This window comes from Paenirhizobium cremeum (genome assembly GCF_047553425.1).
GTDB lineage: Bacteria > Pseudomonadota > Alphaproteobacteria > Rhizobiales > Rhizobiaceae > Allorhizobium > Allorhizobium cremeum.
The window spans coordinates 4,091,770-4,145,479 of the sequence record NZ_CP180217.1; the positions used below are offsets into that span (position 1 = coordinate 4,091,770).

Annotated in this window: 58 protein-coding genes and 1 pseudogene (2 of these 59 running past the window's edge); 30 read left to right on the top strand and 29 right to left on the bottom strand. The window is 62.5% G+C overall.

The genetic code is table 11. The annotated features are described in order from the left end of the window. Positions 1-142: the beginning of a hypothetical protein gene (locus tag ACLBKR_RS19740; protein ID WP_414900095.1), read on the bottom strand. It extends 377 nt beyond the left edge of the window; only the first 142 of its 519 coding nucleotides appear in the window; it begins with the start codon at positions 140-142; its stop codon lies off the left edge, out of view. A gap of 156 nt (positions 143-298) precedes the next feature. After that, on the bottom strand, positions 299-835 hold the full coding sequence (infC, locus tag ACLBKR_RS19745; protein ID WP_112827826.1) for a translation initiation factor IF-3: 537 nt from the start codon (positions 833-835) through the stop codon (positions 299-301). 197 nt (positions 836-1,032) lie between these two features. Here infC and ACLBKR_RS19750 point away from each other — a divergent pair, with 197 nt between their 5' ends. Beyond that, on the top strand, positions 1,033-1,842 hold the full coding sequence (locus tag ACLBKR_RS19750) for an alpha/beta fold hydrolase (RefSeq protein ID WP_113447027.1): 810 nt from the start codon (positions 1,033-1,035) through the stop codon (positions 1,840-1,842). Positions 1,843-1,956: 114 nt separating this feature from the next. Further along, positions 1,957-2,574 carry a transglutaminase-like cysteine peptidase gene (locus tag ACLBKR_RS19755; protein WP_112827581.1) on the top strand — a complete coding sequence of 206 codons (618 nt, stop codon included), beginning with the start codon at positions 1,957-1,959 and terminating at the stop codon, positions 2,572-2,574. Positions 2,575-2,585: 11 nt separating this feature from the next. Here the strand turns inward: ACLBKR_RS19755 and ACLBKR_RS19760 are convergent, their stop codons facing one another. Further along, entirely contained in the window at positions 2,586-3,068 is a 483-nt protein-coding gene (locus ACLBKR_RS19760) for an Lrp/AsnC family transcriptional regulator (RefSeq protein WP_113447026.1), read from the bottom strand. A gap of 127 nt (positions 3,069-3,195) precedes the next feature. On the opposite strand from ACLBKR_RS19760, the gene ACLBKR_RS19765 reads away from it, so the two are divergent. Beyond that, on the top strand, positions 3,196-3,615 hold the full coding sequence (locus ACLBKR_RS19765) for a DUF2000 domain-containing protein (RefSeq protein WP_113338473.1): 420 nt from the start codon (positions 3,196-3,198) through the stop codon (positions 3,613-3,615). 123 nt (positions 3,616-3,738) lie between these two features. On the opposite strand, the gene mbfA is transcribed toward ACLBKR_RS19765, so the two are convergent. Then, positions 3,739-4,722 carry an iron exporter MbfA gene (mbfA, locus tag ACLBKR_RS19770; RefSeq protein WP_112827584.1) on the bottom strand — a complete coding sequence of 328 codons (984 nt, stop codon included), beginning with the start codon at positions 4,720-4,722 and terminating at the stop codon, positions 3,739-3,741. A gap of 209 nt (positions 4,723-4,931) precedes the next feature. On the opposite strand from mbfA, the gene ACLBKR_RS19775 reads away from it, so the two are divergent. Together ACLBKR_RS19775 and ACLBKR_RS19780 are read left to right on the top strand one after the other, a co-directional pair. Continuing rightward, a complete protein-coding gene (locus ACLBKR_RS19775; protein WP_113447025.1) occupies positions 4,932-5,405 on the top strand; it encodes a truncated hemoglobin in 474 nt (157 codons plus the stop codon). Positions 5,406-5,591: 186 nt separating this feature from the next. Beyond that, on the top strand, positions 5,592-6,698 hold the full coding sequence (locus ACLBKR_RS19780) for a TRAP transporter substrate-binding protein (RefSeq protein ID WP_113447126.1): 1,107 nt from the start codon (positions 5,592-5,594) through the stop codon (positions 6,696-6,698). Positions 6,699-6,813: 115 nt separating this feature from the next. Here the strand turns inward: ACLBKR_RS19780 and ACLBKR_RS19785 are convergent, their stop codons facing one another. After that, a complete protein-coding gene (locus ACLBKR_RS19785; protein WP_113447024.1) occupies positions 6,814-7,632 on the bottom strand; it encodes an AraC family transcriptional regulator in 819 nt (272 codons plus the stop codon). 131 nt (positions 7,633-7,763) lie between these two features. Between ACLBKR_RS19785 and ACLBKR_RS19790 the strand changes: the two genes are divergently transcribed. Then, complete coding sequence (locus ACLBKR_RS19790) at positions 7,764-8,966, top strand: MFS transporter (RefSeq protein WP_113443985.1); 1,203 nt, start codon at positions 7,764-7,766, stop codon at positions 8,964-8,966. A gap of 135 nt (positions 8,967-9,101) precedes the next feature. Next, the gene (locus ACLBKR_RS19795; RefSeq protein ID WP_113447023.1) at positions 9,102-9,605 is read left to right on the top strand and encodes a hypothetical protein; all 504 of its coding nucleotides are present in this window, start codon (positions 9,102-9,104) and stop codon (positions 9,603-9,605) included. Positions 9,606-9,617: 12 nt separating this feature from the next. On the opposite strand, the gene ACLBKR_RS19800 is transcribed toward ACLBKR_RS19795, so the two are convergent. After that, positions 9,618-10,358, bottom strand: coding sequence for a pyridoxamine 5'-phosphate oxidase family protein (locus ACLBKR_RS19800; RefSeq protein WP_113447022.1), 741 nt, complete (start codon positions 10,356-10,358; stop codon positions 9,618-9,620). Positions 10,359-10,426: 68 nt separating this feature from the next. Here ACLBKR_RS19800 and ACLBKR_RS19805 point away from each other — a divergent pair, with 68 nt between their 5' ends. The 3 genes from ACLBKR_RS19805 (at position 10,427) to ACLBKR_RS19815 (ending at position 13,356) form a co-directional block, all read left to right on the top strand. After that, positions 10,427-11,833, top strand: coding sequence for a PLP-dependent aminotransferase family protein (locus tag ACLBKR_RS19805; RefSeq protein ID WP_113447021.1), 1,407 nt, complete (start codon positions 10,427-10,429; stop codon positions 11,831-11,833). A 111-nt stretch (positions 11,834-11,944) separates the two neighbouring features. After that, positions 11,945-12,226: a hypothetical protein gene (locus ACLBKR_RS19810; protein ID WP_113447020.1), complete on the top strand. Its 282-nt coding sequence runs from the start codon at positions 11,945-11,947 to the stop codon at positions 12,224-12,226. Between the two features lie 140 nt (positions 12,227-12,366). After that, the gene (locus tag ACLBKR_RS19815) at positions 12,367-13,356 is read left to right on the top strand and encodes a Gfo/Idh/MocA family protein (protein WP_113447019.1); all 990 of its coding nucleotides are present in this window, start codon (positions 12,367-12,369) and stop codon (positions 13,354-13,356) included. A 7-nt stretch (positions 13,357-13,363) separates the two neighbouring features. On the opposite strand, the gene ACLBKR_RS19820 is transcribed toward ACLBKR_RS19815, so the two are convergent. Then, positions 13,364-13,738 (bottom strand): GtrA family protein, encoded by a 375-nt coding sequence (locus ACLBKR_RS19820; protein WP_113425132.1) that lies wholly within the window; start codon positions 13,736-13,738, stop codon positions 13,364-13,366. Then, complete coding sequence (locus ACLBKR_RS19825; RefSeq protein ID WP_113447018.1) at positions 13,735-14,748, bottom strand: glycosyltransferase; 1,014 nt, start codon at positions 14,746-14,748, stop codon at positions 13,735-13,737. The genes ACLBKR_RS19820 and ACLBKR_RS19825 overlap by 4 nt, the downstream gene beginning before the upstream one ends. 153 nt (positions 14,749-14,901) lie before the next feature. Here ACLBKR_RS19825 and ACLBKR_RS19830 point away from each other — a divergent pair, with 153 nt between their 5' ends. Beyond that, positions 14,902-16,722, top strand: a complete 1,821-nt coding sequence (locus ACLBKR_RS19830; protein ID WP_414900103.1) for a hypothetical protein — start codon at positions 14,902-14,904, stop codon at positions 16,720-16,722. 40 nt (positions 16,723-16,762) lie between these two features. On the opposite strand, the gene ACLBKR_RS19835 is transcribed toward ACLBKR_RS19830, so the two are convergent. Both ACLBKR_RS19835 and ACLBKR_RS19840 read right to left on the bottom strand, forming a co-directional pair. Beyond that, a complete protein-coding gene (locus ACLBKR_RS19835; RefSeq protein ID WP_112827596.1) occupies positions 16,763-16,993 on the bottom strand; it encodes a hypothetical protein in 231 nt (76 codons plus the stop codon). Between the two features lie 241 nt (positions 16,994-17,234). Then, entirely contained in the window at positions 17,235-17,498 is a 264-nt protein-coding gene (locus tag ACLBKR_RS19840) for a spike base protein, RCAP_Rcc01079 family (protein ID WP_112827828.1), read from the bottom strand. Positions 17,499-17,711: 213 nt separating this feature from the next. On the opposite strand from ACLBKR_RS19840, the gene xseA reads away from it, so the two are divergent. From xseA to ACLBKR_RS19855, 3 genes are all read left to right on the top strand, one after another. Continuing rightward, entirely contained in the window at positions 17,712-19,331 is a 1,620-nt protein-coding gene (gene xseA / locus ACLBKR_RS19845; RefSeq protein WP_414900106.1) for an exodeoxyribonuclease VII large subunit, read from the top strand. Next, entirely contained in the window at positions 19,331-19,930 is a 600-nt protein-coding gene (locus ACLBKR_RS19850) for an NAD(P)H-dependent oxidoreductase (protein WP_414900108.1), read from the top strand. The genes xseA and ACLBKR_RS19850 overlap by 1 nt, the downstream gene beginning before the upstream one ends. Before the next feature lie 180 nt (positions 19,931-20,110). Beyond that, the gene (locus tag ACLBKR_RS19855; RefSeq protein WP_112827599.1) at positions 20,111-20,449 is read left to right on the top strand and encodes a hypothetical protein; all 339 of its coding nucleotides are present in this window, start codon (positions 20,111-20,113) and stop codon (positions 20,447-20,449) included. Positions 20,450-20,509: 60 nt separating this feature from the next. Here ACLBKR_RS19855 and ACLBKR_RS19860 read toward each other — a convergent pair whose 3' ends face one another. Beyond that, the gene (locus tag ACLBKR_RS19860; RefSeq protein ID WP_414900110.1) at positions 20,510-21,004 is read right to left on the bottom strand and encodes a MarR family winged helix-turn-helix transcriptional regulator; all 495 of its coding nucleotides are present in this window, start codon (positions 21,002-21,004) and stop codon (positions 20,510-20,512) included. An 81-nt stretch (positions 21,005-21,085) separates the two neighbouring features. On the opposite strand from ACLBKR_RS19860, the gene ACLBKR_RS19865 reads away from it, so the two are divergent. Then, a complete protein-coding gene (locus ACLBKR_RS19865) occupies positions 21,086-21,949 on the top strand; it encodes an EamA family transporter (protein ID WP_113438972.1) in 864 nt (287 codons plus the stop codon). A 41-nt stretch (positions 21,950-21,990) separates the two neighbouring features. Here the strand turns inward: ACLBKR_RS19865 and ACLBKR_RS19870 are convergent, their stop codons facing one another. Next, complete coding sequence (locus ACLBKR_RS19870) at positions 21,991-22,926, bottom strand: cyclase family protein (RefSeq protein WP_414900113.1); 936 nt, start codon at positions 22,924-22,926, stop codon at positions 21,991-21,993. Between the two features lie 162 nt (positions 22,927-23,088). Continuing rightward, complete coding sequence (locus tag ACLBKR_RS19875; RefSeq protein WP_414900115.1) at positions 23,089-24,342, bottom strand: aminopeptidase; 1,254 nt, start codon at positions 24,340-24,342, stop codon at positions 23,089-23,091. 81 nt (positions 24,343-24,423) lie between these two features. On the opposite strand from ACLBKR_RS19875, the gene ACLBKR_RS19880 reads away from it, so the two are divergent. After that, entirely contained in the window at positions 24,424-25,293 is an 870-nt protein-coding gene (locus tag ACLBKR_RS19880) for a hypothetical protein (RefSeq protein WP_414900117.1), read from the top strand. A gap of 18 nt (positions 25,294-25,311) precedes the next feature. On the opposite strand, the gene ybaK is transcribed toward ACLBKR_RS19880, so the two are convergent. Continuing rightward, a complete protein-coding gene (ybaK, locus tag ACLBKR_RS19885; RefSeq protein WP_099056298.1) occupies positions 25,312-25,785 on the bottom strand; it encodes a Cys-tRNA(Pro) deacylase in 474 nt (157 codons plus the stop codon). Positions 25,786-25,793: 8 nt separating this feature from the next. Beyond that, positions 25,794-26,144, bottom strand: a complete 351-nt coding sequence (locus ACLBKR_RS19890) for an ArsC family reductase (protein ID WP_113443997.1) — start codon at positions 26,142-26,144, stop codon at positions 25,794-25,796. Positions 26,145-26,333: 189 nt separating this feature from the next. Between ACLBKR_RS19890 and ACLBKR_RS19895 the strand changes: the two genes are divergently transcribed. After that, complete coding sequence (locus ACLBKR_RS19895) at positions 26,334-26,807, top strand: MarR family winged helix-turn-helix transcriptional regulator (protein WP_414900119.1); 474 nt, start codon at positions 26,334-26,336, stop codon at positions 26,805-26,807. A 36-nt stretch (positions 26,808-26,843) separates the two neighbouring features. Here the strand turns inward: ACLBKR_RS19895 and ACLBKR_RS19900 are convergent, their stop codons facing one another. The 4 genes and pseudogenes from ACLBKR_RS19900 to ACLBKR_RS19915 all read right to left on the bottom strand — a co-directional run bounded on the left by ACLBKR_RS19900 (position 26,844) and on the right by ACLBKR_RS19915 (position 31,794). Further along, the gene (locus ACLBKR_RS19900; RefSeq protein WP_113447011.1) at positions 26,844-27,800 is read right to left on the bottom strand and encodes a sensor domain-containing diguanylate cyclase; all 957 of its coding nucleotides are present in this window, start codon (positions 27,798-27,800) and stop codon (positions 26,844-26,846) included. Between the two features lie 370 nt (positions 27,801-28,170). Continuing rightward, positions 28,171-29,064 carry an AraC family transcriptional regulator N-terminal domain-containing protein gene (locus ACLBKR_RS19905; protein ID WP_414900122.1) on the bottom strand — a complete coding sequence of 298 codons (894 nt, stop codon included), beginning with the start codon at positions 29,062-29,064 and terminating at the stop codon, positions 28,171-28,173. A gap of 82 nt (positions 29,065-29,146) precedes the next feature. Continuing rightward, entirely contained in the window at positions 29,147-30,514 is a 1,368-nt protein-coding gene (locus tag ACLBKR_RS19910) for an MFS transporter (protein WP_113447010.1), read from the bottom strand. A 162-nt stretch (positions 30,515-30,676) separates the two neighbouring features. Continuing rightward, a pseudogene (locus ACLBKR_RS19915) lies at positions 30,677-31,794 on the bottom strand (NADH:flavin oxidoreductase). Positions 31,795-31,890: 96 nt separating this feature from the next. Here ACLBKR_RS19915 and ACLBKR_RS19920 point away from each other — a divergent pair. After that, entirely contained in the window at positions 31,891-32,295 is a 405-nt protein-coding gene (locus ACLBKR_RS19920) for a winged helix-turn-helix transcriptional regulator (RefSeq protein ID WP_112827610.1), read from the top strand. Between the two features lie 62 nt (positions 32,296-32,357). On the opposite strand, the gene ACLBKR_RS19925 is transcribed toward ACLBKR_RS19920, so the two are convergent. Continuing rightward, on the bottom strand, positions 32,358-33,218 hold the full coding sequence (locus ACLBKR_RS19925) for a LysR family transcriptional regulator (RefSeq protein WP_414900124.1): 861 nt from the start codon (positions 33,216-33,218) through the stop codon (positions 32,358-32,360). 274 nt (positions 33,219-33,492) lie between these two features. Between ACLBKR_RS19925 and ACLBKR_RS19930 the strand changes: the two genes are divergently transcribed. The 12 genes from ACLBKR_RS19930 to ACLBKR_RS19985 all read left to right on the top strand — a co-directional run bounded on the left by ACLBKR_RS19930 (position 33,493) and on the right by ACLBKR_RS19985 (position 44,069). Further along, on the top strand, positions 33,493-34,140 hold the full coding sequence (locus ACLBKR_RS19930) for an SDR family NAD(P)-dependent oxidoreductase (RefSeq protein ID WP_342345993.1): 648 nt from the start codon (positions 33,493-33,495) through the stop codon (positions 34,138-34,140). A gap of 55 nt (positions 34,141-34,195) precedes the next feature. Then, positions 34,196-34,576 carry a DUF427 domain-containing protein gene (locus ACLBKR_RS19935; RefSeq protein ID WP_113425148.1) on the top strand — a complete coding sequence of 127 codons (381 nt, stop codon included), beginning with the start codon at positions 34,196-34,198 and terminating at the stop codon, positions 34,574-34,576. A 23-nt stretch (positions 34,577-34,599) separates the two neighbouring features. Beyond that, the gene (locus ACLBKR_RS19940) at positions 34,600-35,511 is read left to right on the top strand and encodes a LysR family transcriptional regulator (RefSeq protein WP_112827614.1); all 912 of its coding nucleotides are present in this window, start codon (positions 34,600-34,602) and stop codon (positions 35,509-35,511) included. 280 nt (positions 35,512-35,791) lie between these two features. Next, entirely contained in the window at positions 35,792-36,034 is a 243-nt protein-coding gene (locus tag ACLBKR_RS19945) for an alpha/beta fold hydrolase (protein ID WP_113447009.1), read from the top strand. Positions 36,035-36,180: 146 nt separating this feature from the next. Continuing rightward, a complete protein-coding gene (locus ACLBKR_RS19950) occupies positions 36,181-37,608 on the top strand; it encodes an NAD-dependent succinate-semialdehyde dehydrogenase (protein ID WP_113457246.1) in 1,428 nt (475 codons plus the stop codon). A 16-nt stretch (positions 37,609-37,624) separates the two neighbouring features. Further along, the gene (locus ACLBKR_RS19955) at positions 37,625-38,131 is read left to right on the top strand and encodes a hypothetical protein (RefSeq protein ID WP_113447007.1); all 507 of its coding nucleotides are present in this window, start codon (positions 37,625-37,627) and stop codon (positions 38,129-38,131) included. Next, on the top strand, positions 38,121-39,494 hold the full coding sequence (locus ACLBKR_RS19960; RefSeq protein ID WP_112827617.1) for an adenylosuccinate lyase family protein: 1,374 nt from the start codon (positions 38,121-38,123) through the stop codon (positions 39,492-39,494). The genes ACLBKR_RS19955 and ACLBKR_RS19960 overlap by 11 nt, the downstream gene beginning before the upstream one ends. 95 nt (positions 39,495-39,589) lie before the next feature. Beyond that, positions 39,590-40,342: an SDR family oxidoreductase gene (locus ACLBKR_RS19965; protein WP_112827618.1), complete on the top strand. Its 753-nt coding sequence runs from the start codon at positions 39,590-39,592 to the stop codon at positions 40,340-40,342. A gap of 107 nt (positions 40,343-40,449) precedes the next feature. Continuing rightward, positions 40,450-40,878 (top strand): tautomerase family protein, encoded by a 429-nt coding sequence (locus ACLBKR_RS19970; protein WP_113338449.1) that lies wholly within the window; start codon positions 40,450-40,452, stop codon positions 40,876-40,878. Positions 40,879-40,931: 53 nt separating this feature from the next. Beyond that, on the top strand, positions 40,932-41,822 hold the full coding sequence (locus ACLBKR_RS19975; protein ID WP_113447006.1) for an NAD(P)-dependent oxidoreductase: 891 nt from the start codon (positions 40,932-40,934) through the stop codon (positions 41,820-41,822). A 205-nt stretch (positions 41,823-42,027) separates the two neighbouring features. Beyond that, positions 42,028-43,257, top strand: a complete 1,230-nt coding sequence (locus ACLBKR_RS19980; protein ID WP_414900131.1) for an NAD(P)-dependent alcohol dehydrogenase — start codon at positions 42,028-42,030, stop codon at positions 43,255-43,257. A gap of 86 nt (positions 43,258-43,343) precedes the next feature. Further along, the gene (locus ACLBKR_RS19985; RefSeq protein ID WP_113447004.1) at positions 43,344-44,069 is read left to right on the top strand and encodes a type 1 glutamine amidotransferase domain-containing protein; all 726 of its coding nucleotides are present in this window, start codon (positions 43,344-43,346) and stop codon (positions 44,067-44,069) included. Positions 44,070-44,432: 363 nt separating this feature from the next. Here the strand turns inward: ACLBKR_RS19985 and guaA are convergent, their stop codons facing one another. From guaA to ACLBKR_RS20030, 9 genes are all read right to left on the bottom strand, one after another. Further along, positions 44,433-45,995 carry a glutamine-hydrolyzing GMP synthase gene (gene guaA / locus ACLBKR_RS19990; RefSeq protein ID WP_112827623.1) on the bottom strand — a complete coding sequence of 521 codons (1,563 nt, stop codon included), beginning with the start codon at positions 45,993-45,995 and terminating at the stop codon, positions 44,433-44,435. 92 nt (positions 45,996-46,087) lie between these two features. Next, positions 46,088-46,726, bottom strand: a complete 639-nt coding sequence (locus ACLBKR_RS19995; RefSeq protein WP_113447003.1) for a 5'-methylthioadenosine/S-adenosylhomocysteine nucleosidase — start codon at positions 46,724-46,726, stop codon at positions 46,088-46,090. After that, positions 46,723-47,172 carry a PaaI family thioesterase gene (locus tag ACLBKR_RS20000; RefSeq protein ID WP_112827625.1) on the bottom strand — a complete coding sequence of 150 codons (450 nt, stop codon included), beginning with the start codon at positions 47,170-47,172 and terminating at the stop codon, positions 46,723-46,725. Before ACLBKR_RS20000 ends, ACLBKR_RS19995 begins: the two co-directional genes overlap by 4 nt. 78 nt (positions 47,173-47,250) lie before the next feature. After that, positions 47,251-47,703: a TspO/MBR family protein gene (locus ACLBKR_RS20005; protein WP_113447002.1), complete on the bottom strand. Its 453-nt coding sequence runs from the start codon at positions 47,701-47,703 to the stop codon at positions 47,251-47,253. Between the two features lie 38 nt (positions 47,704-47,741). Beyond that, positions 47,742-48,827, bottom strand: coding sequence for a DUF1513 domain-containing protein (locus ACLBKR_RS20010; RefSeq protein ID WP_113447001.1), 1,086 nt, complete (start codon positions 48,825-48,827; stop codon positions 47,742-47,744). A 1-nt stretch (position 48,828) separates the two neighbouring features. Then, entirely contained in the window at positions 48,829-49,929 is a 1,101-nt protein-coding gene (locus tag ACLBKR_RS20015; RefSeq protein ID WP_414900135.1) for an imelysin family protein, read from the bottom strand. Further along, positions 49,926-51,461, bottom strand: coding sequence for a di-heme oxidoredictase family protein (locus ACLBKR_RS20020; RefSeq protein WP_414900137.1), 1,536 nt, complete (start codon positions 51,459-51,461; stop codon positions 49,926-49,928). Before ACLBKR_RS20020 ends, ACLBKR_RS20015 begins: the two co-directional genes overlap by 4 nt. A 49-nt stretch (positions 51,462-51,510) precedes the next feature. Continuing rightward, positions 51,511-52,791, bottom strand: a complete 1,281-nt coding sequence (locus ACLBKR_RS20025) for an imelysin family protein (protein WP_113446999.1) — start codon at positions 52,789-52,791, stop codon at positions 51,511-51,513. Positions 52,792-52,939: 148 nt separating this feature from the next. Further along, positions 52,940-53,710, bottom strand: the 3' portion of a protein-coding gene (locus ACLBKR_RS20030) for an RsmB/NOP family class I SAM-dependent RNA methyltransferase (protein WP_113446998.1). The gene runs 519 nt beyond the window's last position; 771 of the gene's 1,290 nt are visible here — the last part of the coding sequence; its start codon lies off the right edge, out of view — the gene reads right to left on this strand; the stop codon is at positions 52,940-52,942.

A 53,710-nucleotide genomic window follows, 5' to 3' on the forward strand; every position in this document is an offset into this window, starting at 1 on the left:
CATCATCGTCGGCATAGGCGACGGATATGATCGAGGAGGACAGCGGAAGGGAAATGCCCGAGACAATGGCGGGCAGCAGGGTCAGGGAGAGCAGGGCGGTGCTCGATAGGAGCAGGGGTTTGCGCAGCAGGGCGAACATCATTTTTCCTCCGATGTTGAACATGAATGATCTCGATGAACAACATCTTGCACTCGTCGTCCTGACAGGACGGCCCGTCCGCCTGTCAGCGGATTGTCAGCGCAAGTCATGAAAAAAGCCGCCCTGAGGCGGCTTTTTTCATGGGGCCTTGGAGCACACTTATTTCGGAGCGAGCACCATCATCATCTGGCGTCCCTCGAGCTTGGGCTCGGCTTCGACCTTGGCGATGGCCAGGGTATCTTCCTTGACCTGCAGGAGCAGCTTCATGCCGAGTTCCTGGTGGGCCATTTCGCGGCCGCGGAACTTCAGCGTCACCTTGACCTTGTCGCCGTCCTCGAAGAAGCGCGCCATCGCCTTCATCTTCACCTCATAGTCATGGGTGTCGATGTTGGGTCGCATCTTGATTTCCTTGACCTCAACGATTTTCTGCTTCTTGCGCGCTTCGGCCGCCTTCTTCTGGTTGGCGTATTTCAGCTTGCCGAGGTCGAGGATCTTGCAGACCGGCGGCTCGGCATTGGGCGAAATCTCGACCAGATCGAGACCGGCTTCCTCCGCCATTTTGAGCGCCTGATCCGTCGGCACGATGCCGAGATTCTGGCCTTCTTCATTGATAAGCTGAACTTTGGGAACCCTGATTTCCCGGTTGGAGCGCGGCCCATCCTTGACGGGGGCGTCGGCTTTGAAAGGTCTGCGAATGGTCGTATTCTCCTCGAAATGTTCCGGATAACCGCAACGTTCTCGCTGCGCTGGAATCTCGTGCGCAGGCAAGATGGCGATTGCGGGTTCTAAGTCAATAGCATGCCTTCCATAGAAAATCACCTGTTGTCCGTTCCTTCGCGAGTGTGTTTTACAGGCCGCAACGTCGCATGGTGCGGGCAAGAAGGAGAACGGGCATGGCCGAGGGTGAAAACGGGATCGTCGGAACGCAGTTGACTGTGGGCGGGGGTGGCGATGCGCGGCCGATCGCCATGCTGCTGCGCCGGCGCCAGGAGCACACCCCGCCGGCGATACCGGCACTCGTCTGGCTCGGCGGTTACCGTTCCGACATGACCGGCACCAAGGCCATGGAACTCGACGCGCTTGCGGCCGAAAAGGGGCTCGCTGCAATTCGTTTCGACTATTCCGGTCACGGCGCCTCCGGCGGCGAGTTCCACGAGGGCACGATTAGCCGCTGGACGGAAGAGGCGCTGGCCGTACTTGAACATGCCGCGCCGGAAACCGTTGTTCTGGTCGGCTCCTCCATGGGTGGCTGGATCGCGATCCGTGTCATCCAGGAACTGGCAAGGCTTGGCCGCGGGCCGAAGGTTGCGGGACTGGTGCTGATCGCGCCGGCGCCGGATTTCACCATCGACCTCATCGAGCCGAGCCTTTCGGAGGCGGAGCGTGTCTCGCTTTCCGAGCGCGGCTATTTCGAGGAACCCTCCGAATACAGTCCCGAGCCGAATATCTTCACCCGCGCCCTCATCGAGGACGGCCGGAAAAACCAGGTGCTGAAGGGCATCATCGAGACGGGCTGCCCGGTGCATATCCTGCAGGGCATGGCCGATCCCGACGTGCCCTACAGGCACGCGCTGAAACTCATGGAATTCCTGCCGGCTGATGACGTAGTGCTGACGCTTGTGCGCGACGGAGACCACAGGCTGTCCCGGCCGGAGGACATCGCCCGCATGAAGGCGGCAATCGCTTCGATGTTGCCGGAGTGATCGTGTCGCATTTTAACCATAGTTGACAAATCCCTAACGCGCCACGGACCGCGGTGATTGACTCGCACGCCGCTTGAACCTTAACGTTTTGTTAACGATTAAGGGGACGAGTTCATGATGAACGGTTCGAAAGCGCTTGCTGCGCTGGTGGTTTCGCTGGCGGTCATGGCGCCTGCCAGCACTGCCTTGACGGCGCCGAAGACCCAGTTGTCCATGCAGACGGGCAACATCACGTCTCAGCCGATCGGCCATTACGAGTTCTGCCGCAGCTATCCCGATGAATGCAGCGTCCGGACAAGGCCTGGTCCGGCGCCGCGGGTCACCGCCCATGGCTGGAGCATCGTGCGGGAAGTCAACGGTTCGGTGAATGCCGCGATCACGCCAATGACCGATGCCGAGATATACGGGCGCGAGGAAGTCTGGGCCTATCCGAGCGATGCCGGCGATTGCGAGGATTACGTTCTCCTGAAGCGCAAGAAGCTAATGGAAGCGGGCTTCTCTCCGTCCGACCTACTGATTACCGTCCTGCGCAAGCCCGACGGAGAAGGCCATGCGGTGCTGACGCTGCGAACCGCGGAAGGCGATTTCGTTCTCGATAACCTCACGGACGACGTCAAGCTCTGGACCAATACGCCCTACACCTACCTCAAGCGGCAGGCGAGCTTCGATTCGGGTCGCTGGGTCACCATCGAGAACGGCACCACCGACGTCATGGTCGGCGCTCTCAAGTAAGAACGAAAGCGCTACCTTCGGGCGAAGGACAGCGGGAAACCCTCGAACGGCTTGATTTCCTTCAACACGAAGGTCGTTTGCATTTCCTTGATGCGCGGCAGGCGGCGCACGACAGTCATCGCGAAATCCGCATAGGTGTCGAGGTCCGGCGAGACCACCTGCAACAGGAAGTCGGCATCGCCTGCAATGCTGTAGCAGGCGACGACCTCCTTGAGCTTCGAGACGCTGGCCGAAAATTCCTCCGCCTCCTGTTCGCTGTGGCTGTCGATCTTGACGCGAATGAAGGCGTGCACGCCGAGACCGATCTTCTTGCGGTCCAGTTCGGCGCGATACTCCCTTATGACGCCGGTTTCCTCCAGTTGTCGCACGCGCCGCCAGCATGGCGAAGTTGAAAGCCCGACCTCCTCCGATAGTGTCTGGTTGGTCATCCGTCCATCGGCCTGCAGCGCCTCCAGTATCCTGACGTCCACGGGCTCCAGTGCATTTTCAGGCATGATCCACCTCAGTAATTCAATAAATTGGTAGATTCTACCTAATCATGGATTGAGACAGTAATAAAAGATAGGAAATTTCCGGTGCGCAGCACTAGTTTTTGCTCGAAAACACAAAGCCGGAGCAGAAATGAGCGAAGACCTTCGTATCGCCATCGTCGTCAATCCCGAATTGCCCCAGGGCCTTCTCGCCAATACCGTTGGAGCGATCTCCATCGGAATTGGTGCGAAGCTGCCTGTGCTGGCCGCGCGCCGGCTTGAGGACGCCAAGGGGCGGCGGATCGACATCAGTTCCAGCCTGCCGGTGCCGGTCCTTCAGGCGGATGATGAGGCCTTGCGCAGGCTGATGCTGAAGGCGCTGGCGGGTGCCGATCCGGCGGGCGCCATTGTTCCGTTCCCGGCTTTCGCCCGTGCCCTGCACATCTATGCCGATTACGAGGCATCCTTGCCGGGTCGGGATCTTGGCGAGGAAAAGATCGACGGCCTCGGGATTGCCGGGCCGTCGAAATGGGTGAAGTCGCTGACGGGATCGTTGAAGCTGTTGCGGTGAGGGGGACGTGAGCCGGGTTGTGACCGACGGATACGCCCGGCCACTCGCTTTTGGCTCGTGGCGTTCGACGCTGAAATCGATTCGCTGGATCGATTTCAGCGGGCGCTTGCGCTCGGTCGCGTCTCACCCATTGCCGATCAGGATGCCGGCGGCGAGCACTAGCGATCCGCCGAATACGACCTGCATGACCGCACGGAAGAACGGCGTTTCCATGTACTTGTTCTGGATGAAGGCGATAGCCCAGAGTTCGAAGAACACCACCACCGCGGCGGTCAGCGTCGCCGTCCAGAAATGCGGGATGAGATAGGGCAGGGCGTGGCCGAGGCCGCCGAGAGCGGTCATGATGCCGGAAGCAAGCCCGCGCTTGATCGGCGAACCGCGGCCGGAAAGCTTTCCGTCGTCATGGGCGGCTTCGGTGAAGCCCATGGAAATGCCCGCGCCGACGGAGGCCGAGAGCCCGACGAGGAAGGTCTGCCAGGTATCGCCGGTGGCAAAGGCTGCGGCGAAGATCGGTGCCAGCGTCGAGACCGAGCCGTCCATCAGGCCGGCAAGGCCGGGCTGCACATAGGTCAGGATGAACTGCCGCCGCGCTGTCTCGTTTTCCTCCGCCGCCACCTCGCCCGGCACATGTCTCTCGCCGAGCATGGCGGCGATTTCTTCATGCCCCTGCTCGGCCAGCGCCAGATCGCCGAGCAGCTTGCGGGTCGAGGCATCGCTCGTACGCTTGGCGGCCTCCACATAGAAACGGTAGGCGCCTTCTTCCATCTTTCCGGCTTCCGCGCGGATCTGCTCCAGCGACTGGTTGGCGCGCAGCCAGTCGGGTTTGCGCTCGTAGAAACCGCCGACGTGATCGCGTCGGATCAGGGGAATGCGCTCGCCGAAACGCTGGCGATGCATGTCGATCAGCATGTTACGATGGGTCTGCTCCACCTCTGCCATGTCCTCGAACACTTTCGCCGACTGGGGATATTGCGCCCGGAGCTGGTCGGCGTAGGCGAGATAGATGCGCGCATCGTCCTCTTCGGACGAAATCGCCAGCGCCAGGATTTCCTGCTCGCTGAGGCTGTCGAAGGAGCGCTTTGCCGTTGAAAACAGGCTGCGGAACATGAATGGAAGACTCCAATTTTTAGAATTATTCTAAAATAAGTACCTGCCCTACCACTGGTCAAGAGGCTGGCGTAAGGCCAATCGACGCAGATCGATCGCATTCCGCCACGCCCGCGCATAGATGCGACGATCGGCCCCGGCCCTCCCGTTTGACGAATGCCAGCCGTAAGAGCATGAGAAGGTTACGCGGCAACTCAAAGGAGAAGGTCATGGAAAACGAACTGACCGGCAGGGCGGCCAACCGCGCCGAGATCCTGGAAAGAGCCGCCGCCGAGATGGCGGCGATGGGCGTCGACGTGGCCTTCATCGACCGTCTCGTCGAGACCTTCTACGGCCGTGTGCAGGCGCATGAGACGCTCGGCCCCGTTTTCGATGCGCGGCTTGCCGGGCGATGGCCCACCCATCTTCAGCGCATGAAGGCATTCTGGACTTCGGTGGCTTTCAAGAATGGCGCCTATGGCGGCAAGCCGGTCCAGGCCCATCAAGGGGTGAATGGTATCACCGAGGGGCTTTTTATCGAATGGCTAGCGCTTTTCCGCGCGACGCTTGCCGATCTTGAGGCGAGCGAGGCGGCGCAGGCCTGGTTCATGGCGACCGCCGAACGTATCGCCCGCAGTCTGGTCCTCTCTCTTTTCTACAATCCGGCCTTAGACGACCCCCGCCGCAAGGCATCCGCCGGATGAGTCTTCGCGCAGTTTTCTGATTTCCTGGCCTGCGATCCGCGCAATTTTGCGAAAAGCATGAGGCGTTCCGGCGCAATTCCCCGCATCGCCGGTCTTGCAACCTGGCGACGGTCGTGCTTAAGACCGCGCCGGCGGAGGAGGCCGGGAGGAAACGATGACGACAGGAAGCAACCAGGGCAGATGACCATGAACCGCCGTAATTTCTTCAAACAGGCCGGCGCCGTCGGCTTGGGTGCTGCAGCCTCCGCCGGACTTGCAGCGCCTGCCATCGCGCAGGAAAATCCCCAGATCACCTGGCGCCTGACGTCGTCCTTCCCGAAGAGCCTGGACATCATCTTCGATGCCGCAACCGATATCGCCAGAAGCGTGTCGGAAGCCTCGGGCGGCAATTTCACCATCCAGACCTTTGCTGCCGGCGAAGTGGTGCCGCCGCTGCAGGCCGCAGACGCCGTGGCCTCTGGCACGATCGAGATGGCCCATACCTGCTGCTATTATTACATCGGCAAGGACCCGGCCTTTGCGCTCGGCACGGCCATTCCCTTCGGCCTCAATGCACGCATGACCAACGCGTGGTTCACCGCCGGCGGAGGCAATGAACTGCTGAACGAGTTCCTCGCCGGCTATAACCTTTACGCGCTTCCGGCCGGCAATACCGGCGCCCAGATGGGAGGCTGGTACCGCAAGGAAATCAAGACCATCGACGACCTGAAGGGCCTGAAGATGCGCATTGCCGGCCTTGCCGGCGAGATCATGGGCAAGGTCGGCGTGACGCCGCAGCAGATCGCCGGTTCGGACGTTTATCCGGCGCTGGAAAAGGGCACGATCGATGCCACCGAGTTCGTCGGTCCCTATGACGACTACAAGCTCGGCTTCTACAAGGTCGCCAAGTATTATTACTATCCGGCCTGGTGGGAAGGCGGCCCGACCGTGCACGCGATGTTCAACCTCGACAAGTTCAACGAGCTGCCGGAAAACTACAAGCGCATGCTGACCGACGCTTGCGCGGCGGCGAACGCCCGGATGCTTGCCCGCTACGACGCCTCCAATGCCATGGCTCTGCGCCAGCTCGTGGCAGAAGGCACGCAGCTTCGCGCCTTCTCCTCGGATATCCTTGACGTCTGCCACAAGGCAGCTCTTGAGACCTATGCCGGTCTCAGCGCCAAGAATGAGAACTTCAAGAAGCTCTACGACAGCCAGCAGGCCTTCAAGAAGGACGCCTATCTCTGGGCGCAGGTCGCCGAATACGGCTTCGACACCTATATGATGCTGCAGCAGCGCGCCGGCACGCTCTGAGCCAAAACAATCCAGAAGACGAGTTCGAAAGCCCCGGATCGAAAGATCTGGGGCTTTTTGCCGTGATAGGGAAGCCTGCATCCCCGGTCGCAAAGCCGCTGCGGCGGCTTTCGCCTCAAGACGTCTGCGCCTTCAGATAGCTGCGGGGCGAACGGCCGAGCATGCGCCGGAACATGGTGGAAAAGGCCGCAATATTCTCGTAGCCGGCGTCAAGCGCGACATTGGTGATCGTCTCGCCATCCGCCAGTCTTGGCAGGGATGCGAAAAGGCATGCCTGCTGCCGCCAGGTCACGAAGCTCATTCCGGTTTCCGCACGAAACAGCCGCGTGAAGGAGCGACGGCCGATGCCCATGTCCAGCGCCCAGTCGTCGATGCTGACGCTTGCCGAGGGAACTTTCAGGAATTGCCGGCAAAGCCGTGCCAGTCTCTGGTCATTGGGAAAGGGCAGGCCGAGCGGCCGTTCCGGCAATTGGCGGAATTCGTCGAGCAGCAGGTCGGTGACCATGGCCAGACGGTTCTGCCTGACCGGTTTTTCCTCCACTTCGACCAGTTCCTCGATCAGGTTTTGCGCAAGCGGAGTGACTTCGACCACGCGCGGCCGGCTGGCGCCGTCGCTTGCGACATTCACATAGATGGAGCGCATTTCAACGGCGCTGACCATCTCGGCGGAATGTTCCATGCCGGCGGGAATGATGAGGGCATGGCCGGGCGGGATCATCCATCGCCTGTCATCCGTGCTGACGAGCACGATGCCACGCCGTGCGAACCAGAGCTGTGTGCGCCTGTGCGAATGAAGGGCAACTTTGAAACCGGCGGGATAAACGCGGCCAAGCGCCAGAACCGGCTCGTTTGCCTGCTCGATCCAGATGAGGCTCTGATTGTGGTAGTCCCGGTCGACGCTCTGAGCAGCCCCGGTAAGATCAATAACGCGCATTTGGCCCACTCTCGAAAGAATTCGACCACAACACAAAAGCGGGCCAGCGACAAGCCGGATATGACGAGTGTCAATCCGCGCAGGGGTATATGCGGATCAGGTTTATCATCACGGACGAGGGACAAAAAGGGATGGCCAGCATAGCAGCCAGCGAAGGCCGGGTCGAAAGGACTGCCTTCTCCATCATTTTCGCCGCAAGCTTCTGCCACATGCTCAATGACATCATGCAGTCGCTTCTGACGTCACTCTACCCGCTTCTGAAGGATAACTACGCACTCGATTTCGTGCAGATCGGTCTTCTGACATTTGCCTTTCAGGTCACGGCATCGCTGCTTCAGCCGGCCGTCGGCATCGTCACCGATCGCTGGCCCATGCCGTTTTCCCTGCCGGCGGCGATGCTGTCCACCTGCGCCGGCCTGATTACCCTTGCCTATGCCGGGCATTTCTCGGTGCTGGTGGTCGGGGCCTGCCTGATCGGCATCGGTTCTGCGATCTTCCATCCCGAAGCATCGCGCGTGGCCCGGCTCGCCTCCGGCGGACGTCACGGTCTGGCGCAGTCCTTCTTCCAGGTCGGCGGCAATACCGGCACGGCCATCGGTCCGCTGCTTGCGGCCTTCATCGTCATTCCGCGCGGACAGGGCGTCCTGAGCTGGTTCTCGCTGATCGCGCTTCTCGGTTTCGGCGTACTCTCGGGCGTCAGCGTCTGGTACATGCGTCACCGCCGCAGCAATGCCGGGCGACCCTTGCCCAACAGGACGCTGCCGCTGCCGCGCTCCCAGGTGGCCTGGACGCTCGCCATCCTGATCGTGCTGACGGCGACCAAGAATGCCTATCTGGCCAGCCTTTCCAGCTACTTCACCTTCTTCGCCATCCATAAGTTCGGGGTCGGCGTGCAGGACGCCCAGATCATGCTGTTCCTCTTCCTCGGCGCATCGGCGGCCGGAGTCTTCTTCGGCGGGCCGATCGGCGACCGTTTCGGTTCGCGGGCGGTAATCTGGTTCTCGATCCTCGGTGTCATCCCCTTCGCGCTGCTGCTTCCCTATGCCGATCTGTTCTGGACCTCGGTGCTGGTGGTGGTGATCGGCTTCATCTTTTCCTCCGCCTTCTCGGCCATCGTCGTTTTCGCGCAGGAACTTGTGCCCGGTCGCGTCGGGCTGATCGCCGGCCTGTTCTTCGGTTTTGCCTTCGGTTTCGGCGGCATCGGCGCAGCCGTCCTCGGCGTCTTCGCCGACAGGCAGGGCATCGAGTTCGTCTACAATGTCTGCTCCTACATGCCGCTTCTCGGTCTGCTAACCGTTCTCCTTCCACGCCTGCCGAGTGAGCGGCGCGCGTAAACGTCGGGAGGTCGGCTATCCGACGGGCGCCCGTTTCCGTTTGTGGGGCACCATCGCTGTGAAGACCCGGTATCGCCGGCGGATGACTCATGCTAGGAGCGGCGCTTCTTTTGATCGAACCACCGGCGGGGCTCCATGACCATCGCACTTTATTCTGACTACGTCGCGGATCTGAGGAGCCTGTTCGCCGAGCTTGACCGTTCGTCGGAGCAGTTCCAGACATTCGACGTACGAGTGGAACTGGCAGTCGCAGGCGGGCTCATCGTTTATGAAACAAAGCGCCGGAAGGGTCTGACAGACAGCCTTTTTTACGGCCGCTCCGCCAGCACCGGCGCCAACCAGCAGCTCTCGCAGGCCACGGCCTTCGCCGCGATCGATCGTTTCCTGGCTCTCGGCCAGTTCATAGCTCTTGCGGTGGATGCTTCACAGGACCACGCAATGGATGCCGGATACCCGCATTGCGCCGTCAACTTCTCCTATCGGAAGAAGGGGCACCCCAAGGCGCTTTCCATGCTCATGGTCTTCATCGGTTTCAACGACGATGCCGATGCGCTCGCCTATGCCGAAAAAGCCGAGGACATCTCTGCTTTCGTGAGCGCGCGGCCCTGCAAGGGAGATCGCGCCCACGAGTGGAAGTGAGACCTTGGCGCCTTATTGGTTGCCGGCCTCTTCATAAAGTCGCTGGGCCTCGGTCAGTGCGTCGTCCAGCCTTGTTCCGGCCCCATAGAGCGAGAGCGTTTCCGGCTTCGATACGCCAGCCGGAAGATGCGGCGAGACTTCCGTCTCTCCGAGTACCGTGCGGACCGGAATGACACCGGCCCATATCGGCAGGCCGTAATCCTCCTCGTCATCGCCGACGCCCTTGGCGCGAACCTTGGCCGAAGCATCCTCGATCCGCATGCCGATGACGGCCGTCGCCTTGATCTCCTGCCCGGTGGTTGGTCGAAGCAGTGTGCTGCGGTCCGGATAGAAGCGGTCGATGACGGCGCGCAGCGCCTTTTCCTTCTCCGTGGGATCCTCGACCAGCCGGGCAGTGCCGAAGCACATGGCTGAGCGGTAATTGGCCGAATGATTGAAGCCGGAGCGGGCGAGCACCAGCCCGTCCAGATGCGAGACCGTCAGGCAGGCCGGCGTTCCGGTCTTGAGATGGCGCAGCATGCGGCTCGCGGACGAACCGTGCCAGTAGAGCATGTCGCCTTCGCGCCAGTGGATCGTCGGCGTGCAGAAGGGCTGGCCGTCGATGACATAGGCGACATGACAGAGCATGCCGGCATCGAGGATCGCATGCACGGCGGTGCGGTCATAGCTGCCGCGCTCGTGCAGGCGCTTGACCCGGTTGCGGTCGGTAACGGGATAGGAGCCGGTTTCGGCTTCGATGGTGCTGGTGGACATGACCTTGCCTTCCTCAATGTTGTCGGTCTATCTATCCAGAGGCATTGGTTCGAAATAGCTCCAATTTCATGTCAAAAGTGAAGACCAATTCGGCCGACTGGTCGGCCCTGATCCCGGTCCTGCCGGATGACGGGCCGCATACGGCAGCACTCTACCGGGCCATCCGGCGGCTGATCGAGACGGGGACCATTGCGCCGGGAACCAAGCTTCCGCCGACGCGGGATCTGTCGGCCCGTCTGAAGGTTTCCCGCGGATCGGCGGTCGCCGCCTTCGAAATGCTGATCGCCGACGGCTTTGCCGAGGCGCGCACAGGTGCCGGAACCTTCGTGGCGGCGCAGGTTCCCGTCCTTCGCGCACCCGATACGGTCGTGGAGGCGGCAGGCGACATCGCGCCTCCCCTTCCGGGCACGTTGGGGATAGCGACTGCCGACGCTCGGACGTTGAAGACGTTCCGGGCGCTTATGTCCTGGCATCTGGCAAGGCCAGGCTTCGAACATTTCCATTATGGCGATCCGCAGGGTTCGGCGGATCTGCGCGAAGCCGTCGCCACCTATCTGCGAACGGCACGCGGCGTGCGCTGCGATGGCGCTTCCGTCGTCGTCACCCATGGCACCCAGCAGGCGCTCGACCTCTTCATCCGCAGCGCCTTGCAGCCGGGTGATGGCGTCTGGATCGAGGACCCCTGCTATCCGATGGCGCGAACCGCCTTTGCGGAAGCGGGAATGCGTCTCTCGGGCATTCCGGTGGATGCTGAGGGGATGGACCCGGTCGCCGGCGAGAACCTGATGCCGTCGGCGCGCGCTGTCTATGTCACGCCGTCGCACCAGTTTCCGCTGGGTGTCACCATGACCATGCGGCGCAGGCTGGCGCTGATCGACTGGGCACGGCGCAGCGACGCTTGGATCGTCGAGGACGATTACGACAGCGAGTTCCGCTATGCCGGGCCGCCACTTACTTCGCTGCAGGGCATGGATGACACCGGCCATGTCATCTATATCGGCACCTTTTCCAAGGCGCTCTTTCCCGGCCTTCGCATGGGTTACATGGTCGCACCGCCCTCCTTGCGAGAGAGGATCGTGGCGCTGAAGAACCGTACGGACCGTTTTCCGCCGACGCTGGCAGAGGCAGCCCTTACCGATCTCTTGCGCGAAGGGCATTTCGCCGCTCATCTGCGCCGCGCCCGTCGGCGCACCAAGGTCGCGCGGGACGAGCTGGTCGCGGGGCTCCTGTCCAATCCGCGTGCCGGCATCGAGGTGGAGACGCCCGATCAAGGGCTTCACCTCATCGCCCGCCTGCCTACGGGGGCGGAGGACACGGCGATGGTGGAGAAGGCGCGTGCGGCAGGGCTTGGCGTGCGGGCCTTGTCTGCCATGAGTGTTTCCGGAACGCCCCGGCAGGGGCTTGTCATCGGCTTTTCCGGGTTCGACGGCGAGGAGTTGCGGGCGGCTGCAAGCCGTTTCGTCGCGACCTTGTGAGAGATGGCCGTCAGGGCATGCCTTGCCGATGAAGGGTTCGCACTGCTACTAGGAGCGAACGCGAACAGCAGGAAGCCATGGCAGGGAGGCCGGGCTGGAGTAGGAGACAGCGTGAAATTCCTCGATCCGCAGCATCCGTTTTTCAAGCCGCTCTGGCGCCGCATCCTGACGGTGGTTGCCCCCGCAGCCTGGGGACTGGTCGAGCTGTCGAACAATGCCTCCGGCTGGGCCATTCTGTTTTTCGGCGCATCCGCCTATGCGGCTTATGAACTGCTGTTTAATTTCGAGCGCAGCAGCCGGGCGAAGACATCTGCCACCGACAAGGACAGGTCGCCGGCGGACAACCACAGCGGCAATGACGGAGGCGATGGCGGCAGCGATGGGGGCGACTGACCGGTTCACCGGGAACAGTGATATCTGCCGGTGCAGCATGGGAAACCGGCTGCTCTCTTGACCCTTCGGATGACCTTGCCAAGGGCTTCGAGCGCCAATAGGTTGCCTCTCTGAAACGATTTAAATGCAAGGAGAGGCCCATGTTGCGTTTTGGAATTCTGTCGACGGCGAAGATCGGACGCGATCTTGTGGTGCCTGCCATGCAGGATGCCGAGAACTGCGTCGTCACGGCAGTGGCGAGCCGTGATCTGGCCAAGGCGAGAGCCATGGCCGACCGTTTTTCTGTGCCGCATGCCTTCGGTTCCTATGAGGAGATGCTGGCGTCCGATGTGATCGACGCTGTCTACATTCCCGTGCCGACGGCGCAGCATGTCGAATGGGCCATCAAGGCGGCCGATGCCGGCAAGCATGTGCTCTGCGAAAAGCCGCTGGCGCTCAAGGCCGCGGAGATCGACGACGTTATTGCCGCCCGCGACCGCAATGGCGTTCTCGTCTCGGAAGCGTTCATGGTGACTTATGCTCCCGTATGGCGCAAGGTGCGTTCGCTGTTGTCGGAAGGTGCAATTGGCCGGCTCCGGCACGTGCAGGGGGCCTTCACCTATTTCAACCGTGACCCTGCCAACATGCGCAACAAGCCCGAGCTCGGCGGCGGCGGGCTGCCGGATATCGGCGTCTATCCGGCGATCTCGACCCGGTTTGCGACGGGTGCCGAACCGCAGCGCGTGCAGGCCGTGGTCGAGCGCGACCCGGAATTCGGTACCGACATCTATGCGAGCGTCAAGGCCGATTTCGGCGGTTTCGAACTGAGTTTCTACGTCTCCACCCAGATGGCAAATCGCCAGACCATGGCGTTCCACGGCACGGACGGTTTCATCGAGGTCCGCTCGCCCTTCAATGCCGACCGCTGGGGGGCGGAAGAGGTGGAGTTGACCAACCGTGCGCATAGCGAGTCGCAGATCTTCCGTTTCCAGGACAGCCGTCAGTATCGCCGCGAGGCCGAGGCCTTCGCCCATGCCGTGGAGACCGGTGACCACAGCGAGGTCGTGAGTCTCGAAAATTCCCGCGCCAACCAGCTTTTCATCGACGCGATCTATCGCGCCGGCGAAAAGGATGGCTGGGAGGAAGTATAAACTGTCCTCAGCGCCGGAAGACGAAGCGGGAATAGCCGAAGAAGCTGAAGGCCATGGCGGCGATGGAGGCGAAGACAAGCGCCGCAAACGGCGTGAGCATCGGGGCCGAGATCAGCAGTGCCGAATAGAGCAGGTAGTTTACCACGGCAGACGTGATACCCACCGAACCGTAGCGGAAGCCCTCGACCGCAATCGAATGGCGCGACGCCCCGAAGGTGAAGCTTCGGTTGAGAAACCATGTGCAGACGAGGGCGACGGTTATTGCGATGAGGCGCGCGAGAAAAGGTCCGAGCGGCGTCGCCTTGAGCAACAGCATCAGCACCGCCGCATCGATCAGGAAGCCCGCCGTGCCGACAATGCCGAAGCGCAGCAGCTTTTTCATGCGGCATCCGCCTTGCCGCTGCGGACGGCATTGTTTTCGTGGCTGCCGCTTGCCGTCTTTTCCGAAAGTGCGGGGCGCAGGGCAGGCAGGTTCATGTAGTGGATCCTCAAGTGTTCGGCGCGTGAACGGGCGAGCGAATCCAGGATCAGCGCGGCCGTTAGCGACAGGAACGACATCATCAACAGGACTGTGGCGAGAATCCAGCTTGGTACGCGGCTGACGTAACCGGTAGCGAAGAATTCGAAGAGCACCGGCGCCATGAAACCGACGCTCAGCGCCAGCAGGGCCGCACTGATTGTGCCGAAGAAGGCAAAGGGTCGGATTTCCTTCATCAGCATCGCGAACATCCAGAGGATCTTCGCGCCGTCGCGGAAGGTCGAAAGCTTGGAATGGGACCCCTCCGGACGCCTTCCGTAATCGAGTTCCAGCTCGCAGACCGGCAGTTTCAGCCGGGTCGCATGCACCGACATTTCCGTCTCGATCTCGAAGCCGCCGGAAACGGCGGGGAAGCTCTTCACGAACCGGCGTGAAAATGCCCGGTAGCCGGAGAGGATATCCGTGAAATCATTGCCGAAGAGAAAGCGGTAGAGCACGTTGAACATGCGGTTGCCGAAAGCATGGCCCTGGCGGCCGGCGTCGGCATGCACGCCGCGCCGCGTGCCGACCACCATGTCGGACCGTTCGGTGATGAGCGTGCGAATGAGTTCCTCGGCGTCTTCGGGCGCATAGGTCCCGTCGCCATCAGCCATGACATAGACGTCCGCTTCGATGTCGCAGAACATGCGGCGCACCACATGGCCCTTGCCCTGCCGGCGCTCGCGCACCACGGTCGCGCCTGCCAGCATAGCCGTCAACGCGGTGCCGTCGGTCGAATTGTTGTCGTAGACATAGATGCGTGCCGCAGGCAGCGCCTCGCGAAAGCTGCGCACCACGTCGCCGATGGTTGCGGCTTCATTGTAGCAGGGCAGGAGAACAGCCACATCCAGATCGTCAGGCCATATTCCGCGCATCGCAAGCTCTCGTGTAAAGGGGGCGGCCATCATGGCGTCGCCGGCGCTTTACTATTTCTTGAGAACGTTAAAGCTAGGTTTCACGTATCGATGCTGTCTGTGATCTCGCCGGCCATTTCTCACAGGAAGCCGGTTCGCGGGGAATGAATGCCCATGGCCGATCATGCCATTTCCGTCGGAACGACCGAGCCGTTCTGGACACGCCTCAGGCTGGTTCTACCGATCTATTATCTGGTTGTGGTCCTGGCCGTCGTTCTGGTTCATTCGCCGGGCGCCCGCGACTATGTCGGCGCGGACAACGACGACTGGATGCGCCTCGTCGAGGTCCGGGATCTGCTGGGCGGGCAGGGCTGGTTCGACCTGACCCAGTATCGCCTCGGCCTCGACGGCGGCACGCTGATGCACTGGTCGCGGCTTGTCGATCTGCCGATCGCCGCCCTGATCCTCCTCTTCGGCCAGTTCATGGCGCCGGAACGGGCTGAGGCCGCGGCGCTGCTCGTCTGGCCGCTCTTCCTGATCCTTCCGCTGCTGGCGGCGGTCGGTATCGGTGCGTGGCGTCTCGGCGGTGCGCCGGCCATGCATGTCGCGCTCGGGCTGGCCTGCCTTTTCGTCGTCGCCTCGAACCGTTTCCTGCCCGGCGCAATCGACCATCACAACGTCCAGCTCGTGCTGATTGCGACCATTGCGGCCATGCTGACGGATACGCGGCATCGGGCCGCGAGTTTCGCGCTGGCCGGTATTGCCTGTGCGCTGGCGATTGCCATCGGTGCGGAAACCACGCCGCTCGTGGCCGTCGCCTGCCTTTCGGTTGCGGTGGTCTGGGCCTTGCAGGGCAGCGCTTACGCACTCGCCGCCCGCGCCTTTTCGCTTGCGCTGACGCTTTCGATCTCCGCCTTCTTCTTTGTGACGGTGCCGCCGCGTCTTTACGGGCAAGTCACCTGCGACAGCCTTTCGCTGGGCTATTACGGCATCGCCACCGTCGGTGGGATCGCGCTTTTCTTCTCGACCTTTCTCTTCGGCGAGGGTGCGCGCACAAAGCGCTTCGCCGTGCTCGCAGTCGATGGCGTGGCGGTTCTGGCTGTGGCGCTGCTGCTTGCGCCGGAATGTTTGCAGAATCCGCTGAACGACCTCGACCCGCTCCTGGTAACGATGTGGCTCGACGGTGTGACCGAGGCGCAGTCCGCATGGGCGCAATTGTATCGCGAGCCAGGCACCTTCGGCGGCTATTATGCCGTCGGCTTTTTCGCCGCCGCCGTCTGCGCCTCCCGCATTCTACTCAGAGACCGTATCGAGGCGCATGCGGTGCTGCTGTCGCTCATTCTCGCCAGCTGGGCCATCGCTCTCGTTCAGGTGCGTGGGGCGGCCTTTGCCAATCTCCTGTCGATCCTGCCTCTTTCGGTGCTGGTCGCCGAGTTGCGGCGCAACGCCAACCGTAATCCCGAGCATATGGGGATAGGCTTCACCTTTGCCGTCGCCACCCTCCTCGTCGTGCCGAGCGTCTGGATGCTGGGTGGCACATTCTTCACCGAAGGCTCGGCGGGCGTGGTCAATCGTCTTCGTCAGCAGACGTCCGAAAGCGGCAAGCCGGGAGAGGATTGCTCCAGCAGGCGCGCCCTGTCGCAGCTTGCCGGACTGGAGCCGGCGACCGTCGTTTCGGGATCAGAAGCCGGCGTGAAAATCCTGCGCTACACGCCGCATCGTGTGTTAACCGCACCCTATCATCGCGATCAGGCCGGAATGCTTGCCGAATTGCATATCGGCATGGCGAAACCGGCGGAGGCGTTGCCCCTGCTGCGAAATGCGGGTGCGACGGTGATCGCCTATTGCAGGACAGATCCCCAGGCAAAGATGGTCGCCTCGATGGAGCCTGACGGGCTCTATGCCCTGCTGGCGAAAGGCGAGATACCTGCCTATCTGCAGGCCATGCCGAAGGACCCGGCATCCGGCTTCGTCCTCTATCGAGTGATCCCCTGATTCTCAGGTGCCCGATCCTTGGGCGGAAAGCCGGATGGCTTCACAGGACATGCGCTTTTCGGCAGGCGAAAAGAACGAGCAGCAGATCCACGAGCCCGATGTTGAAGCCGATCACCGCGGTGGCAAGCGGCAGCAGCGAGGCCGGCGCGGGCGGCAGGATGAGAGCCATCACGAAGACGAGCGGAATGAGAAGCGCGACCAATGCGATGGCGAAGGCCGAACGCGTCATGCCAGCGGCGATCCCGATCGCCATTGTCGAGAGAAATATCACGGCTGTCCCTACCCCTTGACCAGACTGATCTCTAGCACGACCGGCCGGAAATCACCCTGATCCACATCAAAGAACCTTAGCGGAATTCCAGTCGGAAAACGCCCATGTTTTCCGAGTTCCACCGGTATCTTCGCGACTGGTCTTAACCGATAAAAGCTAAGAACCGGTTTCCCGGGGGTAGTCCGGATGATCCGGGGAAGAGCCTCTATGCCTCTTGCCCGGATTCCCGTTTGCGGGACGGTCAGGCGAGGCCGACGATATCTGCCGCCGTGGTGCCGGTTTCAAGCACCCGCGTCACACGCAGCGGCAGGATCGCTCCGCCTGGCACATTGGTCAGAACGAGGCTTGCGCCCGAGAGTATCACGACAGCGAGATCGCCGCCGGAACCGACATAGAGGCCGCGGGTAGCCTCCTGCAGATCGACGTCATCGTCGGGAATGATGCCGAAGCCGGTCGCGGCGGGGCCGGAAAGCGAGGGGTGAAGGCTGGAGAATTGGTCTGTCATATGGTGCTCCTTCTTGGATTGTCGATGCACCATTGTCGCATCCTCCGGGCCTATGGGGACGATCTCGCGCCCCTCCAACCGGCCGGAACGGTGAGCAGCAACCGGTTTTTCGGTCAAGGACATGATAAGAAGAGAGTTTTCCTATGTGTCGCAAACGGGGGACTGGAAAAGCGGGGTGCTGAACTTCCCCGCGATTTGCGCTAGGGAAGAGTGATGAACGGTTTCTTCAACGACGATTCGCGCAGCAACCTCGCCGAGTTCACGGTCTCGGAACTGTCGGGCTCGATCAAGCGCACGATCGAGACGGCCTTCGACCACGTGCGGGTGCGCGGCGAAATCTCCGGCTATCGCGGCCCTCATTCCTCGGGCCATGCCTATTTCAGCCTGAAGGACGACAAGGCGCGCATCGACGCCGTGATCTGGAAGGGGTCCTTCTCCAAACTGAAATATCGGCCGGAAGAGGGCATGGAGGTCATTGCGACCGGGCGCATCACGACGTTTCCCGGTTCCTCGAAATACCAGATCGTCATCGAGCAGATGGAGCCGGCCGGCGCCGGTGCGCTGATGGCGCTGATCGAGGAGCGCAAGCGCAAGCTCGCCGCGGAGGGGCTCTTCGATGCGGCGCGCAAGAAGCCATTGCCCTTCATGCCGAGCGTGATCGGCGTCGTGACCTCTCCGACCGGCGCGGTTATCAGGGATATCCTTCACCGCATCTCGGACCGCTTTCCGGTGCATGTCGTCGTCTGGCCGGTAAAGGTACAGGGCGAAGGCTCGGGCGAGGAGGTGGCTAACGCCATCAACGGCTTTAACGCGCTTCAGCCCGGCGATGCAATTCCACGGCCGGATGTGCTGATCGTCGCGCGCGGCGGCGGCAGTCTCGAGGACCTCTGGAGCTTCAACGACGAGATAGTGGTCAGGGCTGCCGCCGCAAGCGACATTCCGCTGATTTCCGCCGTCGGTCACGAAACCGACTGGACGCTGATTGACCATGCCGCCGACGTGCGCGCGCCGACGCCGACAGGTGCCGCCGAAATGGCGGTGCCGGTCAAGGCGGAGCTGGTGGCGCAGGTGGCCAATCTCGCAGCCCGGCACGCCGGCGCTTCCGCGCGGCAGATGGAGCAGCGGCGGCAGAGCCTGCGCGCGCTTGCCCGCGCGCTGCCCTCGCTCGACCAGTTGCTGGCCCTGCCGCGCCGGCGCTTCGACGAGGCGGCGACGGCTCTCGGCCGGAGCCTCGAACTCAACATCATGGCCAAGCGCCGAAGCTTCGAGCGGGTGGGAAGCGCGCTTCGGCCGGACATGTTGGCGCGTCGTCTCCAGGAACGTCGCCAGAAGGTTCTGGAGCGGGCTGCTCTCGCCGAACGCATCATCGAGCGGACGATAGACCGCCTGAGGACCAGGATCGGCCGCGCCGATGCCGCTCTGACGGCGGTTCCGGCGCGTCTCAAGGGACATACGGATCGCAGCCGTGACCGGCTCGCAAGCCTGATGCTCAGGGCGGATAGCGCCATCCGCAATGATCTGAAAGTGCAGCGCGCGGCGCTGACCGGTCACGAGCGCATGCTGCAATCGCTTTCCTACAAGAACGTGCTGATGCGTGGTTATGCGGTCATCCGCGACAGCGACGCCCGGCCCGTTTCTCGTGCCGCTGCACTATTGGCGGGGGAGGCGATCTCGATCGAGTTCGCCGACGGGCGCATGGCGGCCGTAACAGGCGAGGGTGACGGAACTCCGCCCGCTCCCATGCCATCCGGCCCCGCGCAACCGAAGCCGGCGGCAGCAGGCCGGGCGGCAAGGAAAAACGAACCGTCGAGCGGGCAGGGAAGCCTCTTCTGATGACCGGGCGACGCTTTCTCCTGGTGCTCGCTCATCCTCTGGCGGAGAGCTTTGCCGCCACGATGGCAGGCGAGATCCGGGAAACGCTGGAGGCGAAGGGGCACAGCGTCGATTTGCTCGACCTCTATGCCGAGGATTTCGATCCGCGGCTCACCGCAGCCGAACGGGCAAGCTATATGCAGCCGCCCTACGATTTGTCCGCCGTCGAGACGCTGGTCGAGCGGCTTCGCGCGGCCGATGGCCTGATCTTCGTCTTTCCGCAATGGTGGTTCAACCTCCCGGCTGTCCTCAAGGGCTTCATCGACCGCGTCTTCGTGCCGGGCGTCGCCTTCGATCACGATCCGGAAGGAGGTCGCCTCATCCCGCGGCTCGGCAATATCCGTTCGTTCTGGGTTGTCACCACCACGGGCTCGCCCTGGTGGGTGGTGCACTTCTACATGGGCAATCCGGTAAAGCGTATCCTGAAGCGCGGCGTGGCGGCGTTCTGCTCGCGCGGTCTCGATTTTCGCATGTTCTCGCTGCATGATATGGATCGCGTTACTGAGGAACGATGCGAGCGGTTCATCGGGAAGGTCCGGCAGGCGCTTTCGCGGCTTTGAACTTCGGCCCCTGCGAGCATGCACCGTAACCGTATTTCATCGCACACGACTATTTGCAGCGGCGTGAGGTGGCCGGTGTTTAATTTCGTCGTTTCGTTCACTATTTTGGATGACGATAGGTTTAATGAGGCGGTGCAAGGTGTCGCAGATCCTCGACCATGCGCCAAGGAGAAACACATTATGAAGAAAACCTCTATCGCCCTTTTTGCCGGCCTTGCGCTGCTGACTTCGGGCGCGCTTCCCGCTTTTGCCGGCGACGGTCTTTCCTCCATCCTGTTCGGCAGGAGCTACAATGACGGCGTGACCGCAGTCCAGATCGTGCATCGCCCGAGTCATGCCGGCGACAGCCTGCCGCAGGCGGTCCTCTATGCGACGCCCGCTCGCATGCGACAGGCCCAGGCCATGGTCGCGCGTGATCCGGCTCTTCTGGATGCGCTCAGCCGCCGCAACATTGGCATTCACAATGTCGCCTGGGTGCAGACTGCCATGAACGGCGGCAAGATCATCTATTACTATTAGAAGCAGATCCGAGGCGGGTTTCAGCCCACCCGCCTGACGATCGACCTGCGGACCTGTCGGTTATTCAAAAGACGCCAGATAGGTCCGCAGCAGCCGGTCGAACGTCGTCCGTTCCTCGTCGCTGAGCGTCGAGATCAGCTTGTTCTGGTTGGCGACGTGATCGGTCACAGCCTCGTCGACCAGTGCAAGCCCTGTTTGGGTCAGGCCGATCAACACGCTGCGCCGGTCGTCCGGATTGACGATGCGCTCCACGAATTGCTGCTTCTCAAGCTGGTCGATCCGGTTGGTCATCGTGCCCGACGTGACCATCAGCGTATCCAGCAGTTCCCCCGGGGAGAGCCGGTAGGGCGCGCCTGAGCGGCGGAGCGTCGCCAGAACGTCGAAGCTCGACGATGTCAAGCTATGCCGACGGAGGACCTCCTCGATCTCCCGTCCAACATGGGTTCTGAGCCGAGCCAGCCGGCCGAACAGGCCCATGGCGCGCGTATCGAGATCCGGCCTTTCCCTTGCCCATTGGGCGAGAATGGCATCCACCTTGTCGGTCTTTTCGCTCATGTCTTCTGGTTAAGGTCGAAAAATCTTGACGTCAAGATAATCCGCGTTATGTTAAATTATCTTGAAATCAAGAATATCGACATGAAGACAAATTCGATCCCCATCGGAGCCATTCTGCTGACGGCGCTTGCCCCCATGGTCTGGGGAAGCACCTATATCGTCACCACTGCCATGCTGCCTCCCGGTTATCCGCTGACGGCCTCGCTGTTGCGGGCGCTGCCCGCCGGGTTGATCCTGCTTGCCATCGTCAGGCAATTGCCGCAGGGGATCTGGTGGATGCGTGTGCTGCTTCTGGGTGCGCTCAACTTCACATTCTTCTGGGCCATGCTGTTCGTATCGGCTTACCGTCTGCCGGGCGGCGTCGCAGCAACGGTCGGTGCCGTGCAGCCTCTGATCGTCATCGTGCTTGCCCGTATCGTGATGAACAGCCGGATTCGCCCGCTGGCGGTGGCGGCAGGGATCGCAGGCCTTTGCGGCGTGGCGCTTCTGGTGTTGACACCGAAGGCGGCGCTGGACCCGGTCGGCATCATGGCCGGCCTTGCCGGCGCCTGCTCCATGGCGGCCGGAACAGTATTGACGCGCCACTGGCGTCCGCCGGTCTCGAGCCTAACGTTTACGGCGTGGCAGCTTACGGCGGGCGGTATTCTGCTTGTACCGTTAGCGCTGCTGCTCGAACCGCCGCTGCCGCCGCTTTCGCTCACCAATATCGCAGGTTTCGCCTATCTCGGCCTGATCGGTGGAGCAATCACCTATATCCTGTGGTTCCGGGGGCTCGCCCGGATCGAACCATCGGCGGTCGCCTCGCTCGGTTTCCTAAGCCCGCTGGTCGCTACCGTTCTCGGCTGGCTGCTGCTCGGGCAGGCCTTGGGACCCTTGCAGATCGTCGGCTTCCTACTCGTGCTCGGCAGTGTGTGGCTCGCCCAGCGGGTTTCCATGCGGGCGTAGCAGGTGAATGGCCGCGACCCTCGGGCCGCGGCCAGATACGCTCAGCGGATGCGCATTCCGGCGGTCTCGTCATAATGCAGCGGCTTGTCGTATTTGGTCAGCGGTGCTTCAGGCACGGAACCGATGGTCACGCCATGTGGCCAGTCCGGCGGGCAAATCGCGATATAACGGGCATATCCGCCGAGACCGCCGCCGAATTTTGGATAGCCGATGGCGACCAGGGCGCCGGTTTCCGGCACCTGATCGAGATTGGCCACGCCTTCCGCCTGGGCGAAGCCGTTGTGCATCAGCCAGTGTTCGCCTTCCAGCGTCGGCGTCGTGTCCGTGTCGAGCGGCTCGTGACCGTGGAACAGGATCTTGCGTTCCAGATGCAGGAACTTCAGAGCATCGAGCCCGACGCCGGGAAAGGGTGTGGTCGTCGACAGCGCCGGGTCCGGCCATTTCTTCGACCAGCCGGAGCGGACGAAGACCACCGATCCCTCGGGGATCGTTCCATGTCTGGCCTCGAAGTCGGCGATGTCGGAAACCTGCAGGTGATAGCCCGGATCGGTCTTTACCTTCTCTTCGATCGAGATCACCACCAGCGGACGGATTGCATAAGTCGCCGGCAGCTCGTCGATTGCAGCATATTCCGGCGCCCAATGGGCCGGCGGATCGAGCTGCGTGCCGAGCTGATCTGTCGCGAGATTGTAGGTCGTCGCCTCGAAGCCGTGCTTCTCATAGGTATAGGTATCGCCCTTTTTGGCGTAGCCTTCGATGTCGACACCGGCCTTTGCGGGCGCCAAGGCCGATGGCCCGAACCCGGCCCAGACGGGGATGTTGGGTTTGATGGTATGGGTAAGGTCTACATATTTGGCGCCCTTGAAGACCTCGTTGTAGGCCTTCCAGAGACCGGGTTCCTCTGCATGTCCGGGAGCAGCAAGGCCAGCGACCGCCAAAGCGGTCGTCAAGATGAGCGTCTTGAAAAGTGATTGCATGATCGATGTCCTTTCCTGAAAATACCGGGACCGGCCGCCCATCACGGCGGGTAGGTCCCTAGACCTTTCATGCTTCGACGGACACGAAACGAAGTCAAGGAAAGGAAACGGCGCCCGCAGGCGCCGCTGGAGTGTTATTTTGCCTTGCGCGGGTTTGCGGGGTCAGGCCCACTCGCCCCTGCGCATGACGGGCACGCGCGCACCATCGGCGCTGATCCCGTCGATATCCACCTTGTCGGAACCGATCATCCAGTCGATATGGATCAGGCTGGAATTGCCGCCCTGCGCCTTGATCTGTTCGGGGCTAAGCGAGGCGCCATCGAGGAAGCACTTCGAATAGCACTGGCCGAGCGCGATGTGGCACGAGGCGTTCTCATCGAACAGTGTATTGTAGAACAGGATGCCGGATGCCGAGATCGGCGATGAATGCGGCACCAGTGCCACCTCGCCGAGACGGCGGGCGCCCTCGTCGGTATCGAGCACCTTGTTCAGCACTTCGGCCCCCTTGGAAGCCTTCGCCTCGACGATCCGGCCTCCCTCGAAGCGAACCTGGATATTGTCGATCAGCGTACCCTGGTGGGAAAGCGGTTTGGTGCTCGATACCGTTCCCTCGACCTTCAGCGCGTGCGGCGTAGTGAAGACTTCTTCGGTCGGGATGTTGGGATTGCAGGTCACGCCGTTCTTGGCGGTCGACGCGCCGCCATGCCATTCATGGCCGTCCGCAAGGCCGACCGTCAGATCGGTGCCGGGACCGGTGAAATGCAGCGCGGCGAACCGCTCGCCGTTCAGCCAGCTGGAACGCTTGCGAAGGTTCGCATTGTGGGCGGCCCAGGCGGCGATGGGATCGGCTTCGTTTACGCGCGAAGCGGCGAAAATTGCCTCAGCGAGCTTGGCGACGGCTTCCGCGATCGGTAGGTCGGGGAAGACGAGCTTTGCCCAGGACGGATTCGGATAGGAGCAGATGTTCCAGTTGATGTCGAAATTGGAGATATGCTCCAAAGCCGGCTTGTAGGCGATCGAATTCGCCTTGTTGGCGCGGGCGACCTTGGCCGGATCCTGAGCCGACAGCAGCATCGGATTGTCGCCGGCCACCGCGAGCCGGGCAGCGCCTTTTTCATAAGCCCTGGCCATGCCCTCGTAGAGCCAGTCGGATGCGCGGTCGAAGCTCGCATCGGGCGCGTGTTCGTAGCGCGCGAGCGTCGCCGCTTCATCGGCGTAGAAGGTGGAGACGAGGCCGGCGCCGGCCTTGTAGGCATGCCTGGTGATGAGGCGCACAAGCGGCAGGGCTGCAAGCGGTGCGGTGATGACGAGATCCTGATCCCGCTGCAACTGCAGGCCGACTTTGACCGCGACTTCGGCAAGTTTATCGAGGCGGGCCGGGTCGACGGCAGTTTCGAATTCGGGCAGGAATGTCATGGGATTAGGCCTGATGGTTGTTTGCATTGAAGATCTCAACGTAGATTGCTTTGAGGCGAAATTGAAGCGCGGGGCGGAAAAATGACGGAAGGCAGGATCACAGGAACGGGAACGGTTGCAGCGGTCCGGTCGCTGGCCGGAGCAGCCTTTTCACTGCTGCTGGCCGCGGCGCCCGCCTTCATGGGAGCGGCCTCGGCGAGCGAGTTCCGCATGACGATCTTCGGCCATGAGGTGACGATCGACAGCAACGACGATGGCGAGACGCTCAAGGTCGATGGCGCCGTGCTTCACTCCAACATTTATGTCTCGGTTACCCAGGTCGCACTCGTGGCCGGCATGCCGGTGGTGATCGGCGATTCCTCCGCTGGCGGCAATGCCTGTGCCGGCTCGCCCTTTGTCCTCCGGCTGCCGAAGGACGGCTCGCCGAGCCTGGACGCCCCGCTCGACACCTGCATGCCCGTAACTGCGACGGAGGAGGAGGGCAGGCTGGTCTTCGCGATCCAGCCGCTGCCGGGACGGGACGGTGAGCGCTGGAGCTGGGACCCGGCCGCTGGTTTCAAGACGCTGGATGCCGTTGCCTTCGCGCCGGATGCAGCCAAGGGGTGGCGCGAGCTTGCAGCCACCGCTCCCGGTCATCCCGGTGATCTTTTCGGATACGCCGAGATCGCCGCGCAGATGGAAGGCTTGCTCGGCAAGGATGCCGAAGACTACAAGCAGATCATCACCGGCGTCGGCAGCGGCGAGATGAAGGACGGCTTCTATATCGGCACCGCCTGCCAGCCGCATAACTGTGGCGGTGTTGAGGCGCTGGTGGCGGCCGATCCCGGGACGAAACAGGTCTATCTCGCATGGAAGCCGCAGGAGGAGAAGATCATCGTCCGGCCGGAGGTCAAGGAATGGCCCGCCATTGCTAAGGCTGTTCTCAGGGACTGGGCAGCGACCTGGAAGTAAGGCGCACCTTACGAAACCTCAGGCGACGACCGGAGCCGCAACGGCCCCTAATGCGCGTTGCACGTCTTTCGGATCGAGCTTCACCTGCAGCCCGCGCTGGCCACCGTTGATGAAGACATGCGGTTCGTCGAGCGCGGCGATCTCGATTGCGGTCGGCACCTTCTTCTTCTGGCCGAAGGGGCTGATGCCGCCCACGACATAGCCGGTGAGCTTTTCCGCCATGGCGGGCTTCATCATCGCTGCCGATTTGCCGCCAAGGGCGGAGGCGAGCTTCTTCATGCTGACCTCCTTGTCGGAGGGAACGACGACGCAGACCGGCTTGCCGTCGAGTTCGGCCATCAGCGTCTTCAAAACGCGGCGAGGTTCCTCGCCGATCGCCTCCGCCGCCTGCATGCCGATTCGCTCGGCGTCGGGGTCGTATTCATAGGTGTGAACGGTGAAGGCGATGCCTTCCTTGGCAAGCGCCTGCGTGGCGCGGGTGGTCTTCGACATGCCAGTCCTCACTCTGCAAGGAAGCGTTCGTAAGTTTCCGGCTTGAAGCCGATCAGCAGCCGGCCATCCCGTTCCAGAACCGGCCGCTTTATCATCGACGGCTGCTCCAGCATGAGGTCGATGGCACGGGCTTCGTCCAGATTCTCGCGCGCCGCATCCGGCAGCTTGCGAAAGGTCGTGCCAGCGCGGTTGAGAACGGTTTCCCACCCCGCCTCGCGGCACCAGCGCTCGAGATGCGTCCGGTCGATGCCGGATGCCTTGTAGTCGTGGAAGGCATAGTCCACCCCGCGCTCTTCGAGAAAGAGCCGGGCCTTCTTCATGGTGTCGCAATTCTTGATGCCGTAGATCGTGGTGGGCATGGTTCGGCGTGATCCCTGATTTGCAGTCGGCTCCAGATAGCATGGCGGAGGATGAAGGAAAATGAGGCCGGTTCAAACCTTTCCGGCGCTTATGACTGTCATTCGCGCCAAATATATGCAATATACATATAGAGGTGCCGAGTGATCGACGAGAAAGAAAAATTCAGGTTTGAAAATATCTTTGGAGCGATGAGCCTTGCGCTCGTCGACAAGATGGAGCGGGCTTTTTCTGTCGAGACAGGGCTTGGGCCGAGTGCTGTCGCCGCGATCATACAGATCGGTCTTGGGTCCGGTCATACGGTGGAGGCTCTTCGCCGGATCATCGGCCTCTCCCATTCCGCGACTGTCAGGCTGATCGACCAGCTGGAAGGCGATGGTCTTGTCCGTCGGGGCGAGCCGCTGGAGGGTGACCGCCGCGCCAAGACGCTGACGCTCACGGAGCGCGGCCGCGAACTCTACGAGCGCAGCGTTCAGGCGCGCCGAAGCGTGACCGACCGCGCCTTTGCCGCATTGAGCGAGGAGGAAATCCACCAGCTCGGACATCTTGCCGAAAAGGTGTTGCCGGCCCTTGTCGATCTCGGCGACGACCAGAACGTCGTCTGCCGCGTCTGCGATGAAAGTGTCTGCTTGCGCAATCGTTGCCCGATCAGCTTCATGAACTGACACGCAGGCTCTCCGTTTCTTCGGACAAGTGTCGGATCAGGCGAGGGCCGCAAGAGCTTCCCGGGGACCGGCCAGCGTCACGCGGTTCCGGCCGCCCTCCTTGGCGGCATAGAGCGCGTGATCTGAGCGGCGGATCATGTTGTCGAGCGTTTCATCCGCGTCCGTGGAACATACGACGCCGGCGCTTACCGTAATGCGCAGGCTGAGGCCATTGGGCTGTCCGAATTCCAGAACCTGAATATTGCGCCGGACCATTTCCGCGATCGCCCCGGAGCGGACGAGGCCGGTTTCCGGCATCAGCAGGATGAATTCCTCTCCGCCCCAGCGGGCGAGCAGATCGTCGGCCTGGGTCACCGATTTCAGGAGATTGGCGAATTCGCAGATCACCGTGTCGCCGACATCGTGGCCATATCGGTCGTTGATCGACTTGAAGTGGTCGACGTCGAACAGCACGATGGAAACGGGCGCATGAGTTTCCCGGCAATGGGCGATGTGCCGTGTCGCGAGATTGGTGAAGGCCCTACGATTGTTGAGGCCCGAGAGCGGGTCGGTGTTTGCCAGTTGCTCCAGTTCGCGCTGATAGCCGTGACGCTCGGTGAGATCCCGCAGTACCGCGACGAAGACCATGTCGTTTTCGGTCCGCATGCGAAGGATGGTTGCGCCGAGATTGACTTCCGTCCCGTCGGCCCGGTAGCCGACGATGAAGGAATTGCGGCTTCCCATGTAACGCGCATCCGCCGGACCACGGCCGAAATCCGAGAGATGACGGTGATGGTTCCTGCGATAGCGTGGAGGAAGAATGACGTCCAGCGGCTGGCCCACGAGGCTTTCGGGGGGCCGCAGGAACAGGCCTTCCACCGAAGGATTGCAGTATCGGATGATGCCCCGGCTATCGAGGGCGATGATCCCGTCTTCCATCTTCGTCACGATCTTGCGGAAAAGGTCGTCGCTTACGGAAAGCGGTGGCGTGCCGATGGATGCGATAGTCGTCACCGTGACTGGTCCTTGCCTGTGTCGTCAGCCTCAACCCGGTTGCCGTGGCCGGAACGCAACCGGACTTCCTGGAACATTGCCGGCGAAAACGGAGCCGCCTTCAATGCCCTATCTCTTTGTTTTCCTGCAATGCCGGCTTCAAAACCGGTTCCCGCATCTGTTGGGATTGGTCCACTTTATCCTTCTGCAAGGCCGCGAGGCAGCATCAATCCGCACCTGTTCATGCGGCCGAACGCCGCTCCTTAGCCCTCAGATGCCCGGCGCTCGGACGGCGATGGTGCGGAAACCAGGTTGGTTGGCCGCAAGAACCGAGGCCTCGCTCATCGTGTTACTGGCGATGCAGGGCGAGAAGCTGTGTGGAAGGGTCGGCTCATGCCGCCGTCTGAAGGCGTGTCTTGGCGGCCTTCATGTCGCGCGCCGGAGGCAATCCGAACATCCGGCCGTATTCGCGGGTGAATTGCGGGACGCTCTCGTATCCCACCGCGTAGGCCGCATTGCTGATAATCTGCCCCTCCGAAAGCATCAGCCGGCGTGCCTCAATAAGCCTGAGTTGCTTTTGGAACTGCAGGGGCGAGAGCGAGGTGACAGCGCGGAAATGCTCGTGGAACGATGACTGGCTCATTCCGGCGGCGGCCGCGAGCTGCTCAACTCTGAGCGGTTTGGCCAAATTGTCTCGAATGAGCGCGACAGCCCGGCTCACCCGCTGAACATGACTTTCCGGAACGCCCAGGTTGCGGATCGCCCCTCCGTGACGGCCCGATAGCAGCCAGAAATGCAACTCGCGGATCAGTTGCTTCTCCAGGATCGGAACGGAAGCGGGGCGGTCGAGAAGACGCAGTAGGCGCAACGCAGCATCGGCGACTTCCGCCTCGGTCGGATCCACGCGAACAGGGTTGCCGGCGAGGAAAGGGGTCGCTCCCATCTCCACCACCAAGCTCTCGATCACCGCGGGATCGAGATCGAACACCAGCGAGAGATAAGGCGAACTGACGTTCGCCCGCGTGATTTGGCTGACGGTGGGCACATCGGCCGTGATCAGGAGCGACTCGCCCGCGCCAAAGTCGAACGTGTCACTTCCCATCGTCACACGTTTGGCGCCCTGCAGTACCAGGGCGACAAGCGGCTTTGAGATTGCGTATTGCAGTGCGCTGGGAGAGGTTTGTCGGACAACCGCTACACCTGAAAATGGCGTAACGGCGACACCGTCGGTGTTCGCATGGGCCTCCGCATAGTGCCTGACAGTCTCGAGCAATGTGTGCATCATAAACTTAGCATAATTCCCGCCGCCAGGGCAGGCAATGCCGCAGGAGGAATAGGCAAGCATACCGCAGGTATGAGCAAGCCTCTTATTTGGTCTCGATCTCAAGGACATTGGAGCCCTCAGCGAGGCCCAAAGAGTCGGCGTCCAATGCAGATCGTTCCGTCGGCCATGCCAAGAGGGCGACGGAGAGGGACGCGATCAGGCAGCCAAGCGCCATCACGATAGAAACAGCGTCCAGCGACCACCCTATCTGGAACAGCAGACCTGCGATGATCGGACCCGTAGCGGATCCAGCACGACCGACGCCTATGACGAAGCCGGTGCCTGCTGCCCTGAACTGGGAAGAGAAGGATTGGGCTACGATCGAATAGAAGCCGGAATTGGCGCCGATGATGAAGAAACCGGCCGCTGAAGCAATGACGGTAAGTGCCGAAAGCTCCTGCGAAAATCGTCCGAATGCGGCGACCGCCGCCGCGCCGCATATCAGCGCACCAACGACGAGCAGTCGTACGTTCCAGATTTGCGAGAGGAGACTTATGGTGATTGTGCCCAAAAGACCCCCGATATGAGCCCAAACGAGGACACCGCCGGCTGATGAAGGCGAATACCCCATGTCCGCGACCAACTTCGGAATCCACTTCATGAGGAAGTATAGCGAGACCATATAGGCGAAGAATGCGAGAGTGAGGAAAGATGCGGTCCGGCGAACGTCTCTCGCCGGGCGACCCAAGCACCGTGTGTTTTGCAACGGCCGGGAAGGCAGCGCGTCAATCGGCGACCGTCCCTGCTGCAACAATATGCGGTTCAGTCGGGCGAGGGCGTTTCTCGGCTGATACTGGCATAGAAAGACGAGAGACTCGGGAACGAATAGCAGCGCTGGAACAATGAGGATCGTGGTTGCCAACGCGCCAACTTCGAATACGGCTTCCCATCGATTGGTCTGGGCGAGTAATTCCGAGATCAAGGTTCCGCCGGCAATCGCTCCGAGTGAGAAGCCGCCAATCATCAGTGCGATGGCGAGGCTGCGCCTCCGGTCATTGGCCAGTTCGGCGGCAATCGCGCTGCTTGACGCGAGCAGCCCGCCAACGCCGAGCCCGGTATAGAAACGGGCGGCGGAAAGATCGAATATCGTCGGCGCCCAGGAGGCGAGCCACATGCCGGTTGCCATAATGACAAGGCAGGAAACGATAATTGGCTTGCGGCCCAAGCGGTCGGAGACGAACCCGAGCAGGATGGAGCCGATGGCCATGCCGATGAGGTCCATTGCCAGGACAATTCCCAGGGTGGCGCGATCGATCCCCCAAGCTTCTGCGATCCCTGGAGCTGCAAACGAAATCGCATATACGTCGAACCCTTCGATGGACGTGCAGGCTGTCAGGATGGCGATCGCCACGATTTGGCGCGGATGCATCGGCTCACGCGCCAATTTCTCCAAAGGGTGCCCGTCCGCCATTCCAGCCAATCCTAAATTCGACGGGCGCCCCAGGTTCTAATCGGCTCCGCAGCGCTCTTCGGACAACGGCCAAAATGTTACCACGGCCGTCGATAGTAAGAAACCGAATTCCCGGAATAGTTACGGGTTCGCCGAGAGCGTCAACGCTCTCGGCAGCCACTGTCAATCCAGAGCGGCGAGCGCCGAAGCTTCGAACCCGCGGAGGGTGGCCGTGTCGCCTGAGCGGATTTTCCTTGCCCATTGCGGATCGGCAAGCTGTGCACGGCCGACGGCGATCAGATCGAACTCGTCCCGTTCCATCCGCTCGATAAGCCGTTCAAGGCCGACGGCGGTAGAATTCTCGCCGCCGAAAGCGCCAAGGAATTCGCCGGACAGGCCGACCGAACCGACGCTGATCGTCGCTGTGCCGGTCAGCTTCTTCGCCCAGCCGGCGAAGTTGAGCCCCGTCTGGCCATCGATTTCAGGGAATTCCGGTTCCCAGAAGCGCCGCTGCGAGCAATGGAGGATGTCGGCGCCCGCGCCAACCAGAGGCTCGAGCCATTGGGCCATCTCGCTAGGTGAAGCGGCAAGGCGCGCGCCATAGTCCAGCGGTTTCCACTGGCCGAGGCGGAGAATGATCGGGAAGTCCGGCCCCACGGCGGCACGCACGGCAGCGACGACCTCGGCTGCGAACCGCGACCGTTCGGCGATTGTCGCACCGCCATAGCGATCTTCACGGCGGTTGGTGGCCGACCAGAAGAACTGGTCGATCAAATAACCGTGGGCGCCATGGATCTCGACCACATCGAAGCCGAGCCGCTTGGCATTGCCGGCTGCACGCGCGAATGCGGCGATTGTGTCTGCAATGTCGCCATCACTCATGGCGACGCCGCGTGGTGTGTCGGGACCAGCAAGGCCCGAGGGGCTTTCGACCGGGATCGCCGGTTCCCATCCGCTCATTCCCGGGGTCGAGCCGGTGTGCCAGATCTGCGGACCCATGCGACCGCCGGCGGCATGCACGGCGTCGATCACCTGCTTCCAGCCCGCCAGGGCAGCCTCGCCGTGAAAAAAGGGAATGCTGGGCTCATTGCGCGAGGCCGGTCGGTCGATCACCGTCCCCTCGGACAGGATCAGACCCGCACCGCCCTCCGCCCGCCGGCGATAATAGGCCGCGTTGGTTGGCCCGGGCACGCCGTCAGGCGCGAAAAGTCGGTCATCGCCGGCATGACAATTCGGTTGGGCAGGGTCAGAGAGCCGACCGAGAAGGGCTGGAACAGAATATCAGGGGAAAGCGCAGACATGGTAGCTCCGTTGTTGAGGCAGAGCAACCAAAGTATACAGTGGAAACCTAGGATCAATTACGCACTTTATTTCGCCCAGGTATATTGGAGGAAACCATGCCCCCTGCCGACCGCTTCAGCTTCTCTGTGAATTGCCCCAGCCGGTTGCTGTTCGACCAGATCGCCGACAAATGGTCGATGATGGTGCTTACAGTCCTGGACGACGGACCCATGCGCTTCAACGGGATCAAGCGACACCTCGAAGGTGTCACCCAGAAGGCGCTCACTCAATGTCTGCGCCGCCTGGAGCGCAACGGCCTTGTCGTTCGACGGGTTCTGCCGCTCTCTCCGGTTGCTGTTGAGTACGAGATCACGCCGCTAGGTCGTTCGTTGCAACCACCATTCAAGGCGCTTTACAAGTGGACGCTCGATCATCTCGATGCAGTGGAGCGCGCCCGCCTTAGCTTCGATGCGCAACTGGCCGACCAGCAGGGCAGAAGGGCTCTACGTTCGATCGGATGAGTCTGCCGCCAGCGCATGCGGACAAGCGCTGTATCGATCTGTTTTGGCGGGACTTGGCCGGGCTAACGTTGTGGACGCATCAGCCTTGGCGTCGCGGCGTGGGAGGCTATGAGTTCGTCGATTTTCTCCAGGAAGCTATGGAGCACCGGCGATGGATTGTCGGTCCGATAGCCTGCTGCAATCTCGATGACCGGAGGGTTGCCGGTGAGTGGTCTACTCACCACGGACCAAGGCAGTAGAGGTTCGACATAGGCTGGAAGAAGCGTAACGCCCCGGGTCGACGCCACAAGCGAGATACCGGTGGCAAACCCGTCGAGGAAGTGACTGGGCGAGACGAACAGGCCGCGCTCACGCAGGTACCGCTCCACGATCCCCCGCAGGACGTGCGGCGTCTCGGAATATCCAATGAACGATTCCGGATCGATATCCCGCGGGTCGATTTCGGACCTTGCTGCCAGGGGGTGATCGCTCGGCAGGATCACCACGATCGGCTCATGCGCGATGATCTTGTAACTGACATCGGGCTGTGGCTCGATGCGCGAGAAGCCGAGGTCGAGCTCGCCGCGCTGGACCGCTTCCGCGACATCCGGGGAGAAGTCGCTCGACACCCTGAAGTCGATATTCTTCAACTGGCTGCTCAGCACGTTCGTGACATGCGGCAGCCACTCCACCTCTTGGCCCGTCAGAAAGCCCACTGAAAAGCTCGTCTTGGGCGGCCGGACGGCACGCCGCGCAGCGGCAACAGCCTCGGCAGCCTGGTTCAGAGCAAGCCGGGCATGATCGAGAAATGCACGCCCTGCCGGCGTAAGCTCTACGCCTCGCGAACTGCGTGCCAGGAGATCTGTGCCGACCTCGAGTTCCAGATCGCGTAATTGGCGGCTTAGCGATGGCTGCGCGGTGTGAAGCCGCTTCTCGGCCGCCATCTTGAGGCTCCCTTCCTCAGCCACTGCCACAAAATATCTGAGATGTCGCAGTTCCATTTTGCCGATATGCCTCCAAGGTATATCTAGAACATATACAAAGTAATTCTTTCCGTGAAAATAGCTGCTATTAAAGAGATGTCGGCTGAGAGTGCTTACCGCAGAAGCATAGCCGCTCAGTGAGAGCGTTTGCGCGACCGTAGGGCCACCGCTAGTCGGCGGCACATCAAGATCGTGGAGGATAGCCGTGCACCCGTGTACCGGGAAGACCGCCCTTGTGACGAGCGCATCCGCTGGCGCGGGCCGCGCAGTGGCGATGGCTCTCGCCAAGGCAGGCGCGCAGGTCGTCGTTCATCATTCCCGTTCGCCCGCGGCGGCCGAGCAGATCGTGAGCGGCATTCGCGCGAATGGAGGAAAGGCTATCGCGCTGGCGGTCGATCTGGCGAGCCCTGATGGGCCGCAGGAACTCGCTTCGCGGACACGCGCAATTGTTGGAGATCGGCTGGACATCCTGGTCTTCAATGCCAGGCTCTCGAAATCGGGAAAACTGCAGGACGCGACTATCAAGGCGTTCGACGCGGAGTTCGCAGCCAACGTCCGGGCGCCGCTTTTTCTCATCCAGCAGCTGCTCCCGGTGATGAACAGGGGCTCGCGATTCGTCGTCACACTCGAACCGTCGTTGCCGCCCGAGATGACGCCTGCATCCTCCTCCGTTCAGGGTGGGCTCGAAGGTCTGGTCGGCCAGCTGTCCCCGGTGCTCGCGTCGCGCGGTATCCAGGTCGACTCGGTGATCCCGGCAAACCTGGCGCGTGTGGCGGGCGAGTGTCCCGGTGGCACACCGCCGTGCGCCGCGGGCGATGCTCGCGCGGCTCGGCCTTCCGAGATCGCACGCACCGTGACTGAACTGGTTTCTTCGCAAGGATAGGGACGTATCTCGGCCGACAGTGCCGGAGCGATATAAGGAAGACTGGAGACGAGACATGCAGCAGGGCATCATGCGCGTACCGGATGGAAGTCATCCGATCATCGTCGAGCCAATCGGGGGCCATGTGGTCGTCGTTGCCGGTGGCAAGGTCGTCGCCGATACGCTTCGCGCGCTGAACCTGCGCGAAGCGAACCTGCCATCCGTGCTCTATATCCCGCGTCGCGATGTTGACATGACTGTTCTGAAGCGATCCCCGACGTCCCGTTATTGCCCTTACAAGGGTGAGGCTTCCTATTTCAGTATTGCCGCCGATGACGCCGAGACACCCGATGGTGCCTGGATCTATGACATGCCGCATTGGGCGGTCTGCGAGATCGAGGATCATGTCGCATTCGACCCCGACCTGGTCGAGTGTATTGAAGTGCTGACGCACTGATTGCGAAAAGGAGGTTGATCGCAATGGACCTCATCAGCAGCCTCCAATCTTTTGTACGGGTCGCGGAGACGGGCTCCTTCTCGGCTGTTGCCGCCGAGCGCGGCGTCACCCAACCCGCAATCTCGCGCCAAGTGACCGCGCTTGAGGACTATCTGTGCGCGCGGCTCGTGCAACGTAGCACCCAGGCGGTCACGCTGACGGAGGAAGGGCGCAACCTTTTGCTCCCGGCCCAGGAGTTGATCGACGCCGCGGACGGCATCCGTCAATTGACCGGACGCTGGTCGCGTCAGCCGGTCGGATCGGTGCGCCTCGCGCTGCCGGTCTCGCTCGGCCTTTACCTCAGCGACCGGATTACCGCGTTGCTGAGCGAGTTCGACGAGCTCTCGGTCGATCTCGTGCTCCGCGACCGCTGTGGCAACCTGATCGAAGACGGCCTCGATCTCGAGGTCTGTATCGGCGAGCCGCAGGACGCCTATCTCATCTGCCGGCGGGTCGGCTCGATGGCCGAAATGCTCGTCGCCTCACCAGCCTACCTCGGGCGTAAGCCGGCTCCGGTCCGACCAGCGGATCTCGAAGGCCACGATTGCATCGTCCATTCCCGCTCCGGCTCGGGACGGAGCTGGCAATTCCTGGACGGCCCGAATGGCATGGGCTGCAATGTCGCTCCTCGCGGCAGGTTTAGCGCCGACAATGCCGCTGCGGCCTATCGTGCCGCACTCGGTGGACTGGGTATTGCCTGCCTGCCTGCCGTGCTCGTTTTGGAAGACATTGCCGCCGGTCGACTATGCCAGCTCATTCCGGAACAGCCACTTCGGCGTCACCCAATTTACATCACCTATGCATCGCGGCGGCGTCTTCCGCATCGCACCCGCGCGGTGATCGATTTCCTCGTCCGGTCGTTCCAGACCGATCCCGAGATGCGCATCGCAGATTGAGACACCCTAGGTATCAACGACCGGTCGATCTTGCAGCTATCAGGATCGGCAGGGACACTTACGCGCGTGCCAACTGAGGGCGCGCGGCGGAAGCCATTCCAGCCGCCACTGAAGGGTCAAGCTCATACCATCGGTATCGTCGGATATAAGATCGAGCTCAGTTCTGTGTCACCCGCGCCCGGCGTAACTTTTCATCAAGATCAACGATGCGGAGGCCGACAATGACCCCGACATACCATTCCCGAGGATGGCAACAGCCGCCCGATTACGAAGGGCCAATATGACTGCGTCCACGAGCTTTCGGAGGCTGACCACCCCCCCCGATCTCAAGGCGATCGACAAGCCGACCCTGATTATCCACGGCGCTGACGACCAGATCGTGCCGATCAAGGTGTCCGGCGAATTATCCGCCAAGCTCGTGCGGGGTGCGACCCTCAAGATCTACCAGAGCGGCTCGCATGGTCTCGCCCAGGTAGATGCCGAGCGCTTCAACGCCGATCTTCAAGGGTTCATCGAGAACTGAGGCGTCCCGACGCAGGCGGCGTGAGGCGGCCGCGTTTCCCAGGAACAGGCAATAATTTCCCAGCTTCCGGCAAGTTCCAACCCGCCGGCGAGCCTAGACCAACTCGCGTCCGGCCATGTGGCCAGGCACCATCCAGGAGTTTTGCCATGAAGGCCGATTTCAAACTTCTCATCGACGGCAGGGATTGCGAAGGATCAACCGGACAAAGCGAAGCCGTCGTCAATCCGGCGACAGGTGAGACGGTCTGCCGTGTCGCCTATGCCTCTGAGACAGATCTCGAGGAGGCTGTCGCGATTGCAGTCCGCGGCATGCGCGACTGGCAGGCCGTCGTGCCTTGGGAGCGCGGCCGCATCCTGAAGCGGGCGGCAGAGATCTTGCGCCGCGACAGCGAAGCCGCGGCGCTCACGATGACTGTCGAGCAGGGAAAACCGCTTGCCGAGTCCCGGATCGAGGTCGAACGCTCGGCCGATTTCCTCGAATGGGGTGGTGAGCAGGCGCGCCGAATCGCCGACCGGGTCCTGGCGGGTCGCACCCCGGATAGCCGGATCGAGGTCCAGAGCCACCCGATTGGGGTTGTTGCCGCTTTTACCCCGTGGAACTTCCCGATGGCGCTCGCCGCCAAGAAGTTTGCGGGCGCGCTCGGTGCCGGCTGCGGCATCATCTGCAAGCCTTCGCAGGAGACGCCGGGCTCGGTGCTGGTGATGGCCAAGGCACTGCTTGAGGCTGGCGTCACGCCCGGCGCGCTGGCGGTCGTCTTCGGCGATGCCGGCCAGATCTCCGACTATCTCATCGCTGCTCCCGAGATTGCCAAGATCACCTTCACCGGGTCGATCCCCATCGGGAAGCGCCTGGCGGCGGCCGCTGCCTCCCGCATCAAGCCCGTCACGATGGAGCTGGGCGGACACGCGCCGGTGATCGTCTGTGCCGACGCAGACCCCGACCGGGCCGCCGAGATGCTCGTGGGCGCCAAGTTCATGAATGCGGGCCAGATCTGCCTGTGCCCCACCCGCTTCTTCGTTGAGGAACCGATTGTCGAGCGCTTCACCGCGCGCTTCGTTGAGTTGGCAAGCGCGCTGCGCCTCGGCGACGGCACCGACCCCGAGACGCAGATGGGACCCCTCGCAAATGCGCGGCGGCTCGAGGCGATCAGCGGCCTGGTCGAGAACGCCCGCATGGGCGGTGCGACGGTGCTGACCGGCGGCAAACGTCACGGCGACCGGGGCTTCTTTTACGAACCGACGGTACTCGTTGACGTACCCGACGAGGCGGCGATCCTGCACGAGGAACCGTTCGGCCCGGTAGTGCCCATCCTGCCATTCACCGACGAGGCGGACATGCTGGCCCGGGCCAACGGCCTGGAGTTCGGGCTCGCCTCCTACATCGTCACCAATGACGTCCATCGAGAGCGGCGGCTTACCGCGGCACTCGAATATGGCGTGGTCGGCGTCAACGGCATGGTCATGCACTATCCCGAAGCGCCGCTCGGCGGCTGGAAGGAGAGCGGCATCGATACCGAGGGCGGTATCGAGATCCTCGATCCGTACCTGCGCACCAAATACGTCAGCATCGCGTAGCGCGAGGGGGCCGACAATGTTCGACGATCCTTCCTCTCCGCTCTCGTTCGTTGCGGGTTCCGCGATCCTGACGAACGCGTGCGCCATCATGCAGAACGGGGCGACCGTCCGGTACAATCTCGCCATCACCCAGTGGCGCGACTTCCGGGCCTCGCTGGTCGCGCGCGACGAGCGCCTCTCGCAGCAATATATCGACACCCAGGCAGCGCTTGGGTTCGCCGAAACGCGGGTGCGTTTGCAGCTTCACGGCCTTGGCCTGCTCAACGCCGCGGTCGCCTTGTTTGCCGCGACGACAGTAATGGGCGTGAGTGGGGCGTTCCTCGTCCAGGCGCTGATCCTGTCCGCGATGCCGGTGAACGTCGTCATGCTGGTCGCCAGCGGTATAGCGCTTTTCCTTCTTCTCGCCGCGACGATCACCTTCTTCCGCGAAGGCGCATACGGCCGAGCCCTGCTCGTGCTGCATCGCGACCTGGGCGAGCCCGTCGCGGAAGAAATCGCACGGAGCACCGGCCATGCCGACTGAACCAATTCATCCACTCACGCTCATCGATTCTCCGCTGTTCGGCGCGAGCCTGGTCGATGCGGGTATGCGCGAGGTCTTCAACTTCCGGAGTTTCGTGCAACGCTGTGTCGAGTGCGAAGTCGCACTGGCCCGGGCGCAGTCTCGCCTCGGCGTCATCCCGCGGGAAGCCGCCGACGGGATCGCGGCGACCGCGCAGCGCTTCAGTTTCGACCTGGATCGACTGCGCCGCGATACCGAGATCGTCGGCTATCCGATCCTGCCGCTGGTCGAGCAGTTTGCCGAGGCCGCGGGCGAGGCCGGGCGATATCTCCATTGGGGCGCAACGACCCAGGACATTATGGACACCGCGACCATCCTGCAGGTTCGCAGTGGGATCGAGGGCATTGAGGCGGTGCTTGAGGATGCGGTCGATGCGCTTCGGCGGCTGGCAACGCAGCATCGCGACACTCCGATGGCGGGACGCACCCATCTCCAGCATGCGTTGCCCATCACCTTTGGCTACAAGGCCGCGGTCTGGCTCTCGGCGCTCGAGCGCCATCGCGAACGGCTTATGCAGCTGAAGCCCCGCGTCCTCGTCGTCGAATTCTCAGGTGCGTCTGGCACCCTGGCCTCCCTCGGCGACAGGGGGTTGTCGGTTCAGGCTGAGCTCGCCAAGGTGCTTGGCCTCGGCGTGCCAGCGATCACTTGGCATTCCTCGCGCGACGGGCTGGCGGAAGCCGTCCAGCTTCTCGGCTTAATCACCGGCAGCCTTGCCAAAATCGCCGTCGATGTCTCCATCATGATGACCACCGAGATCGGAGAGGTTGCAGAGCCGTTCGTGCGGCACCGCGGGGCGTCAAGCACGATGCCGCAGAAGCGCAATCCGATCTCCTGCGAACTCATCATCGCCGCTGCGAAGATGGTTCGCCAACATGCGGGGCTCATGCTCGACGCGATGGCGCACGATTTCGAGCGCGCCACCGGGCCGTGGCACATCGAATGGGCGGCAGTCCCCGAAAGCTTCGCGCTGACCTCAGGCGCACTCGCCCAGGCCAGTTTCCTTCTCTCGGGACTTGAAGTGCATTCCGACCGGATGCGGGACAATCTCGGCGCATCGCGCGGCCTCATCGTTGCCGAAGCGGTCATGATGGGCTTGGCGCCGATCACGGGCCGGCAGTCGGCGCATGACCTCGTATACGCCGGCTGCCGTGAGGCGAGCGAGACCGGCAAGTCGCTCTATGAGGTGCTGGCCAAGATGCCCGACGTCGCCGGACCGCTGGGGCCCGATCGGCTGCGATCACTGACGGATCCTGCCAATTATCTGGGCTCGGCGGGGGCGATGGTCGATCGCGTCCTCAACCCCGGCCACGCCTCGTCATCGTAGAAATAGGCAAGAATGGCCGAGGAACCGGCAACACCGCTCCGGATCGGTCGACCATAGTGCGCATACCCCAACACCACCAACCAACGGAGCTTTCCATGACCACCATTTCGATCGTTACCGGCGCTAATCGCGGCCTTGGCTGCAACACCGCCGTCAGCATTGCCCGCCACGGCGGCGACGTGATCTTCACCTATCGCAACGGCGCCGACCAGGCACAGGCCGTCGTCTCCGAGATCGAGGCGCTCGGCCGCAAGGCGGTCGCGATCCAACTCGACGTTTCCGACATTTCGGCATTCGCCGGCTTCGCGGAGAAGGTCCGCGAGACACTCAAGTCGTGGGGCCGCGAAACGTTCGACCATCTGGTCAACAATGCGGGTCACGGCGAGATGGCCGCCTTCACCGAGACCACCGAGGCGCAGTTCGACCATCTGTTCAACGTGCATGTGAAGGGCGTGTTCTTCCTCACTCAGGCGCTGCTTCCGCTGATGGCCGATGGCGGGCGCATCGTGAACTTCTCGTCGGGTCTGACCCGCGTGTCGTTTCCCGGCTTTTCGGCCTATTCGGCGGCCAAGGGCGCGGTCGAGATCCTGACCCTCTACATGGCGAAGGAATTCGGTGCTCGTGGCATCACCGCCAACACGATCGCGCCGGGTGCGATCGAGACCGACTTCCTCGGCGGCGCCGTCCGCGACACGCCGGCCTATAACGAGGCGTTCGCCGCGATGATCGCGCTCGGCCGCGTCGGCGTCCCCGACGATATCGGTCCGGCGGTCGCCAGCCTGCTCGGCCCGGATAACCGGTGGGTGACCGCGCAGCGCATCGAAGTGTCGGGTGGTCAGAATATCTGATCCCTGACGAGCAGCCCGGAAAATTCCACCGAACCGGGCCGGAGCGAGGCCGCCGCTCACGCGCGCGAGACGCGGCGGCCTCATTCTTTTCCACGGGAGTTGCGACCATGCCGAAGATTATCGTCCATGCCCCGGCCACCGCCTTTGACGCGACCACCCGCCAGGCGATTGCTGCGGAACTGACCGATTTTGCGCTCGATTGCGAAAAGCTGCCTAAGTCGCCCTTCGTGAAGAGCACAGTCTGGACCTATTTCAATGCCTGTAACGACGACGCCGTCTTCATGGGCGCTGCATCGGCGACGATGCCTGTTGTCAGCATCCAGATCTTTGTCATTGAAGGCGGCCTCGACGCCGACGCGAAGAAACGGCTCATCCCAGGCGTTACCGAGATCATCGGCCGCCACCTGGGCATCGCCGAGCGAGTGCCGGTCTACATCGTCATCCAGGAAATCGCCGAGGCGAACTGGGGCATCTTCGGAAGTAACCCCGATCTCGCTGCGCTCAGGGCAACACCCCTCGACGCACCATCCATCTGACTGGTCCGGCGCCCGGAAGGGGCCGCTCGCCACCAATATAGGAGGATTTAGCCATGCGTGTGGGTGTCGCCGGCATCGGCAAAATGGGCGCCGCCATCGTGGCCCGGCTGCAAGAGACGGGCAGCGACGTTGTCGTCTGGAATCGCTCCCCTGAGAAGGCGACCGCTACCGGGCTGCCGGTTGCCGATAGTCCGGAACAACTCGCCAGACAGAGCGACATTGTCCTCTCCTGCCTGTTCGACGAGGCTGCCGCGAACGCCGTCTATCATGGGGACGACGGTCTCTTGCATGGAGCCGATGGCAAGCTGTTCATCGAGATGAGTACGCTGCGCCCGGAGGTACAGCGCTCGCTTGCCAGCGCTGTCGAAAATTCTGGTGGCGCCTTTATCGAGTGCCCGGTTGGCGGCACCACGGGTCCGGCGCGGGCGGGACAACTGATCGGGCTGGCGGGCGGTGATATCGCGGATTTGGCGCGCGCCCGGCCGGTACTTGAAAAGTTGTGCCGTCGTATTGAGCATATGGGGCCGGTCGGTAGCGGCGCACTCGCCAAGCTGGCGATCAATCTCCCGCTCCTCGTTTTTTGGCAGGCCCTCGGTGAGGCTTTTGCGCTCGCAAGGCCGCTGGAAAAGGACCCAGAGTGGATGGTCCAGCTGTTCACCGAGACCGCGGGCGGAGCAAACGTGCTGAAGGTCAAGGCATCGGCAGTGGCGGCCGCGCTGGGGGGAAACCCCGATGTGGTCGCGACCTTCGATATCGACGCGATGCGCAAGGATCTTCGGATGATGCGCAGCGAGGCGGCAGCCCTTGGCGTTTCGCTGCCTCTCGCCTCCCGGGCGCTCTCCGTGTTCGATGAGGCCGCCGCGACCGGCCTCGGCTCACGCGACTGCGCTTACGCGCCTGCCTATTGGGCTTCGCGGACCGGCGACCGGATGCCACCGGACTGACCCGCATGGTCGAGGCTCATACTGGCGGTATCGGCTGATATAAGCGCGGCCTCAATTCCCTTAACGGCCACCAAGTCTAATCTGCGGACAAAGGCAGACGGCACCAGAGGCGGCCCGGGAAAACAGAAGCTTCCCGACAAAACCCCAACCTCGGCCCCACGCCGGGGCTCGACGATCTGCAACCAGGAAAGAGAAAGGCTTTTCCATGTGCCAGAACTGCAATGACCCCACCCATGTGCCCGACGTTGCGGACCGGAGCCGGCGCAACCTGATCTTGGCCGGAGCCGGTCTCGCGGCCGCGCCGTTCCTCGCCGCTCCCGCGACCGCTGCGGATGCGCAGCAGCCCAGCCCGGCGCCCACGCCCACGGGCCCCTTCGAGACCCGCGCCTATGGTGCGGCGAGCAAGACGTCTCCAGTTCGTCCGCTTTCGATCAAGCGCCGCGCGGTCGGCCCGAACGACGTGCTCATCGACGTCCATTATTGCGGCATCTGCCACTCTGACATCCACCAGGTTCGCGACGAGTGGTACGGCATCATGACGACGCAGTGGCCGAGCGTGCCCGGCCATGAGATGACCGGCGTCGTGCGTGCGGTCGGCGCGAACGTCACCCGCTTCCAGGTGGGCAATACCTGCGGCGTCGGCTGCATGGTGAATTCGTGCGGCGAGTGCGCAAACTGCAAGGCTGGTCTCGAGCAGCACTGCCTCACGCCGTCGAAGCAGGTCTTCACCTACAATTCGCCCGACCCGGTGCTCGGCGGCCATACCTATGGCGGCTGGTCTGAGCAGATCGTGGTCCCCGAGAAGTTTGTGCTCAAGGTGCCCCGGACGGTCGACCAGGCGGCGTTCGCACCGCTGCTGTGCGCCGGTGTTACCACCTTCTCGCCAATCCGGCGCTGGGACATCGAGGCAGGCACCAAGGTTGGAGTCGTCGGCCTGGGGGGCCTCGGCCATATCGCCGTCAAGCTCGCGGTGTCGCGCGGTGCGGAAGTGACCGTATTCACGACCACCCCGGCGAAGATCTCGGAGGCCAAGCGCCTTGGCGCGGCCGATGCAGTGCTGTCGACCGACGCGGCGGCGATGCAGCGGCTGGCTGGTCAACTGGACATTCTGCTGGTGACGATCCCGCAAAGCTACTCGGTCAACCCCTATCTCGGGGTGCTCAGGGTCGCCGGCACGCTCGTCAACATCGGCAACATGATGAACCTCGATGACGTCAACGGCGCAATGCTCGTGTTCGGTCGCAAGAACATCGGCTCTTCGCTGATTGGCGGCCTCGCCGAGACCCAGCAGACGATCGACTATTGCGCTGCGCGCAACATCAAGCCCGAGATCGAGCTGATCCGCCCCGACCAGATCAACGAGGCGATGGACCGCGTGAAGGACAAGTCGGTCCGCTATCGTTTCGTGATCGACCTTCGGGCCGGCCGGGCCTGATCCGGCCATGCGAACAGGCAGGGCCCCGAGTGGCCCTTGCCTGAGCCCCACATCCCGTGAAGCATCCAGCAAGTAGGAGATGAGTGATGACCAAAGTTCTGATTGTTCTTTCCGCCGCGGACAAATGGACCCGCGCTGACGGCTCCATCTACGAGTCGGGTATCTGGGCCCAGGAATTCGTCGATCTCGACGAGGCGTTTGTAAAAGCCGGCTATCAGGTCGATCTGGCGAGCCCTGGTGGTGTCGTTCCGACCATGGACAAGAAAAGCCTCGACCCCAAGATCGTGGGCAAGGAGATCGCGGGACAGATGCGAAGCTATCTCGCCCAGAATTCGGAGCGGATCGAGCACCCCCTGGTCCTCGCCGACATCGACACCGGTATCTACCACGCGGTCGTGGTGCCCGGTGGACATGGTCCTGTCGAGGATCTCTACAAGGATCCTGATATGGGCCGTGTTCTCGTAGAGGCCGACAAACAGTCCAAGGTCATCGCCGCGGTCTGCCACGGCCCGGCCGCGCTCCTCGCCGCGACGGACGCGGATGGACAATGGCCCTTCGCCGGCCGCCGGATGACCGCGCTCAGCGACGAAGAGGAGATCGAGTTCGGAACCGCCGACAACGCGCCCTGGCTGCTCGCGGACACGCTGCGCAAGAAGGGAGGCCGCTTCGAGCAAGGTCCGAACTGGGGCGTCTTCGTGGTCACGGACGGCAACCTGATGACCGGCCAGAATCCCGCCTCAAGTTCAAAGCTGGCGGAAGCCGTGATCGAAGCGCTCAACGAAGCTCATACGAGCCCATCTCGCGCTGCTTAACCGTAGCATCCGGCCCAAAGATGTCGGGAAGGAGATCTCGGCCGCTGCCGCTTCATGTTCGACTTCGCCATCTTCGCTACGCTATAGCGGCCGCAGATCATGGTAGCTTTTTGCCTTGCCGCCGGAAGCCTCGACTGCATATTGTCAGCAGCTTAGCGTAAAAAAGTACCGTCAGGAGCCTCATCTGTCCTGACGGTACTTTCAAGCCTCGCTACGACCAATATGGGCGGTACCCGTCACCGTCCGACGGTCGCGACCCTTGCCCGCCAATAGGCTTCGGCAGATGCCTGAGAAACCATCTATCCTTGTCGGCAGGTTAGATCGTGCTCTGGCGTAGTTCTGGATACGCCCGGATAGGCAAAATCATTCCCACTCGATGGTGCCCGGCGGCTTCGAGGTCACGTCGTAGACGACGCGGTTGATGCCGCGGACCTCGTTGATGATGCGGGTTGCCGCACGGCCGAGGAATTCCATGTCGTAGTGATAGAAATCCGCGGTCATGCCGTCGACGGAGGTCACGGCCCGCAGCGCGCAGACGAATTCGTAAGTTCGGCCATCGCCCATGACGCCGACGGTCTGGACCGGTAGCAGCACGGCGAAGGCCTGCCAGATCGCATCGTAGAGACCAGCCTTGCGGATCTCGTCGAGATAGATGGCGTCGGCTTCGCGCAGGATGTCGAGCTTTTCGCGGGTCACGCCGCCCGGGCACCGGATGGCAAGCCCCGGTCCCGGAAAGGGATGGCGGCCGATGAAGCTATCGGGCAGGCCGAGCTCCTTGCCGAGTACGCGGACCTCGTCCTTGAACAGTTCGCGCAACGGCTCGACCAGCTTCATGTTCATGCGCTCGGGCAGGCCCCCGACATTGTGGTGCGACTTGATCGTCACCGACGGACCGCCGGTGAAGGAAACGCTCTCGATCACATCGGGATAGAGCGTGCCCTGGCCAAGGAATTCCGCGCCGCCGAGCTTTTTGGCTTCTTCCTCGAAGGTCTCGATGAACAGGCGCCCGATGATCTTGCGCTTGGTTTCGGGGTCGCTGACACCTTCCAGTTCGCCTACGAAGCGGTCGACCGCATCGACGTGGATGAGGTGTAGGTTATAGTGTTCCTTGAACATGGCGACGACACTGGCCGCCTCGTCCTTGCGCATCAGGCCGTGGTCGACGAGGATACAGGTGAGCTGATCGCCGACGGCCTCGTGGATCAAAAGCGCGGCGACGGAAGAGTCGACGCCACCTGACAAGGCGCAGATGACGCGCTTGTCGCCGACCTGGTCGCGGATCTGCTGGACCGCCTTGGCGCGATAGGCCGACATCGTCCAGTCGCCCTTGATGCCGGCGATGTTGTGCACGAAATTGCCGATCAGCTTTGCGCCATCGGGCGTGTGAACCACTTCCGGATGGAACTGCACGGCGTAATACTTGCGCTTCTCGTCGGCGATGAAGGCGAATGGCGCGTTGGCGGAAGTGGCAACCACCTCGAAGCCCGGCGGGATCGCGGTGACGCGGTCGCCATGGGACATCCAGACCTGATGACGCGATCCGGAGGACCAGAGCCCTTCGAACAGCGCGCATTCCTTGTCGATTTCGAGGAAGGCGCGGCCAAATTCGCGGTGATGACCGCCTTCGACCTTGCCGCCGAGCTGCATGCACATCGTCTGCTGGCCGTAGCAGATGCCGAAGATCGGCAGGCCGCTGTCGAAGATCACCTGCGGCGCGCGCGGGCTTCCCTCGTCGAGGGTCGATGCCGGGCTGCCGGACAGGATGATCGCCTTGGGTTTCAGCCGGGCGAAGCCTTCCTCCGCGGACTGGAAGGGAACGATCTCGCAATAGACGCCCGCTTCGCGGACGCGCCGGGCGATGAGTTGCGTCACCTGGCTGCCGAAATCGATGATGAGAACGCTGTCGGGATGTGCTGTCTGGGTCATGGCGAGCCTTTAAAGAAAAGCGACGGTTCTTTCAATCGGAGAATTGTGCCGATTGTCCGCAATTCGGGCGCATCGGCGCTCTTTTCCATGGGTCAGAACCAGAAGACGCCATCCTCCAGCGCGTCGAACAGGCCGTCGACGGCAAGCGCCAGCTTGCGGTCCACGACGTGCAGATACTGCTTCCAGTCATCGATATGGCTAAGATCCTCGCGACCGTCGGAAATCCCTCTCAGCCCGATCAGCGGCAGGTTGAAGGCATGGCAGGCGCGAAGCACAGCAAAGGTCTCCATGTCGACCATGTCGGCCCCGATCGATTGGTAGGCCGGACCGGATACGATGTTCGCCCCGGTGGACAGGCTCGCCGTCGGAATGCCGGGGATACGCAGCGGCAGTTCGACCTCCGCCGGCAGGTCGAGAAAGGGCGTGCGGCCTTTCTCGAAACCGAGCGGGGAGGCGTCCATGTCGCGGTAGGCAACCGATGAGACCTGATAGACCTCGGTCTGCTCCAGCTTGTTGGAGCCGGCGGAGCCGAGCGAAACGATAAGATCGGGGCGTTCGTCCTCCTCCTCCAGTTTCGCCAGCGTCCGGGTCAGCGCGATCGCCGCCTCCACCGGACCGACGCCGGTCATCAGCGGATCGATGCGCGAACGCAGGAAAGGCCCGTATTCCGCATCCACCGCCATGACGAAGAGGATCGACTTGCCTGAAACCGACTTGAGTTCGAATGTCATCCGGAAATACCTTCTCGGCCCCTGACGACCATCATCGTGCTGGTCATCGAGGCTATCAGTTTGGCGGGACCGTCGCTGAGCGCGTAGCCGCGGCCGTCCGCGACGATGATCGTCGAGCCGGGCTTGGTGATCTCTCCGCGGAACAGGAAACGTTCGCCGCGTCCCGGTGACATCAGGTTCACCTTGAATTCGATGGTCAGCATGGCGGCCTCGGCATCGATCACCGTATAGGCCGCATAGTTGCACGCGCTGTCGAGCGCCGCCGAAATCACGCCAGCATGCAAGATACCGTGCTGTTGCGTCAGTTTCTCGTCGAAGGGCAACTCGATCTCGACCACACCCTGGCTGATGCGGGTGAGTTCCGCACCGAGCGTGCGCATGGCCCCCTGGCGGGCAAAGCTCTGGCTTATCCGCTCGCTCACCGCATCGCTGTTGATTTCACTCATGAGTCAGCCCCTCTCGCAGCCGCGAAATTGGCATGGCGCATGCGCTTCGGCAAGCCGCAGACCGGGCGAAATCCAAAATCAGTTCATCAGGAAGATCGACGCATTGAGCAGCGTTGCGAAGGCAACCCACAGGGCATAGGGGACGAACAGAAGGCGTGCCGGGCGATCGATCGGTTCCGCCTGTTTCATGAAGCCGAGTATAGCGAGGAACATCACGACGATGACGATCAGCGCCAGCCCCGGCGCCTGCAGGCCGAAGAAGATCGGGGACCAGGTGAAGTTGAGGATCATCTGGGCGAACCAGATCTGCATGGCGGCCGATGCCGGGGCTCGTTCCCAGATCCGCGCGCCGGCGATTGCGATCATCACGTAAAGCACGGTCCAGACCGGCGCGAAGATCCATGATGGCGGATTGAAAAAGGGCTTTGCCAGCGACTGATACCAGCCGCCCGGCACGTTGGAGAGGCCGGAAAGGACGCCGAAGCCGACCACGACGACGATGAACACCAAATGGATAAGAAATTTGCGCATGTCGAAGAAATAGGGCGGTGTTTCCCACCGCCAAGATATCAGCCGGCGATGCGCACGATATGCTGGTCCCAGGCGACCGGGCTGCGGGTTTTCTCGAAACGGCCGTCGTAGGAAGAAACGGCAAAACCGTCCCTGCCGGCGGCGATGCCTGCGGCATCCGCCACTTTGGCCTGCGATAACACCTTGCCGGTCTTTGCATCGAGCGTTACCGCAAAGCCGCCCTGGGGCGATGTCAGGCCGACCAGGCCCTTGTCGCGGTTGACGGCGATGGCCCCGACGTAATTCCCAAGCCCCGTCGTCGTCTCCTCGGGAAGATCGATGAAGGAGATATCCTCCCCACGGGCGAAATGGCCGACGAGCGGCGGCAGGTCGTTGCGCGGGCCTTCGTATTGGCAGGCGAACCAGATACGCCCGTCCGCCGCAATGTCGAGATGGCGGGTGGAGAGCTGGCGGAGCCTATCCGGCATTGCATGCTTCTCGATGAGTTCGCCGGTTTTCGCATCCGCGATGACCAGCGACGGCTCCATGTGATCGAGATTGAGTTTGGTGCGGCCGAAATCGGGATGGGTTTCGATGCCGCCATTGGCGATGAGGAGAAACCGGCCGTCGTCGCTGACCGTCATGTCATGGGTGCCGATGCCGTGTGCGGGAAATTCTCCGATGCGGCGGAAACCGGCGCGGGCATCGTAGACGCCGATCATGCCGCGATTGGCGTCGAAATCGTTCTCGCTGGCATAAAGCAGGCGGCCATCCGGGGAAAAGCTGCCGTGCCCGAAGAAATGTCGGTTCTCCGGCGCGGAGATGACGACGGGTTCGGCGCGCCTCAGGCTGTCGAAGATGACGGCGAAGGTGCCGGGGCGTCGCGCAAACGCGACGGTCAGGCCCGTTTCGGCATTGTGGCCGAGACCATGGATGCGATCCGGCAGCCGGATCTCGTCGATGAAGGTGCCGTCTTCGCTGACGAGGCCAATGCCGTAGTGGCCATCCGGAGCCCGAAATCCGGAAGCGAAGACGGCATCCGTTCGCTCCAGCGCAAAGGCCGCGCGTGGCGTCAGCGATTGCAGGAAGGCAATGCCGGCGGCCCTGACGAAGAAACGTCGGTCGATCAGCGCGCTCCGGGCCATTTCAGTCCCCGTCGGAGAAGGAAAAGCCCGCGCCGAGCCCAATCGCGCCGCCATAGTCGTTGTTGAGGCGAAGAATGAGATCCTTGCCGTTCAGCAGCAGGAAGTCGAGTTTCGCACGCTCGGCAAGATCGGTGACCGCGACCTCGACGTCGGGATTGATGTTCATCGCCACGCGTTCAAGCGACTTGGCGACGAAATCGATCGACGAAACGGTGGAGCGGACGTCCTCGTTCAGTAGCTCGACCATATCGGAGCTGTCGAGCAGCGTCCGGATGCCGTCGACATTGTCGGCAATCGATTTGAAGGTGTTTTGCGAGCGCCAGTAGATCGCCTGTTTCGGGAAGGTATTGTTCGCTTCGCCCTTGTAGAAGGTTTCGAGACGCTGGTCGCGCACGGTTTCGGCGCCATGCACCAGAATGCCGAGAAGGGCGGTGATCGCCTCCCTGCCGTCGCGGAAGACCGGCTTATCGGGACCCGGATGCTTCCACGCATCCTGAATGCCGTCCGGCTTGTCCCAGATGTCGACGAGTTCGCCGCCGAGCCGTTCGACATTGCCGGCGATTGCCGCGCCATAACGGCAGCGGAAGCCGTCCTTCTCGGTCGTAAGAATCTCCGAGCCGGTGCCATAGAGCACGAATTCCAGCGCCCCCAGCCCCTGCATGGCGACGCTCTTGTCCTTCAGCGTGTCGACGCTGGTTGCCGTTTCGTCAGGCTTCGCGAGAACCGCCTGCACCTGCTTCAGGCCGGTGCTCTTGCGGTCGGGATAAAACAGGATGCGCTCGAAGCGGTTTTCCTCGATCACCGGGCCGACGCGCACGATCTCGATATGAGACCAGGCCGAGACCGTTTCGCCAAAGGTGGCCTTGGCGGCTTCGAGGTTTTGCTGCGAAGGCGCGGAGCAGAGCGTTTGCATGCTGGCGCCCAACGCATCGGCATGGTCGCGGAAATTGCGGTAGCCGGGCCGGATGAAGCCGTCGACGGCCTTTTCCAGCACCGTGGCAATGGCCTCCTCATGCAGTCGCGGCGCGGCAAGCGCCGCGTCCTGCGCCAGGGCGGGTGTCACGAACAACGCAGCGAGGAGAAGAAGGACATTCCGCTTCATAGGGACTCCAGAAAGGTGACGAGCGCCTTGCGTTCTTCGGGTGTCAGGCTGGCAAAACGATCGCGGGCAGGCTCTGCCTCTCCCCCATGCCAGAGGATCGCTTCCGTGAGGTTGCGGGCCCGCCCGTCATGCAGGAAGAAGGTATGGCCGTTCACCGCCTCGGTCAGGCCGATACCCCAGAGAGGAGGTGTCCGCCATTCCCGGCCGGAGGCATCGCCGACCTGCTGGCCATCCGCCAGACCATCGCCCATATCATGAAGCAGAAAGTCCGAATAGGGCCATATCAGCTGGAACGACTGCGCTTTGTTCGCAGCGTCCCGGCGGGTCACGTATTTCGGCGTGTGGCAGGAGGTGCAGCCAGCCCCGTAAAACAGCGACTTGCCCTTGAGCACGGCGGCATCGCCGACATTGCGGCGCGCCGGCACGGCGAGATTTTCCGAATAGAAGGTCACGAGGTCGAGCACCGGGTCCGGCGCTTCCGTATCGCCAAGCCGCGCCTGCACGCCGTTCGGCATGGAGCGGCATTTTTCCTGCGCTTCGGTGCAGTCCCCATAGTGGCGGGGCGCATCGGGCGTCGAAATGCCGATATCGCCGGCAAAGGCGCTCGAACTCTGGTCGCGAACCGAGGCGTTCTGCGCCTTCCAGCCGAAGCGGCCGAGCGTCATCTCGCCGGTCCGGTGATCGCGGGCGCGTGCGGCGCGGCCGGAAATGCCGTCGCCATCGCTGTCGTCGGGATCGGCCTTCGCCAGGATGTCGGCATCGGCGATGGCCTCGATCAGACCGAGACCCGGCATCTGGTTGGCGATGCGGGGGGAAAGGGTTGTATCGGCTTCGAGCGGCCCGTAGTTCAGGTCCGCAATGCGGTAGGCGGGCCTGCGCAGCATCACGGTCTCGCCGCCGGCAAGCGTCACCGGCGCTTCCGTGTATGTGATGACCATCCGGCCCTCGGCGGCAATGCCGGGCACGGCCATGTCCTGCAGTTGCGCGCCGTAGGTTGTGTCGGGAAAATTGACCACCTTGAGATCGGCAACCGCCTGGCGCTCGTCTTCGGTGCGTGCAGGACGGGCAAGTCGCAGGAACATCGATGTCGCGTCGGCATTGCCTTCCGGCGGCCGGCCGCGCCCATCCTTCAGATGGCAGTTCTGGCAGGCGCGGGCGTTGAACAGCGGGCCGAGCCCATCGGAAGCCTGCGTGGACGAGGGGGATGAAACCCAGAACTTGCGAAACAGCGCATTGCCGAGTTTGAAGGTCTCTTCCTCGGCGAAGGTGATGTTTGCGGAAGAATGCGAGAAGGCGTCGCCATTGATCGGCTGGGTCGAGGTGCCGGCCCCGCCCTGCATCGGCTCGAACTGTTCCGGCATGGAGAAGTCGGTGGTCGGTTCGGTGACCTTGAGAACCCGTTTCAGGTCCTTGGCCGAAAGGTCGGTTCGTTGCGGGGACGCTTCCTCGCCGGTCACCGGGGCGGTGAGCACAATCGCGCAGAAGCCTGTGAGCAGGGCGCGCGTCATGGCGCGAAGCAAGGAACCGGGCATCGGCAATGTGACCGGGCCACCGGATGCTGTCCGATGGCCCGCCTTTGTCTTATTGGAACACGGCGTTAGGATTATCGAGGCTGTCGGAACCTTCAAGCTCAACTGTGCCAAGATCCAGCGACGTAATGACGCGCTCGATGGTCTTCGTCTGGTCGATCAGGCCATCGATGGCGGCCTGTACGGTGGCGTTGCCTTCCGCATTGCCTTCGCCGATCATCTGGTCATAGGCTTCGACGGTTTCGGCGCGCTTGGCCATGGCGTTCATCGCGTCGAGCGTCTTGGTAAGCTTCGCCTTCATTTCCGTATCGAGCGCCGGATCCTTGGCGGCGACGAGTTCCGAAAGCGACGGACCTGTCATCTTGGTGCCGTTGGCGCGGATGTATTCGCCGGTATAGGCGGATGCGATGCCGATCGCATCGTTGAGATGCGAGTTGTGCGTGTTGTCCGAGAAGCAATCATGTTCTTCCTCCGGATCGTGCAGCAGCACGCCGAGCTTCATGCGCTCGCCGGCAAGCTCGCCGTAGGAGAGGGAGCCCATGCCGGTCAGGATGGCGGTGATGCCGGCCTTTGGATCGGCTTCCACATGCTTGGTGGCCTCGCCGTCCGGCGCCCATGCGGTCACCATATCCTGCAGGTCTGAGACGAGCAGGGTGGAGGCGGCCTTGAGATAGGCGGCGCGGCGATCGCAATTGCCGCCGGTGCAGTTCTTGGTGTCGTAGTCCGTGTAGGGGCGGTTGCCGGCGCCGGGACCCGTACCGTTCAGGTCTTGGCCCCAGAGCAGGAATTCGATGGCGTGATAGCCGGTCGCGACGTTGGCTTCGATCTCGCCTGCTTCATGCAGCGTCTCGGAGAGGAGTTCGGGCGTGATATTGGTCGCGTCGACGTCCTTGCCGCCGATCTTGATGTGCTTGTTGGCGATCACGTTGGCGACGTAGAGCGAGTTTTCATCGCTTTCGGTGCCATAGGCAGCGTCGACATAGTCGATCAGGCCTTCGTCCAGCGGCCAGGCGTTGACCTTGCCTTCCCAGTCATCGACGATTGGATTGCCGAAGCGGTAGACTTCCGACTGCTGGTAGGGAACGCGGGCCTTGATCCAGGCGGCGCGGGCCGCCTTCAGCGTGTCTTCGCTCGGCGTGGCGATAAGGGCGTCGATGGCCGTATCCAGCGCCTTCGCGGTGGTGAGCGAATCCTCGTATTTCGCATGCGCCAGTTCGGCATAATGCTTCAGAACGGCGGCTTCGTCGGTCGCGGCGGCTGCCGGGCCGGCGACGAAGGCTGCCGAGGCAACCAGCAGCGCAAGCGAAGCGCCGATCACAGTTTTCCGGGTCATGGTCTCTCCTTTGACGCTTCGGCGCCAATCCCTTGAAACGAACGAGCCTGTCTTGGCGGAAAAATAAACTGGTGTCAAATAGTCCAGAAACGGCGAAAGGCCCTGCTCTTGACGTTCGTCAACACCGTTGGTCCGCAAGGGCGCTTCGTCAGGGTTTTCGGATCATCCGGCAGAAGAAGAAGCCGTCGGTATCCGTCGAGGCGGGGCTGAGCGTAATGGTCCGCCCGTTAGCGGAAAGCGGACGGGGCGCCGCGGCGCCAAACAGCTTGTCCCAGGTTTCGAGCGCGGGCGCGATCTCGAATTCCGGATTGTTTTCGCAGAAGGTGGCGACCTGCGCGTCGTTTTCCTCAGGCAGCAGCGAGCAGGTCACATAGATGAGCTGGCCGCCGGGGCGGACATAATCCGCCGCCTCGGTCAGCGCTTCCTGCTGCTGGCTGACGCGCTCCTGCAGATTGCGCGCCGTCAGACGCCATTTGGTGTCGGGTCGTCTGCGCCATGTGCCGGTGCCGGTGCAGGGCGCATCGACGAGAACCTTGTCGAAGCGGCCCTTGAGGCCGCCGAGCGCCTTCAGGCTGTCATGAACCTGAACGTTATGGGTGCCGGCGCGCTTCAGCCGTTCGATGATCGGCGCGAGACGCTTGCGGTCGGCATCATAGGCGTGGACCTGACCCTTGTTGTGCATGGCCGCCGCCATGGCGAGCGTCTTGCCGCCACCGCCGGCGCAGAAGTCGAGCACCTGATCTCCCTCGCGGGGATCGACGAGATCGGCAACGATCTGGGAACCCTCGTCCTGCACTTCGAACCAGCCCTTCTGGAAGCTGAGTTCGGCCGTGACATTGGGAAGTCTCGACGGTCCCTCGCCGGCCGCGACCCTCATGCCGAAGCGTGCGATTGCCGCGGCCTGCGCGCCTGCACGGTC

What these genes read in the sequence shown, in the direction of transcription:
- ACLBKR_RS19975 (WP_113447006.1), top strand. Translation starts at nt 40,932, where the DNA reads ATGCGTGTGGGTGTCGCCGGCATCGGCAAAATGGGCGCCGCCATCGTG.
- ACLBKR_RS19820 (WP_113425132.1), bottom strand. Translation starts at nt 13,738, where the DNA reads ATGAAAAAGCTGCTGCGCTTCGGCATTGTCGGCACGGCGGGCTTCCTG.
- ACLBKR_RS19795 (WP_113447023.1), top strand. Translation starts at nt 9,102, where the DNA reads ATGACCATCGCACTTTATTCTGACTACGTCGCGGATCTGAGGAGCCTG.
- ACLBKR_RS19995 (WP_113447003.1), bottom strand. Translation starts at nt 46,726, where the DNA reads ATGACATTCGAACTCAAGTCGGTTTCAGGCAAGTCGATCCTCTTCGTC.
- ACLBKR_RS19980 (WP_414900131.1), top strand. Translation starts at nt 42,028, where the DNA reads ATGTGCCAGAACTGCAATGACCCCACCCATGTGCCCGACGTTGCGGAC.
- ACLBKR_RS19910 (WP_113447010.1), bottom strand. Translation starts at nt 30,514, where the DNA reads ATGGCGGACGGGCACCCTTTGGAGAAATTGGCGCGTGAGCCGATGCAT.
- ACLBKR_RS19840 (WP_112827828.1), bottom strand. Translation starts at nt 17,498, where the DNA reads ATGACAGACCAATTCTCCAGCCTTCACCCCTCGCTTTCCGGCCCCGCC.
- ACLBKR_RS19950 (WP_113457246.1), top strand. Translation starts at nt 36,181, where the DNA reads ATGAAGGCCGATTTCAAACTTCTCATCGACGGCAGGGATTGCGAAGGA.
- ACLBKR_RS19985 (WP_113447004.1), top strand. Translation starts at nt 43,344, where the DNA reads ATGACCAAAGTTCTGATTGTTCTTTCCGCCGCGGACAAATGGACCCGC.
- ACLBKR_RS19905 (WP_414900122.1), bottom strand. Translation starts at nt 29,064, where the DNA reads ATGATGCACACATTGCTCGAGACTGTCAGGCACTATGCGGAGGCCCAT.
- ACLBKR_RS19860 (WP_414900110.1), bottom strand. Translation starts at nt 21,004, where the DNA reads ATGAGCGAAAAGACCGACAAGGTGGATGCCATTCTCGCCCAATGGGCA.
- ACLBKR_RS19865 (WP_113438972.1), top strand. Translation starts at nt 21,086, where the DNA reads ATGAAGACAAATTCGATCCCCATCGGAGCCATTCTGCTGACGGCGCTT.
- ACLBKR_RS19775 (WP_113447025.1), top strand. Translation starts at nt 4,932, where the DNA reads ATGGAAAACGAACTGACCGGCAGGGCGGCCAACCGCGCCGAGATCCTG.
- ACLBKR_RS19945 (WP_113447009.1), top strand. Translation starts at nt 35,792, where the DNA reads ATGACTGCGTCCACGAGCTTTCGGAGGCTGACCACCCCCCCCGATCTC.
- ACLBKR_RS19755 (WP_112827581.1), top strand. Translation starts at nt 1,957, where the DNA reads ATGATGAACGGTTCGAAAGCGCTTGCTGCGCTGGTGGTTTCGCTGGCG.
- ACLBKR_RS20025 (WP_113446999.1), bottom strand. Translation starts at nt 52,791, where the DNA reads ATGACCCGGAAAACTGTGATCGGCGCTTCGCTTGCGCTGCTGGTTGCC.
- ACLBKR_RS20000 (WP_112827625.1), bottom strand. Translation starts at nt 47,172, where the DNA reads ATGAGTGAAATCAACAGCGATGCGGTGAGCGAGCGGATAAGCCAGAGC.
- ACLBKR_RS19855 (WP_112827599.1), top strand. Translation starts at nt 20,111, where the DNA reads ATGAAGAAAACCTCTATCGCCCTTTTTGCCGGCCTTGCGCTGCTGACT.
- ACLBKR_RS19815 (WP_113447019.1), top strand. Translation starts at nt 12,367, where the DNA reads ATGTTGCGTTTTGGAATTCTGTCGACGGCGAAGATCGGACGCGATCTT.
- ACLBKR_RS19785 (WP_113447024.1), bottom strand. Translation starts at nt 7,632, where the DNA reads ATGCGCGTTATTGATCTTACCGGGGCTGCTCAGAGCGTCGACCGGGAC.
- ACLBKR_RS19955 (WP_113447007.1), top strand. Translation starts at nt 37,625, where the DNA reads ATGTTCGACGATCCTTCCTCTCCGCTCTCGTTCGTTGCGGGTTCCGCG.
- ACLBKR_RS19765 (WP_113338473.1), top strand. Translation starts at nt 3,196, where the DNA reads ATGAGCGAAGACCTTCGTATCGCCATCGTCGTCAATCCCGAATTGCCC.
- ACLBKR_RS19890 (WP_113443997.1), bottom strand. Translation starts at nt 26,144, where the DNA reads ATGCCCACCACGATCTACGGCATCAAGAATTGCGACACCATGAAGAAG.
- ACLBKR_RS19925 (WP_414900124.1), bottom strand. Translation starts at nt 33,218, where the DNA reads ATGGCGGCCGAGAAGCGGCTTCACACCGCGCAGCCATCGCTAAGCCGC.
- ACLBKR_RS19805 (WP_113447021.1), top strand. Translation starts at nt 10,427, where the DNA reads ATGTCAAAAGTGAAGACCAATTCGGCCGACTGGTCGGCCCTGATCCCG.
- ACLBKR_RS19940 (WP_112827614.1), top strand. Translation starts at nt 34,600, where the DNA reads ATGGACCTCATCAGCAGCCTCCAATCTTTTGTACGGGTCGCGGAGACG.
- ACLBKR_RS19850 (WP_414900108.1), top strand. Translation starts at nt 19,331, where the DNA reads ATGACCGGGCGACGCTTTCTCCTGGTGCTCGCTCATCCTCTGGCGGAG.
- ACLBKR_RS19750 (WP_113447027.1), top strand. Translation starts at nt 1,033, where the DNA reads ATGGCCGAGGGTGAAAACGGGATCGTCGGAACGCAGTTGACTGTGGGC.
- ACLBKR_RS20005 (WP_113447002.1), bottom strand. Translation starts at nt 47,703, where the DNA reads ATGCGCAAATTTCTTATCCATTTGGTGTTCATCGTCGTCGTGGTCGGC.
- xseA (WP_414900106.1), top strand. Translation starts at nt 17,712, where the DNA reads ATGAACGGTTTCTTCAACGACGATTCGCGCAGCAACCTCGCCGAGTTC.
- ACLBKR_RS19960 (WP_112827617.1), top strand. Translation starts at nt 38,121, where the DNA reads ATGCCGACTGAACCAATTCATCCACTCACGCTCATCGATTCTCCGCTG.
- ACLBKR_RS19825 (WP_113447018.1), bottom strand. Translation starts at nt 14,748, where the DNA reads ATGCGCGGAATATGGCCTGACGATCTGGATGTGGCTGTTCTCCTGCCC.
- ACLBKR_RS19870 (WP_414900113.1), bottom strand. Translation starts at nt 22,926, where the DNA reads ATGCAATCACTTTTCAAGACGCTCATCTTGACGACCGCTTTGGCGGTC.
- ACLBKR_RS20015 (WP_414900135.1), bottom strand. Translation starts at nt 49,929, where the DNA reads ATGAAGCGGAATGTCCTTCTTCTCCTCGCTGCGTTGTTCGTGACACCC.
- ACLBKR_RS19830 (WP_414900103.1), top strand. Translation starts at nt 14,902, where the DNA reads ATGGCCGATCATGCCATTTCCGTCGGAACGACCGAGCCGTTCTGGACA.
- ybaK (WP_099056298.1), bottom strand. Translation starts at nt 25,785, where the DNA reads ATGTCGAAGACCACCCGCGCCACGCAGGCGCTTGCCAAGGAAGGCATC.
- ACLBKR_RS20020 (WP_414900137.1), bottom strand. Translation starts at nt 51,461, where the DNA reads ATGCCCGGTTCCTTGCTTCGCGCCATGACGCGCGCCCTGCTCACAGGC.
- ACLBKR_RS19965 (WP_112827618.1), top strand. Translation starts at nt 39,590, where the DNA reads ATGACCACCATTTCGATCGTTACCGGCGCTAATCGCGGCCTTGGCTGC.
- ACLBKR_RS19760 (WP_113447026.1), bottom strand. Translation starts at nt 3,068, where the DNA reads ATGCCTGAAAATGCACTGGAGCCCGTGGACGTCAGGATACTGGAGGCG.
- ACLBKR_RS19895 (WP_414900119.1), top strand. Translation starts at nt 26,334, where the DNA reads ATGAGCCTTGCGCTCGTCGACAAGATGGAGCGGGCTTTTTCTGTCGAG.
- guaA (WP_112827623.1), bottom strand. Translation starts at nt 45,995, where the DNA reads ATGACCCAGACAGCACATCCCGACAGCGTTCTCATCATCGATTTCGGC.
- ACLBKR_RS19970 (WP_113338449.1), top strand. Translation starts at nt 40,450, where the DNA reads ATGCCGAAGATTATCGTCCATGCCCCGGCCACCGCCTTTGACGCGACC.
- ACLBKR_RS19875 (WP_414900115.1), bottom strand. Translation starts at nt 24,342, where the DNA reads ATGACATTCCTGCCCGAATTCGAAACTGCCGTCGACCCGGCCCGCCTC.
- ACLBKR_RS20010 (WP_113447001.1), bottom strand. Translation starts at nt 48,827, where the DNA reads ATGGCCCGGAGCGCGCTGATCGACCGACGTTTCTTCGTCAGGGCCGCC.
- ACLBKR_RS19780 (WP_113447126.1), top strand. Translation starts at nt 5,592, where the DNA reads ATGAACCGCCGTAATTTCTTCAAACAGGCCGGCGCCGTCGGCTTGGGT.
- ACLBKR_RS19880 (WP_414900117.1), top strand. Translation starts at nt 24,424, where the DNA reads ATGACGGAAGGCAGGATCACAGGAACGGGAACGGTTGCAGCGGTCCGG.
- ACLBKR_RS19790 (WP_113443985.1), top strand. Translation starts at nt 7,764, where the DNA reads ATGGCCAGCATAGCAGCCAGCGAAGGCCGGGTCGAAAGGACTGCCTTC.
- mbfA (WP_112827584.1), bottom strand. Translation starts at nt 4,722, where the DNA reads ATGTTCCGCAGCCTGTTTTCAACGGCAAAGCGCTCCTTCGACAGCCTC.
- ACLBKR_RS19800 (WP_113447022.1), bottom strand. Translation starts at nt 10,358, where the DNA reads ATGTCCACCAGCACCATCGAAGCCGAAACCGGCTCCTATCCCGTTACC.
- ACLBKR_RS19920 (WP_112827610.1), top strand. Translation starts at nt 31,891, where the DNA reads ATGCCCCCTGCCGACCGCTTCAGCTTCTCTGTGAATTGCCCCAGCCGG.
- ACLBKR_RS19935 (WP_113425148.1), top strand. Translation starts at nt 34,196, where the DNA reads ATGCAGCAGGGCATCATGCGCGTACCGGATGGAAGTCATCCGATCATC.